The 57671-nt window shown below is 60.7% G+C and carries 56 protein-coding genes (2 of these 56 running past the window's edge); 35 read left to right on the forward strand and 21 right to left on the reverse strand.

From position 1 onward, the window contains the following. Window positions 1-469, reverse strand: the 5' portion of a protein-coding gene (locus BH683_RS13200) for an SDR family NAD(P)-dependent oxidoreductase (protein ID WP_084836713.1). The gene continues 326 nt to the left of window position 1, outside the view; 469 of the gene's 795 nt are visible here — the first part of the coding sequence; the start codon lies at window positions 467-469; its stop codon lies beyond the left edge, outside the window. Further along, complete coding sequence (locus BH683_RS13205; protein ID WP_084836714.1) at window positions 466-1014, reverse strand: nuclear transport factor 2 family protein; 549 nt, start codon at window positions 1012-1014, stop codon at window positions 466-468. The genes BH683_RS13200 and BH683_RS13205 overlap by 4 nt, the downstream gene beginning before the upstream one ends. Before the next feature lie 123 nt (window positions 1015-1137). Between BH683_RS13205 and BH683_RS13210 the strand changes: the two genes are divergently transcribed. Further along, window positions 1138-1656 carry a nuclear transport factor 2 family protein gene (locus BH683_RS13210; RefSeq protein ID WP_084836715.1) on the forward strand — a complete coding sequence of 173 codons (519 nt, stop codon included), beginning with the start codon at window positions 1138-1140 and terminating at the stop codon, window positions 1654-1656. A 3-nt stretch (window positions 1657-1659) separates the two neighbouring features. Here the strand turns inward: BH683_RS13210 and BH683_RS13215 are convergent, their stop codons facing one another. Beyond that, complete coding sequence (locus BH683_RS13215; protein ID WP_084836716.1) at window positions 1660-2631, reverse strand: alpha/beta hydrolase; 972 nt, start codon at window positions 2629-2631, stop codon at window positions 1660-1662. An 88-nt stretch (window positions 2632-2719) separates the two neighbouring features. Here BH683_RS13215 and BH683_RS13220 point away from each other — a divergent pair, with 88 nt between their 5' ends. The 4 genes from BH683_RS13220 to BH683_RS13235 all read left to right on the forward strand — a co-directional run bounded on the left by BH683_RS13220 (window position 2720) and on the right by BH683_RS13235 (window position 7048). Then, on the forward strand, window positions 2720-3901 hold the full coding sequence (locus BH683_RS13220; protein WP_084836717.1) for an acyl-CoA dehydrogenase family protein: 1182 nt from the start codon (window positions 2720-2722) through the stop codon (window positions 3899-3901). After that, a complete protein-coding gene (locus tag BH683_RS13225; protein WP_084836718.1) occupies window positions 3901-4992 on the forward strand; it encodes an acyl-CoA dehydrogenase family protein in 1092 nt (363 codons plus the stop codon). The genes BH683_RS13220 and BH683_RS13225 overlap by 1 nt, the downstream gene beginning before the upstream one ends. After that, window positions 4989-6248 (forward strand): CoA transferase, encoded by a 1260-nt coding sequence (locus BH683_RS13230; RefSeq protein WP_084836719.1) that lies wholly within the window; start codon window positions 4989-4991, stop codon window positions 6246-6248. Before BH683_RS13225 ends, BH683_RS13230 begins: the two co-directional genes overlap by 4 nt. A gap of 107 nt (window positions 6249-6355) precedes the next feature. Next, the gene (locus BH683_RS13235; protein ID WP_084836720.1) at window positions 6356-7048 is read left to right on the forward strand and encodes a GntR family transcriptional regulator; all 693 of its coding nucleotides are present in this window, start codon (window positions 6356-6358) and stop codon (window positions 7046-7048) included. A gap of 42 nt (window positions 7049-7090) precedes the next feature. Here BH683_RS13235 and BH683_RS13240 read toward each other — a convergent pair whose 3' ends face one another. Then, window positions 7091-7894 carry an enoyl-CoA hydratase-related protein gene (locus BH683_RS13240; RefSeq protein WP_084836721.1) on the reverse strand — a complete coding sequence of 268 codons (804 nt, stop codon included), beginning with the start codon at window positions 7892-7894 and terminating at the stop codon, window positions 7091-7093. Window positions 7895-8013: 119 nt separating this feature from the next. On the opposite strand from BH683_RS13240, the gene BH683_RS13245 reads away from it, so the two are divergent. From BH683_RS13245 to BH683_RS13275, 7 genes are all read left to right on the forward strand, one after another. Next, window positions 8014-8772: an SDR family NAD(P)-dependent oxidoreductase gene (locus tag BH683_RS13245; protein ID WP_084836722.1), complete on the forward strand. Its 759-nt coding sequence runs from the start codon at window positions 8014-8016 to the stop codon at window positions 8770-8772. A 129-nt stretch (window positions 8773-8901) separates the two neighbouring features. Further along, window positions 8902-9348 (forward strand): nuclear transport factor 2 family protein, encoded by a 447-nt coding sequence (locus BH683_RS13250; RefSeq protein WP_084836723.1) that lies wholly within the window; start codon window positions 8902-8904, stop codon window positions 9346-9348. 11 nt (window positions 9349-9359) lie between these two features. Continuing rightward, window positions 9360-10136 (forward strand): glucose 1-dehydrogenase, encoded by a 777-nt coding sequence (locus tag BH683_RS13255; RefSeq protein WP_084836793.1) that lies wholly within the window; start codon window positions 9360-9362, stop codon window positions 10134-10136. Between the two features lie 5 nt (window positions 10137-10141). Continuing rightward, window positions 10142-10519, forward strand: a complete 378-nt coding sequence (locus BH683_RS13260) for a nuclear transport factor 2 family protein (protein ID WP_246833357.1) — start codon at window positions 10142-10144, stop codon at window positions 10517-10519. Window positions 10520-10873: 354 nt separating this feature from the next. Next, on the forward strand, window positions 10874-12118 hold the full coding sequence (locus BH683_RS13265; protein WP_084836724.1) for an ABC transporter substrate-binding protein: 1245 nt from the start codon (window positions 10874-10876) through the stop codon (window positions 12116-12118). Between the two features lie 37 nt (window positions 12119-12155). After that, the gene (locus BH683_RS13270) at window positions 12156-14948 is read left to right on the forward strand and encodes a branched-chain amino acid ABC transporter permease/ATP-binding protein (RefSeq protein WP_084836725.1); all 2793 of its coding nucleotides are present in this window, start codon (window positions 12156-12158) and stop codon (window positions 14946-14948) included. Further along, the gene (locus BH683_RS13275; protein ID WP_084836726.1) at window positions 14945-15670 is read left to right on the forward strand and encodes an ABC transporter ATP-binding protein; all 726 of its coding nucleotides are present in this window, start codon (window positions 14945-14947) and stop codon (window positions 15668-15670) included. Before BH683_RS13270 ends, BH683_RS13275 begins: the two co-directional genes overlap by 4 nt. Window positions 15671-15757: 87 nt before the next feature. On the opposite strand, the gene BH683_RS13280 is transcribed toward BH683_RS13275, so the two are convergent. Further along, entirely contained in the window at window positions 15758-16903 is a 1146-nt protein-coding gene (locus tag BH683_RS13280) for an acyl-CoA dehydrogenase family protein (RefSeq protein ID WP_084836727.1), read from the reverse strand. Between the two features lie 73 nt (window positions 16904-16976). After that, window positions 16977-17798 (reverse strand): IclR family transcriptional regulator, encoded by an 822-nt coding sequence (locus BH683_RS13285; protein ID WP_246833358.1) that lies wholly within the window; start codon window positions 17796-17798, stop codon window positions 16977-16979. A gap of 404 nt (window positions 17799-18202) precedes the next feature. Between BH683_RS13285 and BH683_RS13290 the strand changes: the two genes are divergently transcribed. The 4 genes from BH683_RS13290 to BH683_RS13305 all read left to right on the forward strand — a co-directional run bounded on the left by BH683_RS13290 (window position 18203) and on the right by BH683_RS13305 (window position 22789). After that, entirely contained in the window at window positions 18203-19297 is a 1095-nt protein-coding gene (locus BH683_RS13290; RefSeq protein WP_084836728.1) for a ferredoxin--NADP reductase, read from the forward strand. 141 nt (window positions 19298-19438) lie between these two features. Further along, window positions 19439-20605, forward strand: coding sequence for a Rieske 2Fe-2S domain-containing protein (locus BH683_RS13295; protein WP_084836729.1), 1167 nt, complete (start codon window positions 19439-19441; stop codon window positions 20603-20605). Window positions 20606-20633: 28 nt separating this feature from the next. Beyond that, complete coding sequence (locus tag BH683_RS13300; RefSeq protein WP_084836730.1) at window positions 20634-21815, forward strand: acyl-CoA dehydrogenase family protein; 1182 nt, start codon at window positions 20634-20636, stop codon at window positions 21813-21815. A gap of 47 nt (window positions 21816-21862) precedes the next feature. Next, complete coding sequence (locus BH683_RS13305) at window positions 21863-22789, forward strand: VOC family protein (RefSeq protein ID WP_084836731.1); 927 nt, start codon at window positions 21863-21865, stop codon at window positions 22787-22789. A gap of 85 nt (window positions 22790-22874) precedes the next feature. Here BH683_RS13305 and BH683_RS13310 read toward each other — a convergent pair whose 3' ends face one another. Both BH683_RS13310 and BH683_RS13315 read right to left on the reverse strand, forming a co-directional pair. Continuing rightward, window positions 22875-23933: a hypothetical protein gene (locus BH683_RS13310; RefSeq protein ID WP_168187041.1), complete on the reverse strand. Its 1059-nt coding sequence runs from the start codon at window positions 23931-23933 to the stop codon at window positions 22875-22877. A 52-nt stretch (window positions 23934-23985) separates the two neighbouring features. Further along, window positions 23986-24378 (reverse strand): VOC family protein, encoded by a 393-nt coding sequence (locus tag BH683_RS13315; RefSeq protein ID WP_084836733.1) that lies wholly within the window; start codon window positions 24376-24378, stop codon window positions 23986-23988. A gap of 205 nt (window positions 24379-24583) precedes the next feature. Between BH683_RS13315 and BH683_RS13320 the strand changes: the two genes are divergently transcribed. From BH683_RS13320 to BH683_RS13335, 4 genes are all read left to right on the forward strand, one after another. Beyond that, a complete protein-coding gene (locus BH683_RS13320; RefSeq protein ID WP_084836734.1) occupies window positions 24584-25471 on the forward strand; it encodes an SDR family NAD(P)-dependent oxidoreductase in 888 nt (295 codons plus the stop codon). Window positions 25472-25512: 41 nt separating this feature from the next. Then, on the forward strand, window positions 25513-26013 hold the full coding sequence (locus BH683_RS13325; RefSeq protein WP_084836735.1) for a hypothetical protein: 501 nt from the start codon (window positions 25513-25515) through the stop codon (window positions 26011-26013). A gap of 62 nt (window positions 26014-26075) precedes the next feature. Then, window positions 26076-27014, forward strand: a complete 939-nt coding sequence (locus BH683_RS13330; protein ID WP_094647457.1) for an alpha/beta hydrolase — start codon at window positions 26076-26078, stop codon at window positions 27012-27014. Continuing rightward, on the forward strand, window positions 27014-27877 hold the full coding sequence (locus BH683_RS13335) for an SDR family NAD(P)-dependent oxidoreductase (RefSeq protein WP_084836736.1): 864 nt from the start codon (window positions 27014-27016) through the stop codon (window positions 27875-27877). Before BH683_RS13330 ends, BH683_RS13335 begins: the two co-directional genes overlap by 1 nt. A gap of 390 nt (window positions 27878-28267) precedes the next feature. On the opposite strand, the gene BH683_RS13340 is transcribed toward BH683_RS13335, so the two are convergent. Continuing rightward, a complete protein-coding gene (locus BH683_RS13340; RefSeq protein WP_084836737.1) occupies window positions 28268-28933 on the reverse strand; it encodes a Dabb family protein in 666 nt (221 codons plus the stop codon). Continuing rightward, window positions 28926-29273 (reverse strand): hypothetical protein, encoded by a 348-nt coding sequence (locus tag BH683_RS13345; protein WP_084836738.1) that lies wholly within the window; start codon window positions 29271-29273, stop codon window positions 28926-28928. The genes BH683_RS13340 and BH683_RS13345 overlap by 8 nt, the downstream gene beginning before the upstream one ends. 214 nt (window positions 29274-29487) lie before the next feature. Here BH683_RS13345 and BH683_RS13350 point away from each other — a divergent pair, with 214 nt between their 5' ends. Next, window positions 29488-30096, forward strand: a complete 609-nt coding sequence (locus BH683_RS13350) for a PadR family transcriptional regulator (RefSeq protein ID WP_084836739.1) — start codon at window positions 29488-29490, stop codon at window positions 30094-30096. 31 nt (window positions 30097-30127) lie between these two features. Here BH683_RS13350 and BH683_RS13355 read toward each other — a convergent pair whose 3' ends face one another. Then, window positions 30128-30892, reverse strand: a complete 765-nt coding sequence (locus BH683_RS13355) for an IclR family transcriptional regulator (protein WP_084836740.1) — start codon at window positions 30890-30892, stop codon at window positions 30128-30130. Window positions 30893-31152: 260 nt separating this feature from the next. Between BH683_RS13355 and BH683_RS13360 the strand changes: the two genes are divergently transcribed. The 3 genes from BH683_RS13360 (at window position 31153) to BH683_RS13370 (ending at window position 35578) form a co-directional block, all read left to right on the forward strand. Next, window positions 31153-32820: an NAD(P)/FAD-dependent oxidoreductase gene (locus BH683_RS13360; protein ID WP_084836741.1), complete on the forward strand. Its 1668-nt coding sequence runs from the start codon at window positions 31153-31155 to the stop codon at window positions 32818-32820. Window positions 32821-32846: 26 nt separating this feature from the next. Next, entirely contained in the window at window positions 32847-33755 is a 909-nt protein-coding gene (locus BH683_RS13365) for an alpha/beta hydrolase (RefSeq protein ID WP_084836742.1), read from the forward strand. A 98-nt stretch (window positions 33756-33853) separates the two neighbouring features. Continuing rightward, entirely contained in the window at window positions 33854-35578 is a 1725-nt protein-coding gene (locus BH683_RS13370; RefSeq protein ID WP_084836743.1) for a 3-ketosteroid-delta-1-dehydrogenase, read from the forward strand. 286 nt (window positions 35579-35864) lie between these two features. Here BH683_RS13370 and BH683_RS13380 read toward each other — a convergent pair whose 3' ends face one another. The 7 genes from BH683_RS13380 to BH683_RS13410 all read right to left on the reverse strand — a co-directional run bounded on the left by BH683_RS13380 (window position 35865) and on the right by BH683_RS13410 (window position 43251). Then, window positions 35865-36665, reverse strand: a complete 801-nt coding sequence (locus BH683_RS13380; protein WP_084836745.1) for an enoyl-CoA hydratase-related protein — start codon at window positions 36663-36665, stop codon at window positions 35865-35867. A 44-nt stretch (window positions 36666-36709) separates the two neighbouring features. Beyond that, entirely contained in the window at window positions 36710-37474 is a 765-nt protein-coding gene (locus BH683_RS13385; RefSeq protein ID WP_084836746.1) for an SDR family NAD(P)-dependent oxidoreductase, read from the reverse strand. A gap of 85 nt (window positions 37475-37559) precedes the next feature. Next, entirely contained in the window at window positions 37560-38588 is a 1029-nt protein-coding gene (locus BH683_RS13390; RefSeq protein ID WP_084836747.1) for an oligopeptide/dipeptide ABC transporter ATP-binding protein, read from the reverse strand. After that, on the reverse strand, window positions 38588-39682 hold the full coding sequence (locus BH683_RS13395) for an ABC transporter ATP-binding protein (RefSeq protein WP_246833359.1): 1095 nt from the start codon (window positions 39680-39682) through the stop codon (window positions 38588-38590). Before BH683_RS13395 ends, BH683_RS13390 begins: the two co-directional genes overlap by 1 nt. Window positions 39683-39702: 20 nt before the next feature. Next, the gene (locus BH683_RS13400; protein ID WP_084836748.1) at window positions 39703-40677 is read right to left on the reverse strand and encodes an ABC transporter permease; all 975 of its coding nucleotides are present in this window, start codon (window positions 40675-40677) and stop codon (window positions 39703-39705) included. Further along, the gene (locus BH683_RS13405) at window positions 40674-41621 is read right to left on the reverse strand and encodes an ABC transporter permease (RefSeq protein ID WP_084836749.1); all 948 of its coding nucleotides are present in this window, start codon (window positions 41619-41621) and stop codon (window positions 40674-40676) included. The genes BH683_RS13400 and BH683_RS13405 overlap by 4 nt, the downstream gene beginning before the upstream one ends. A 76-nt stretch (window positions 41622-41697) precedes the next feature. Beyond that, window positions 41698-43251, reverse strand: coding sequence for an ABC transporter substrate-binding protein (locus BH683_RS13410; protein WP_246833360.1), 1554 nt, complete (start codon window positions 43249-43251; stop codon window positions 41698-41700). 345 nt (window positions 43252-43596) lie between these two features. Here BH683_RS13410 and BH683_RS13415 point away from each other — a divergent pair, with 345 nt between their 5' ends. From BH683_RS13415 to BH683_RS13450, 8 genes are all read left to right on the forward strand, one after another. Continuing rightward, on the forward strand, window positions 43597-44532 hold the full coding sequence (locus BH683_RS13415; RefSeq protein ID WP_084836751.1) for a phosphotransferase family protein: 936 nt from the start codon (window positions 43597-43599) through the stop codon (window positions 44530-44532). A 357-nt stretch (window positions 44533-44889) separates the two neighbouring features. Continuing rightward, complete coding sequence (locus tag BH683_RS13420; protein WP_084836752.1) at window positions 44890-45687, forward strand: SDR family NAD(P)-dependent oxidoreductase; 798 nt, start codon at window positions 44890-44892, stop codon at window positions 45685-45687. 124 nt (window positions 45688-45811) lie between these two features. After that, window positions 45812-47392: a fatty acyl-CoA synthetase gene (locus BH683_RS13425; RefSeq protein WP_246833361.1), complete on the forward strand. Its 1581-nt coding sequence runs from the start codon at window positions 45812-45814 to the stop codon at window positions 47390-47392. Window positions 47393-47646: 254 nt separating this feature from the next. Next, window positions 47647-48588 carry an SDR family NAD(P)-dependent oxidoreductase gene (locus tag BH683_RS13430; protein WP_168187042.1) on the forward strand — a complete coding sequence of 314 codons (942 nt, stop codon included), beginning with the start codon at window positions 47647-47649 and terminating at the stop codon, window positions 48586-48588. A gap of 78 nt (window positions 48589-48666) precedes the next feature. Next, window positions 48667-49455, forward strand: a complete 789-nt coding sequence (locus tag BH683_RS13435) for an SDR family NAD(P)-dependent oxidoreductase (protein WP_246833365.1) — start codon at window positions 48667-48669, stop codon at window positions 49453-49455. A 44-nt stretch (window positions 49456-49499) separates the two neighbouring features. After that, window positions 49500-50378: an LLM class flavin-dependent oxidoreductase gene (locus BH683_RS13440; RefSeq protein ID WP_084836756.1), complete on the forward strand. Its 879-nt coding sequence runs from the start codon at window positions 49500-49502 to the stop codon at window positions 50376-50378. Between the two features lie 718 nt (window positions 50379-51096). Further along, window positions 51097-52029, forward strand: a complete 933-nt coding sequence (locus tag BH683_RS13445; RefSeq protein ID WP_084836757.1) for an SMP-30/gluconolactonase/LRE family protein — start codon at window positions 51097-51099, stop codon at window positions 52027-52029. Between the two features lie 26 nt (window positions 52030-52055). After that, entirely contained in the window at window positions 52056-52961 is a 906-nt protein-coding gene (locus tag BH683_RS13450) for an SDR family NAD(P)-dependent oxidoreductase (RefSeq protein WP_084836758.1), read from the forward strand. Between the two features lie 60 nt (window positions 52962-53021). Here the strand turns inward: BH683_RS13450 and BH683_RS28985 are convergent, their stop codons facing one another. Beyond that, window positions 53022-53297: a hypothetical protein gene (locus BH683_RS28985; RefSeq protein ID WP_246833362.1), complete on the reverse strand. Its 276-nt coding sequence runs from the start codon at window positions 53295-53297 to the stop codon at window positions 53022-53024. A 54-nt stretch (window positions 53298-53351) separates the two neighbouring features. On the opposite strand from BH683_RS28985, the gene BH683_RS13455 reads away from it, so the two are divergent. From BH683_RS13455 to BH683_RS13465, 3 genes are read left to right on the forward strand one after another with little or no spacing between them, the layout of a single operon-like run. After that, complete coding sequence (locus BH683_RS13455; RefSeq protein ID WP_246833363.1) at window positions 53352-54233, forward strand: cytochrome P450; 882 nt, start codon at window positions 53352-53354, stop codon at window positions 54231-54233. 8 nt (window positions 54234-54241) lie between these two features. Then, entirely contained in the window at window positions 54242-54562 is a 321-nt protein-coding gene (locus BH683_RS13460; protein ID WP_084836760.1) for a 2Fe-2S iron-sulfur cluster-binding protein, read from the forward strand. Then, the gene (locus BH683_RS13465; protein ID WP_084836761.1) at window positions 54549-55880 is read left to right on the forward strand and encodes an FAD-dependent oxidoreductase; all 1332 of its coding nucleotides are present in this window, start codon (window positions 54549-54551) and stop codon (window positions 55878-55880) included. Before BH683_RS13460 ends, BH683_RS13465 begins: the two co-directional genes overlap by 14 nt. Before the next feature lie 7 nt (window positions 55881-55887). Here the strand turns inward: BH683_RS13465 and BH683_RS13470 are convergent, their stop codons facing one another. After that, the gene (locus BH683_RS13470) at window positions 55888-56880 is read right to left on the reverse strand and encodes a MarR family transcriptional regulator (protein WP_084836762.1); all 993 of its coding nucleotides are present in this window, start codon (window positions 56878-56880) and stop codon (window positions 55888-55890) included. Window positions 56881-56998: 118 nt separating this feature from the next. Then, window positions 56999-57671 carry the end of an FAD-dependent oxidoreductase gene (locus BH683_RS13475; RefSeq protein ID WP_084836763.1) on the reverse strand. The gene runs 794 nt beyond the window's last position, so 673 of the gene's 1467 nt are visible here — the last part of the coding sequence; the start codon falls outside the window, past its right edge — the gene reads right to left on this strand; it ends in the stop codon at window positions 56999-57001.

A 57671-nucleotide genomic window follows, 5' to 3' on the forward strand; every position in this document is an offset into this window, starting at 1 on the left:
CGGAATAGACGCTGATCTGCGCGGATCCCAGATATCCGCTGAGTGAACCCACCAGAATGATTCCGCCACGGCGGCGTGCTCGCATCAGCGAGCCGAAGTGTTGCACCAACTTTAATTGGATCGTGATATTTAGGTCGATTACAGCCAGGAAGCGGTCGAGGTCGCCAGTGACGAATTCGTGGCCATAGGTGTTTGCGCCGGCGTTGTAGATGAACAGACCGATCTCTAGGCCGCTGGTGAACTCCGCGATTCGTTCGCCCGCATTTGAGTCGAGTAGATCGATCGACAGTGTGCGAACTTCAACACCCGCAGACCGTGCTACCTGCGCTGTTTCCTGTAGCGGCCCGTCTTTGCGTGCCAGCAGGACCAGATCGAAGCCTTGTTCGGCCAGCTGCGTGGCGAACTCGGCTCCGACACCTTCTGACCCTCCGGCGATCAGTGCCCACGGGCCATACTTCTCGAGATTCATCGTTTTGCGTTCTTGTCGGCAGCCGCCTCCGGCGCGTTCGCTGATTCTTCATGTGTGATCGTTTGCGCTGCTGCCAGCAACTCGCGCGCTTCCGCTCGGCCGTCTAGCAAACGCCCGATTCGGCGGTCGATCCGCCACCCACCTTCGACCCTCACCAGCTCCCAACGGTTCGCGGTGATTCGCAGGACCTTGAAGTCTGCCTCGCTCCCGGCCACCTTCACAACCAACTGAGTGTGGCCGGTCGCGACAGCTGTGTCGCCGGCCAACTCGATGTGCGGTGTGCTCAACGTGTGTGCGGAGCCGTTCATGATGAAGTCCTGATGCTGGTCGCCCTTGATCATCTTCTTCAAATCGCTTTGACCGGAGAGCATTCCGGAATCAACGTCATAAGAACCGTCTTCTATCCACAACGCCGCAGCGTCGTCGGCGGAGCCGCTGTCTACGGCCGGGCCATACGCTGAAAGAAGCTCGAGTATCTGCCACTTGTCCTCCATAATGCGCACGCGTTGCTCGAGAGCCGCGATGTCGGAAAAGTTCTGAGTCATGAAGTGTCCTCAAGTCGACGGGTCGGAATCAACATATAAGCGTGTCGCAGGTTCACGTATCGGAGTTCCCGCTCTGCAGGAAGTGCGATTCTCTCTTCGTACTGCACTTGTCACCATCGGCAGATGGCCGACACACTTACACTCTCACCAGTAGAACAACTTCTCGCTCTAGAAGAGATCAAAAGAGTCTTCTCGGCTCGTCTGCGATGCATGGACAACAAACAGTGGCACTTGTATCCCACCTTTCACACAACTGACGTCATTTCCGAAACCTTCGCCGACCTGCCGGTCGACGGTCAGCCGACAACCGACGGTGTCACCAACCGAGTGGTCGGAAACGAACTGTTGGGCAAGACCATCGAGGCGGTCCTCGATGGCGACAAGAAGATCACTTCGGTGCACCATGGGCACACCCCTGAGATCGACCTGACGTCGGATACGACGGCTACGGGGGTCTGGGCGATGGAGGACAAGCTCTGGTGGATCAATACGGACGGCACCGAAGAGCATCTTCACGGCTACGGGCACTATCACGAGGAGTACCGGTGTGTTGACGGCAAGTGGCTCATCAGCTTCCGTAGTTTGAGCCGCCTGCGAGTTGATGAAACCCCACGGTTCCATGAGGCTGTCGCGGCGCCCTAACCGCTACCCAAACGAGGAGAACCGGGCGGCAGCAAGTGCTCCGATGTCGGCAATAGCCTGGCGCGCCCGCGTGAAGTTCGCAGTCTGCATGACGAATCCGTGCCCAACGCCCGGGTACCGCAGGATTGCGGTAGGGACGCCCGCGGCTTGTAGACGGTGGCCATAGACTTCCACGCCGTCTCGAAGCGGATCGTTGTGACCGCATGCCACGATTGCCGGCGGCAGTCCCGCCAGCGTCGATGCGAGCGCGGGCACTCCGTATTCATCATCATTGGATTGATCCTCGCCCAGGTACATGTCCTTCATCCAGTCGATGTCCCCGGCCGTCAGAAACGGACTCTGCCCGAACGTACGCATCGATTCTCTGTCCTGGCGTCGTTCGACGCCGGGATAGATCAGAACTTGCTGGGCTAGCGGCGGGCCCCCGAGGTTGCGGGCCCGCAGGGCTGTGGCGGCCGCCAACCCTCCGCCCGCGCTGTCGCCGCCGACTCCGATGCGGTGGGGGTCGATTCCCCATTCTTCAGGCGTGTCATACACCCGGCAGACAACGGCATAAGCGTCGTCATTCGCTGCGGGGTAAGTGTGTTCTGGGGCCAGTCGATAGTCGACGTTGACTAGCACGGCCTGCGTTGCCTCGGCCACCTCGCGCGCCAGTCGGTCGAACGAGTCGAGCGTGCCCATGATCATCCCGCCACCGTGAAACCAGATCAATGCGGGGGCGTTTTCCGTCGGGACGCCGTGTGGGTGATACACGCGCACGGGCACGGGTGCGGCTGTGCCGTCGATAGTTGCGGAACGCACGCTGTGCATATCCGGTCCGGGTGGGCGTTTGATTGATTCCAGCAGATCGCGTGCCCGGTCAACGCCCAGATTTCGTAGTGGCTCAGCACCTTTGAGGAGGCTGACCATGGCTGCGACATCTGGATCCCACGAGGCCCCGAACGAACTTCCGGGGTCAGCTGTCTCTGTATCCATGAGCTGAGACTACTCAGAATCATTATTGTATGTGTAAATATTATCCAATCCCTGTAGGTTGGGTTCGAGATCTGGAGAAGGAGGTCGTATGGCGTCACTTGGCGCTGTTACGCCGCGAGCGAGCGCGATTACAGAAGCGGAGGGCTCCGGCTCTCCGTCCAACAATCGTCTTCGCGGTGAGGTGCGCGCGTTTCTCCAACAACAAGCCGACAGTGGCGAGTTTGTGCCACGGTGCGACAACTGGATGTCCGGATTTGATCCGGCCTTCAGTGCGCGACTCGGTGACCGGGGCTGGGTGGGCATGGCGATTCCCGTCGCCTACGGAGGTCAAGGCCTCAGTGCACTTGATCGGGTGGTGGTCGCGGAGGAGTTGCTCGCACATGGCGCCCCGGTGGCCGCTCATTGGATCGCGGATCGACAAATGGCGCCGAGTCTGTTGTCGCATGGTAGTGAAGACCAGAAGACACGGTACCTTCCCGGAATTGCTGCTGGAACAACTTATTTCGCGATCGGGATGAGCGAACCGGACGCCGGATCTGACCTCGCAGGAGTCCGTACCCGCGCAGTCGATACCGGGGATGCTTGGGAGTTGACCGGAACCAAACTGTGGACAACGGGCGCCCACCTGGCTCACGCGATGGTGGTGCTCGCCAGAACCGACGGTAGCCCGACAGATCGGCATGCGGGACTGTCGCAGTTCGTCGTCGATCTGCCGAACGACGATATTGAGATCAAGCCCATACAGAGCATCGACGGGTCTGCGCATTTCAACGAAGTCATCTTCCACAACGCCCGCCTGGAACGGTCGGCGCTGCTCGGTGCGCGAGGCGACGGGTGGAAGCAGGTGATGAGTGAATTGGCCTGGGAACGCTCGGGTCCGGAGAGATATCTGTCGACCATGCCGCTGCTTCGCGCGTGGGCGGACCGGCTCCGGGATCGAGGCGCCACCGCCGACCAGCGCCGGACCCTCGGTGAACTGACTGCTCGGGCGTGGACGCTGCGCGAGATGTCCATCGACGTCGCTCGCGAACTGTCTTCAGGTGGGCGGCCTGACGTCGCTGCAGCCATGGTCAAGGATCTGGGTTCGACCTTCGAAGGGGACCTGGTCGACGAGATCAGGCGATCGAGCGCGACAACAGCTCGCATCGGATCCGGAGATCCGTTCGCGGCGATGCTCTCGGACGCCGTGCTGCATACACCTGCGTTCACACTTCGAGGCGGTACGAACGAGATCCTGCGTTCGATTGTCGGCCGTGGATTGGAGATGTGATGGACGACAGGGAGTATCGGGCGGCCTTGATCGATGCCGCCAACGCCATCATCGAGCGGAACCTGGCTGCCACCGAGGTACCGGTGAAGGACTACGACCGCCGAGTTTGGTCGGAGTTCACGGCAGCTGGATTTGCCGCGCTCGACGTACCCGAGAACCTGGGCGGCAGCGGCGGCACACTGGCCGACGCGCTCGACATCGTCACGGTGGCTGCGCGTCGAGGAGCCCTCACACCGATGATCGAGCACGGAGTTCTGGCTGCCTGGCTCGCTGGTCAGTCGAGGATGGCGCTGCCGGGCGGAATCTGCACGGTCGCAATCGTGAACGAGGCTATCGTGGATGTCGGCGATGACGGAAGGCTCGTCCTGAATGGGGTGATCGACGCAGTTCCTTGGGCACGCGAGGCGGAAGCGATTCTCCTGCTGGTGGATTCCGAGCAGGAACCACAGCGCAGGCTCGCTCTGGTCGCCACGGGAGATTCGACTGTGCGGGTTCATCCGGGTACCGACCTCGTCGGTGTGCCGCTGAATGACATCACCTTCAACGCTACGGTTCCCGAGACTGTCGCAACCACTGAGACGACAGCCGAGAGTCTGCGACGTCGAAGTGCGCTCGCGTACACCGCTGCCATCGCCGGCGCGTCCCGGCAGATCTGCGACTTGACGATTGGTCATGCCCGGAGCCGGACCCAGTTCGGGCGGCCGTTGGCCAAGTTCCAGGCGATTCAGCAGAGACTGGCTCAGCTGGCTTCGGTCACGGCATCCATCGAGAACGCTGCACGGGTCGCGACCGCGGAAGGAACCGAAGCGAGATCGATTGCGGCCGTGGCGTCTGCCGCCGTCGCGGCCTCGACAGGCGCCCAGCAGATCGGCGCGGCCGGCCATCAGATCCACGGAGCAATCGGGTTCACGTCAGAGTACGGACTCGGCCGAGCCACCACGTCGCTGTGGTCGTGGCGTGACAGGCACGTTTCTGCCGACTACTGGAGCGATCGCCTCGCCGACGAGGTGCTCGACGAGGGAGCTGGCGTCTGGAATCTCATCACCGGGTATCCCCGCCATGAGATCGACGACAGCGGGGTCCGAGTATGAGCCTCTCGAGCCATTCCAGTGAAGGCGTGGCCATCGACGGTCGGGCAGCGTGGCAGTCGTCGAACACGAAGGGGGTGCTCGCCGGACTACGTGTCCTCGATCTCAGCAGAGTCCTCGCCGGCCCGTTCACGGCGCAGATGCTTGCCGACCACGGGGCAGACGTGCTGAAGGTCGAGGCGCCGGAGGGTGATGAGACCCGGATGTGGGGACCACCGTTCGGCGACGAGGGATCGAGTGCGTACTACGCGGGCCTCAATCACAGCAAAGACAACATCACCCTGGATCTTCGTTCGGAAGGGGGGCGGGCGATACTCGCGCACCTTCTCGACGCGGCGGATGTCGTCGTCGAGAACTTCAAGGCCGGCACCATGGCCAACTGGGGTTTCGACTACGAGACGGTCCTGGCGGAATCACGGCCAGACCTCGTGTACTGCCGTATCACCGGCTTTGGCGTAGACGGTCCGATGGGCGGACTGCCGGGCTACGACGCCGTCCTGCAGTCGTACGGAGGCCTGATGAGCGTGAACGGCTATCCCGACGGCAACCCGCTACGGGTCGGAGTGCCGATCGTCGATATCACGGCAGCGAACATGGCGTTCAGCGGAACTTTGTTGGCGCTGTTGGATCGTATGCGGACGGGACTCGGTCAGTTGGTGGACATCGCATTGCTCGACGCGGTGGTGTCGATCTTGCATCCTCACTCGGCGAACTGGATTGTCAGCGAGGCGATTCCACAACGCACCGGCGACCTCCATCCCACGGTCGTCCCGTACCAGGTGTTCCCGACAGCGGAGGGCGGGTTCTTCGTCAGCGCTGCGAACAACCGTCAGTTCGCGGGACTCGTTTCGGTGCTGGGCGTCCCCGAGTTGATAGAGGACCCGAGATTCGAGACCAACAGCGGGAGAAACGCGAACCGAGATGCCCTCATCGACGTCCTGACTCCGCTCATAGCTAACTGGTCACGCGACAAGCTGGCGGGGGAGCTGACGGTCGCGGGCGTTCCGTCGAGCCCAGTCAACAACGTCGAACAAGCACTGACATCACCCCAGGTGCTTCACCGCGAACTATTCATCGACAGCGAAAGCTACCGGGGCCTCGGTGTGCCTATCTCCTTGAGCCGCTCGTCGATACGGGCACCCACGCCGGCTCTCCGCGCGGGTGCGGATTCTGATCGCATCTTGACGTCGATGGGGTATGGCGACGCCCACATCCACGCTCTGCGCTCGATGGGAGTTCTTGGTGATAGGTCGCAGTGAGGCCAAGCGGTAGTGCCTACCAGGGGCCGCCGGTCATGGGAGAGAATGGCCGCAGGGAAGGGGAGGCGGATGTCTCCGTCTGATTCCTCGACCACAAGGAGGTTCCTGTGCCGCGCAAGCCCGACAATGCACCGTCCGCTACAGCAGCTGACCGGACGGCCTCCCGAGTCGTCGAAGCGCTCGAACACCTGATCATCAGCGGTGAGCTACTGCCCGGGCAGCAGATCCGCCAAGAGGACATGGCTGTGAGGCTCGGCGTGAGCCGCTTGCCCATTCGAGAAGGCCTGCGGCAGCTGACCGCGGAGGGTCTCGTTCGGCATGTACACAATGTGGGCTACACCGTGGCGAGACTCGAGCAGTCCGAGTTCGACCAGATCTACCTCATGCGCGCCGCGCTCGAACGCGAGGTGCTCGCCACGCTGCCGGTCTTCGACGACAAGGCTCTGCGCGAGATCCGCGACTGTGCTGACCGCGTTGAAGCAGCGGGCACTCGAGGTGACTATCTGGACATGCGGCTCGAAAATCAGGCCTTTCATTTCGCGATGTTCGATCGTTCACCCCTCAACTTGGTGGTCGGGGAACTGCGACGCCTGTGGACCTTGGCGATGCCCTACCACGCGGTGTATCTCTACGACCCGGATGGCCGGGCACGGGTTGTCCGCGAGCACGAAGAGATGATCAAGGCGCTCTCCATGGGGGACAATCAGCGGTTGACTCAGTTGATGGACGAGCATCGCCGCGGTGGCGAGGCGGTCAACGGCATGGCCCTGCGTGCCGGAGCGCCTCACACGCCGCGGTGAACAGGCTCCCGTGAACGTAGACGTAGACGTGCTCGAGCCGCGTTACTCTGTCTTCGGGCCTCGGGATGACCATGACGACTCGCCCTTGCGCGACATCGACCACATCTGGACCCCACGTTCGACCTCGAGTGCCGACGACCACGAGATCGCGGGCGGGCCCAATTCGAGACGCGCACTGCGTAACACGCGACGCGTCAATTCCGGATCGGCGGTAGCGGCGACGACGAGCTGATCAACGAGCGCAGCCACATCCGCTGCGGCGGCACATGCGTAAGCCAAACCGCGATCGGCAGCTTCCTTGCCAGTGAGGGATCGGCCGAAGCCCGCCATCGCGATGGTCTCCGACCACCCGACAGCTCTCCCGAGCAGAGACAGATGCCCGCCACCGGGATGGATGCCGCGGGCGAGGAACCCGCTGTCGAGCTCGGCGTCAGGAGTGACGATCATGAGGTCCGTTGCCAAAGCGAGGTTCAGCCCTGCTCCGACTGCTCCTCCGGTGACCACGGAGATGGACGGAACAGGCAACGTGCCGACACGAACGAACGACTCGTATATCGCTGACGTCCTGGCCACTGCTTCGGGAGACGACGCGTTTGCCGATGATGCCGCGAGGTCACGAGTATCTGCACCGCTACAAAAGTAGTCGCCCACGGCGTCGACGACCACGGCTCCGATGGTGTCGTCGCGCTCGACCTCGTCGCAGAAGTCCACGATCCGTGCCGCCATTTCCAGGCTGATCGCATTCTTTCGGCGCGGGTTGTTCAGTGTGAGACGGGCTGTCCCGGTGCCGAACCGGGTGAGTATTGGGCGCGCGTCACCGGAGTCGTGCGCTGGTTCGTTGTCCATGGCAGGAGTGTATTGGATACAGTTTGGTATTCAAAGTGATTGACATCTTGCATGGATAAGTGTTCGCTGGGTCGACAGTGATCGGACTGAACCGGTTGTATGAATGAGGGAGTTCGTTGATGTTCAGTTTGGAAGGACGAGTCGCCCTGGTGACAGGTGCGGGGCAGAGCGTCGGAGCGGGCATCGCCACAGTTCTTGCCAGGCAGGGTGCAACCGTCATCGTGAACGACCTCACGGTCGAGCGGGCCGAGAAGGTTGCCGCTGCGATCGCGGAAGAGGGTAATCGTTCGCTCGCTGCGGGTTTCGACGTCACCGATCTCGACGCGGTCTCCACCCACGTCCGCGAGTCCGAAGCCACGCTGGGGCAGCATGTCGATATCCTTGTGCACAACGCCGGTGTCGCTGTCGAGCGCACCAATAAGCGGTTCCGCGAGTTGACCCCCGATCAGTGGTCACCGTCCATCGATCTCAATCTCTATGGGCTGCTGAACACAACCAAAGTTGTTCTAGATGGCATGTGCGATTCGGGCTGGGGGCGCATCGTTCAGGTCTCGTCGGGTTCGGCTCGGACCGGTCAGAACATCGGGGTGTCAATGTACGCTGCGGGCAAAAGTGGTGGCGAGGGCTTCATGCGCCATCTCGCCGCGGAGGTGGGCCAATTCGGCGTCACGGCAAACGTTTTGGCGCTTGGGCATCAGAAAAATCTCGAAGAGAAGATGCCGCCAGAAATGATCGATCGCATCCTCGAGACCATTCCCGTCGGCAGGCTCGGTGACCCCATCGAGGTCGGCGCCGCGTGCGCTTACCTGTCGTCAAATGAGTCCGGTGGTCTCACCGGCCAGACGATCGACTTCAACGGTGGTTCGCAAACTCGCTGATCGACTCCTAGCGACTCACAGCCTCCTTCTCAGTGGGAGCCGTTCTGCCGCCGGAGTGACGCCAACATCTACCTTCTATGGACGCCACCTGCGGCAACGGCATTCACGATCGATGAAGGGAAATGGCCAGTGATTACTTACAGCAGAGACGAGCGGGATATTTACCGCAACATCGTCATCATCGCGCGTGCGATGGACGAACGAAACTGGGGTGAGATCGAAAAATTGGCCGTCCCTGATGCGACTGGAGACTTTGGCGACGGAGCCGTGTCCTCAGCGGCAGAGATCGTCGCGCTTCTCCGTCGCTACCTCGACGACTGTGGACCGACTCAGCACCTCATCGGAAACGTCGTGATCGATGTGTCGGGGGATAGCGCGACCAGTCGCGCCTACGTTGCCGACATGCACCTCGGGGTCGGTGACCTGGAGGGCCAGTACTTTCGGACACTCGGTGACTATCACGACAGCTGGGCTCGAACCGCTGACGGGTGGAAATTGACCGACCGCACCAAACGCCACAGCGGAATGTTGGGCAACATCGCAGTCCTTGCCCATGCAAATGAGCTGACGACATGAAGGAGTACGACATGGGCAGGTTAGAGGGAAAGACTGCGATCGTCACCGGGGGCGCTCAGGGGATGGGGTCTGCCACCGTCCGAGTGATGGTGGAGGAGGGGGCGAAAGTCGTCATTGCGGATTTGGCGGAGCAGGCTGGTAAGTCCCTTGCGGCTGAACTCGGTGACGCGGCCTCGTTCTGCAGGCTTGATGTGAGCAGCGAGTCCGATTGGCAGAAGGTGCTCGCGCACACGCTCGAGGTGCATGGAACTGTCAACGTGCTGGTCAACAACGCGGGTATCCAATACTTCGTTGGTGTGGAAGATATCGAGGCTGAAAGGGTCATGCGGCTCTTCTCGATCAACGTCCTCGGCTCGATGTTAGGTGTGAAGACTGTGGCGCCGATCATGAAGAAGGCGGGCGCGGGCGTAGTCATCAACATCTCGTCGCTCGACGGCTTCCGAGGTACCAACGGCATGAGCCCCTACGTTGCAAGTAAGTGGGCGGTCCGTGGGCTGACGAAAGCACAAGCGCTGGAACTCGGACCGGTCATTCGGGTGGTCTCCGTTCACCCGGGTGGTGTGAACACTCCGATGGGCAATCCAACCGGAGACACCGGTGAGGCGTTGAATGCTCCGTACGGTCGAGTCCCGTTGCGCCGCATCGGTGAACCGATCGAAGTAGCCCGAGTCACTGCCTTCATGGCCAGCGATGACGCGAGCTACGTGAGTGGCTCCGAGATCGCGGTCGACGGTGGGTGGACCGCCGGGCACTATCACGTTGGGCTGCCCGGCGGACCGGAGGCGTGACCGGTATGGCAAACCCCGATTCAATACTGGAAGTGGTCTACAAATATCTCGCGACAGCGCCCATGGGGACGGGCGCGGAGATTGCCGCGCTGTATGCGCCGGGAGCGCGCGTCGAGGATCCGGTGGGTACCGCGGCGCATGTGGGCACCGATGCCATCGCGGCGTTTTACGATTCCGTTCGAGGTGGAGAACGCACCATCGAGTTGCTGACGCTACGAGTGGCTGCCGATACGGCGGCGTTTCACTTTCGAGTGACGACGGTCATCGAGAACACAACGATTGTTGTCGAACCCATCGATGTGATGACATTCGATGACCAGTCGCAAATCACGACAATGCGGGCGATCTGGTCGCCCGCCGATGTGGTGACCTCTACCGCCTAGTTGGCGACGACGGAGCTCGACAGCACGAGCTGAATAGCTGGCGGCTCGACAGGCGGTGGGCTGAACCCGGGTGCTACGCACCCGGGTTCTTTCTATTGTGTGAGAACTCAATTCGGTCGCTCCCTGGTGGGGTCTCCGGCCGGATAAGGGGCCAGTAGGCCACCGCCCAACAGTTCGTCGAAGAAAGCTCACGGTGTTCTCCCATTGGACGGGAACCTCTATAACGCACCGGTGTGATCGTCCGCCCATAATCAACCGCCAGCATCCACAAGTGATGCCGGTCACGCGAGCGGCTCAATGTGTCGGGTAACCCATCCGACGTCGCCCTCGCTGTTCTCGCGAAGGAGTCATGAAATGAAACTCGGCAGTATGGTTCGCGCTCGGCGAACCCTCGCAGGTGTCAGTGCGGTGCTGCTGGCCGCAACACTGGGAGCGACGGCGTGCAGTAACAGCGACGAGGACGGGGGCGGCGCGGCCACAAGCCCTACGACATCCCTGCCGGGCAACGCAGCTACCGGTTCGCCGGTCAAGATCGGCTTCATTTCTACCGAAGGCGGCGGTGTTGTCTCGATCCCTGAATGGCGGCAGGGCGCCGAGGCGGCTGTCGAATACGTCAATAACAATGGCGGCGGCTTCGCGGGCGGTCACTCGATCGACCTGGTGGTGTGCAAGCAGGCAGAAGAGCCGACCTCGGCGACCGCATGCGCCAACCAGATGGTGGAACAGAAGGTCGCAGCCGTCTTGACGGCCGGAACCTCACAGGGAACGGCCATTGTTCCGATCGTCGGCGGCGCCGGAATCCCCTACATCACATTGAATGGTGTCTCCCAGCTCGACGTCGCGTCGCCTGACTCCTTCGCATTGGCATCGGGGCTCCCCGGAACCATGACTGCAACCGCCACGGCGGCCAAAGCAGAAGGTATGAAGTCGATGACGATCTTCGCAAGTGATGGCGGCGGCACTGCCGGAATCATCGAGCAGCTCGGTAAACCGATCTTCGAAGGTTTCGGCATCGATCTCAACGTGGTCGCGATAGCGCTCGGCGTGCCCGACCCCACACCCCTGGTCGCGTCAGGCTTGGCCGACAATCCAGACGGCATCAGCATCATCGCTGACGCAGCGCTGTGCACGTCGGTGATGAAGGCGGTCCAGACCACAGAGCCGGACATCAACAAGGTTCTGAACACCGTGTGTCTAGACAAGAACGTTCTGGACGTCGTCGGGGTACAGGCCGTCGAAGGCAACATGGGAATCACGGCCACCGACGTGTTCTCGGACCGCCCGGACTCGGTTCTCTACCGGTCGGTCATGGGTCAGTATGCTCCTGACCTGTCGCTGACGGGCGCGGGTTCCTCGGGCTACCAGGTTCTGATGGCTATGGTCAATGCGACCGCAAGCGTCACCGGTGACGTCAATGCAGCGGCAGTGAAGCAAGCGATGCAGGCCACCGACAAGGTTGAAATGCCGGCCGGTGGAGGAATAACCTTCAGCTGCAACGGATCTGCTTTCCCCATGATGCCCTCGATCTGCTCTACGCAGTTGCTCTACGGTGTGGTCGACGATCAAGGGATTCCGCGAGATCTCCAGTTGGCCGGATAGTCGCGAAGGCTGACCAGGAACAGCAGAAGGAAACATCATGACTGATCATCTCGCCTATCTCGTCCTCGGCCTGGGCAATGGCGCTGTCTACGCGGCAATCGGCCTCGCTCTTGTTCTGACATTCAAGAGTTCGGGTGTAGTCAACTTCGCCACGGGCGCTGTTGCTCTCTATGCCGCCTACACCTACGCATTGCTGCGGACGGGTGAGCTGATGATCCCCATCCCGGGGCTCCCCAAGACGGTTGACCTAGGTCAACCGCTTGGGGTGTTCCCCGCGATGGCAATCTCCCTGGCGATCTCTGCAGTTCTGGGAGTGCTTTTCTACGCTCTGATCTTTCGGCCGATGCGCAACGCATCGGTGGTGGCCAAAGCAGTTGCTTCTATCGGCCTGATGATCGTCCTGCAAGCCCTCATCGCTCAACGTGCCGGGACCAGCATCGTCCCGGTCGAACCGATCTTTGATCTCGAGACCATCAGCATCGGCTCCAGTACCGCACCGACGGACCGAATCTGGCTCGCGGCCACGATCGTGGTCATTGCTATCGCGGCGACTCTCATGTTCCGATTCTCGCGATTCGGGGTGGCCACGGAGGCTGCTGCGGAGTCCGAGAAGGGCGCATACCTGACAGGGTTGTCCCCAGACAAGATCGCCTTCAGCAACTGGGCGTTGTCATCCGTCGTCGCGGGCCTCAGCGGTATTCTCATTGCCCCGCTGGTTGCGCTCAATCCGGTCGCGTACGCGCTGTTCATCGTCCCGGCCCTGGCGGCGACACTGGTTGGGAACTTCTCCTCGATCTGGCTCACCGTCGTTGCGGGTCTCGCGATCGGCTCACTGCAGTCCGAAACGATCAATCTCCAGGGAACCTACGATTGGCTTCCCAAAACGGGTATGTCGGAGGCAATTCCGCTGATCTTGATCATGGGATTCCTTGTGGTGAAGGGACGGCCACTGCCAGACCGCGGGACCATCGTGCGCCAAGCGCTGGGGAGGGCGCCCCGACCTGAACACATCTTGATCCCCACGGTTCTCGCTATCGCCGTCGCTGTTGTCGCACTTCTCGTGACATCGGGGAGCTATCGGGCCGCGATTGTCACGAGTGTCATCTTGGCGGTACTCGCACTGTCCCAAGTCGTGGTCACGGGGTATGCCGGCCAGGTCTCATTGGCGCAGCTCACGCTCGCTGGGGTCGGAGCATACGCGGTAAGCGTCCTGAACGTTCATCTCGGGATTCCGTTCCCGTATGCGCCGATCATCGCTGCCCTGTTCGCCACTGTCATAGGTGTGCTCGTCGGGTTGCCGGCGCTCCGCGTGCGTGGCCTTCCACTTACGGTGGTAACGCTTGCGCTTGCGGTGTTCTTGGAGGCGTTCTGGTTCCGGAATCCTTCCCTGAACGGTGGTGTGAACGGGGCGCCGATCGAAACCCCACGTTTGTTCGGCTTCGATCTCGGGATTGGCGCCGGGGAGGACTATCCCCGAATGGCTTTTGCCATTATGTGTTTGGCCGTTCTCGCCGTCGTCGGTTTGTGTGTGGCGTGGCTGCGGCGAAGCAGTCTTGGTACCGACATGCTCGCGCTCCGCGCCAACGAACGTTCCGCTGCCGCAGCGGGCATCAACGTTCCACAGACGAAGCTGACCGCCTTTGCGATTGGCGCCTTCATAGCCGGTCTCGCCGGGGCGTTGCTCGGCTACCAACAGACACTTGCCACTCCCGAGCCTTATGCGGTATTCCTTGGGATCTCGCTGTTCGCAGTCATGTACATCGCGGGGATCACCTCGATCACGGGCGCGGTCCTTGCTGGGATCATGGCACCCGGTGGCCTGCTCTACCTACTCATCGACAGATTCCTTCACATCGGTGACTACTACGCAGTGATCAGCGGTATTTTGCTGATCGTCACGGTGATGGCCAACCCCGACGGCATAGCAAGTACTCTCCCACGGATTCGTTGGCCCAAACTGCGTTTCCTCCGCCCTACGACGGACACGGACGAGATGCCCGCTCCAGGCGTCGGTGCCACCACCATCCGCCAGTCAACAGACGACCCCCTTCTGGTGGTGCGAGGGGTAGGGGTGAAATACGGAGCTGTCCAAGCTGCGAAAGATGTGTCATTCGAGATTTTTCCTGGCGAAATCGTAGGACTGATCGGGCCGAATGGGGCTGGAAAAACAACCGTCATCGACGCCATCACCGGGTTTGCGCCCGCGACAGGGTCGGTCACGTTGAACGGTGGCGAGCTGTCTACCGCAGCGCCGCACAAACGTAGTCGAGCAGGTCTGGGACGCAGTTTCCAGGACGTCGAACTGTACGACGATCTATCGGTTACCGAGAACGTGACCGTGGGTGCATCACGCTCACGATCGAAGGACGACATCTCGAAACGCGTTCGCCGGGTTTTGGCGATGGTCGGGCTGATCGAGGCGGCCGATACGGAGGTCGCAACGTTGTCACAGGGACGGCGCCAACTTGTTTCAGTGGCGCGTGTTCTGGCGGCAGATCCGGTTGTTGCACTGCTCGATGAGCCGGCAGCCGGACTCGACAGCACCGAGAGCCGCTGGTTGGGTGGCCGACTCCGTGATGCCTGTGACGCGGGCACCTCCATCTTGTTGGTCGACCATGACATGGAGCTCGTGCTGACAATCTGCGACCGGATAATCGTGCTCGATCTGGGCGAAGTCATAGCCAGCGGTCCACCCGATCTGATCAGGACAGATGACAACGTGATTCGCGCGTACCTCGGGGTCCCGACGGCCGAGGACATCGACATCGACCCGGCAGCCATCCCGGAGTTGCACATCCCGAAACAAGACCCGCAGGAGGTCATGCCGTGAGCGTGTTGGAATGCCGGAACTTTGCTACGGGCTACGTCAAAGCGCGACCGTGCGTTCGAGACGTCGACCTGACTGTTGAGCGCGGAGAGATCACCTGCTTGCTCGGGCCGAATGGTGCAGGCAAGACCACTCTGCTGATGGCACTGGCGGGTTTGCTACCCAGGTTTGCCGGCGACGTCACCGTGGACGGACATGAGGTTCGCAGCGGCCGACCGCGAGATGCGGTCAGGTCCGGGATGGTCCTCGTGGCGGATGACCGCGCGCTCTTTCGGCAACTGACTGTCACGCAGAATCTACGACTCGCGGTTCGTGAGCGATCTCGACGCGCAAGTGCGATCGAAGAAGTCGTCGACTACTTTCCGTCCCTGGAGAAGCGACTCAAAATTGACGCCGGACGATTGTCAGGCGGAGAACAGCAGATGTTGGCGATCGGTAGGGCAATCCTGCAGCGGCCGAAGGTCTTGTTGATCGATGAGCTGAGCATGGGGCTTGCGCCGGTGATCGTCGACGAGATCCTGGTTGTACTGAGAAAGCTCGCGAGGGAGAACGACATGGCTGTCGTCCTGGTTGAGCAGCATGTACACCTTGCGTTGGAGATCGCGGATCAGGCTGCTGTCTTGGTTCACGGCAAAATCGTGGTGAAGGAATCGGCAGCAACGCTGAAAGCAGATCCGTCGCGTATCGAGAGTGCCTACATGGGTGGAGATTCCGCGGCCGTCTAGGCCGGGCGGAGAAGCCCTGATCCGCGCCGACGTGGCTGCGGGTCAGAGGTTCGCCCGTCCGGCCACTCCGCACGTAGCGTGCCGGCGTCATAGAGCTCTGGCAATGATGCTCCTCATGACTTCGTTGGCGCCGGCATAGATGCGTTGAACCCGTGCGTCCTCGTACATCCGAGCTATCAGATACTCGCGCATGTATCCATAGCCACCGTGGAGTTGCACCAGGCGGTCGACCACTTCGCATTGCTTGTCGGTGAGCCAGTACTTGACCATTGCGGCCTCTGCGGGATCGAGCTCTCCGCGTAGGTGTGATTGGATGCAGTGGTCGAGGAAGATCTCACAGGTGCGGGCGATCGTCTGACACTCGGCGAGTTCGAAAGCGGTGTTCTGGAACTCGAAAAGGCTGTGGCCGAAAGCTTTTCGCGTCTTCGTGTAGGCGACGGTCTCTTCGACGGCTCGCTTCATGGCGCCGGCCGCCTGCGCGCCGATGATCAACCGCTCTTGGACGAGCTGGGTCATCATCTGGCCGAAACCCTGTCCGGGTTGGCCCAGGAGGTTCTCGGCGGGTACGACCACGTCAGCAAAGGACAGCTCGGAGGTGTCTGCCCCGTGTTGACCCACCTTGTCGAGGACCCGTCCCACCGAAAAGCCTTCGCTGTCCCGTAGATCGACGATCAGTAGTGAAACACCTCGCGCGCCCGCACGCGGGTCCGTCTTGACGGCGAGCAGGATCATATCCGCCGACGAGCCGTTGGTGATGAAGGTCTTTGAGCCATTGACGACGTAGTGGTTGTCACCTTTGATGGCCGTTGTCCTGATGGCTTTGAGATCCGATCCTGCGCCCGGCTCGGTCATACCGATCGCGGCAAGGATCTCGCCTGAGGCCATGCCGGGCAGCCATCGACGCTTCTGTTCCTCGGTTCCGTACGCGGACAAATAGTGCGCGACGATCCCGCTGTGTACAGCGATACCGAGTGCCAAATCGCCTGAGTAGCCCTGGGCTTCGAATACGGCGAGATCATGGGCGAAGGTTCCACCCCCGCCGCCGTACTCCTCGGGGATCGAACACAGGAGCAACCCGAGACGCCCCGCCTCGAGCCAAACCTTGCGGTCGATGTGATGTTGTTCGTCCCATTTGGCGTTATCGGCTACCACTTCACGTTCGAAGAAGCCGACTGCGAGCTCGGACAAGGCTGTTACTTCGTCGTCGTGCCATGACGGAACATAAGACTTCATGGGGCCCTTTTACGTAGGAGTGAGCGAGCGGCCTGCGCAGGCCGCGGAAACCAATGGAAAGCAATGGAGCGGGTCAGGCCGTTTGAAAGCCGTGCGATGGCGGACGCCAATTCTCGAACTGGTGGGTTGGCAGGTGGGATGCCACACATCGGTCCCAGATCTCGGCTGCGGCGACCCGCACTGGTCCGGCAAGCTTCGAGAGCTCGATTTTATTGGAAGGGCCGAACACTGAGATCGCTGCGCGGTTGCCGTAATAGTGATCCGGTGGGCCGAGTGCTACGCCGACGCAGCTGATCCCGATGGCAAGCTCTTGGTGATCAAAGGCAACGCCATGCTGGCGGACGCCTGCAAGGTCGGCATCGAGTTGCCGACGTGACCCGACGCTGTGTGCGGTGGCGCGCTGCAGCGGTGCTGAGTAGATGTCGGAGAGGCGCTCCTCCGAGTAATTGGCGATGATGGCTTTGCCGAGGGCGGTGAGATGGGCCGGGACGCGCGAACCGATTGCCGTCGCGGCCGAAGGTGAGCGGTGCCCGTGGACGCTGGCCATGTAGATGACGTCACCGTGGTCGACCACTCCCAAGTGCACCGTCAAGCCAACCGTATGGGCCAGCCGCCGCATGACGGGAGTTGCCTGCTGCAATAGCCGGTTCTGGTTGAAGGCCGACCGACCGATCTCATAAGCCTTCACGCCGAGCTCGTACGTCTGCTCCTCACGGGCCAGCCATCCGGTGGACGTGAGCTGGTCCAGAAGCCGGTGCACCGACGATCGCGGTAGGCCAGTTCGCCGTGTCACCTCGACGAGAGTGAGTGGTCCGGTCCCGTTGAAGGTCTCGAGAATGAGTGAGATCCGTTCGACAACCGAAATCGGCGCATCCGGTATACCTGCGGTGCTCACAGAACCTCCCTGGACAGAGTGACCAGCCCTGGAAACTGTGATGGCAGTCACTGTCGCACCGATGTTACCGCTGGGAAGCGAAGGAAGCGATTGCCGCTGGTCACAAGCTTCGGCTCGGTCCTCGGCCGCGCGGATCGAGTCCTGGGTACGGCTGACCTGCATTGAATCCTCCCTAGCGTCGTCGAGCGTCAAATGCACGGTAGGCGGATCTGGGTCGAGGGACGACCAGTGCTCCCACGGAGCGGACGATCCGCACGAACCGATCTCCCGATCAGCGAGAGACGTTGTCGCCGGTCGATCGCCCGGCGCCTAGTCTTCGATCTCGTTGTTCCATGGCTGATTGTGAAGGGCGTGACATTGAATCCACAGCTGGTGCCGGGCTCGGAGATGCTTAGGCAGAGACCATGCGGCCGTCGGGCACGTCGGGCAGTGTCATGAGCGCGATCCTTGCGGCCGGCGCGCGAAGAGTACGTGTGATCGATGTGGTGGAGGAGACCCATGACGCGCGGTCGATCGTGGTGGAACCGCACCCCGATCACGCGGAGGACTTCGGCTACACCGCCGGTCAGTTCTTGACTGTGCGGATACCGGACTCAGGACGTGGCAGTGCGAGGTGCTATTCGCTGTCGAGTTCGCCCCACGCCGATGCAACGATGAAGTTCACCGTCAAGCGGGTCGCGGACGGTCACGGATCCAATTGGTTGTGCGAGCGGCTGTCCATCGGGGATGAGCTCGAGGTGCTTCCCCCCGCCGGCACGTTCAAGGCCCGTGAGCTCGACCGATCGGTGGTCATGGTCGCGGGCGGTAGCGGAATCACCCCGGTGATTTCGATCGCGAAGTCGATATTGTTCGGCGGTCACGGCAACGTGCTGTTGATCTACGCCAATCGCGACGAGCGTTCGGTCATCTTCGCAGACGAATTGCGAGCGCTCGCGGAACGATTCGCTTCCCGTTTGACGGTCGTTCACATCCTGGAATCGGTCCAGGGGTACCTCACAGCTCCTGTCCTGTCGGCTCTGGTGGGTCCGGTCGCGGACCGCATGGTGTACGTCTGCGGGCCGGTGCCACTCATGTCGCTGACTAAAGAGGTCTGTTCGGCTCTGGGGATCGAGAGCGCCCGTGTCATGGCGGAGCAGTTCATTTCGTTGTCCACCGACCCTTTCACAGTGCCCCCGGGCGTGGGAGACGGTGTGCCATCGGGTGCGGAGGACGGTCTTGTGCGAGGGCCCGATGGCACTGTGGAGGTGACACTCGACGGTGAAGTCAGGACTGTGCCGTGGGCACGAAACAAGCGACTACTCGACGCCCTCCTCGACGCGGATGTCGATGCTCCCTTCTCGTGTCGGGAGGGTGCTTGCAGCGCGTGCGTGTGCAGGCTGACCGACGGGGAGGTTCGACTGGTCCGCAATGAGGTCCTGGAACCGGAGGATCTCGAGGGCGGCTACATTCTGGCGTGCCAGGCCGAGCCGGTCAGCGGCACGGTCGCGATCGAATACTGAGTGCGGCACCCAAAAACTGATCTCCCATTGTGCGGGAGACGCTGATCACACTGGTCGAGACCGGTTGAGACACTGGCAATAGCGCAACCGACTCTTGTCACAGCCCCGGGCCGGTTTAGCAGAAACGACTAGGAGGTCAGCATGACAACAACGAACGACGCGGTCGACGAGGTCCGTGTGATCGACACCGGCGCCCCGCCGACCCGTTTTGCCAGGGGTTGGCATTGCCTGGGTCTTGCTCGTGACTTCAGTGACGGTAAACCGCATCAGGTCGCGGCGTTCGGGACCGAGCTCGTCGTATTTGCCGGGGAAGACGGAAAGCTGAACGTCCTCAACGCATTTTGTCCCCACATGGGTGGCAACCTCGCAGACGGAACTGTCAAGGGCAACACCATTGCATGCCCGTTCCATGACTGGCGTTGGGGTGGCAACGGCAAGTGCGCCGACATTCCTTACGCTCGCCGGGTTCCGCCGTTGGCGCGCACGAAGTCGTGGACAACGCTCGAGCGCAACGGACAGCTCTATGTCTGGAACGATCCTCAGAATCGTAAACCGCCGGCGGACATCACTATTCCGGCGGTGGAAGGGTACGGAGAGGAGGGTTGGACAGATTGGGTCTGGAACAGCCTCGAGGTTGAAGGGTCACATTGTCGCGAGATCGTCGACAACATCGTTGACATGGCGCACTTCTTCTACGTGCATTACGGCATGCCGACGTTCTTCAAGAATGTGTTCGAGGGCCATGTAGCGACGCAGGTGATGAGGTCGAGGCCGCGGGCCGACGCAGTCGATGCGAGTTTGGGTTCAAACTACGACTACGAAGGGCAGTCTGACGCATCATATTTCGGCCCGTCATACATGATCGACAGACTCTGGGTCGGCGTGCCACACGACGCTGAACCCAACGTCATGCTGATCAATTGCCATTACCCGATCTCGAACAACTCGTTCAAGCTGCAGTACGGCGCAATCGTGAAGAAGCCGGAAGGAATGTCGGACGACGAGGCCAACGCAATGGCGATGGCCGTCGCATCAGGGGTCGCGATCGGTTTCGAGCAGGACGTGGCGATCTGGAAGACAAAGTCCCGCATCGACAACCCGCTGTTGTCAGAGGAAGACGGCCCCGTCTACCAGCTGCGTCGCTGGTATGAGCAGTTCTATGTCGACGTCGAGGAGATCGACCCCGACATGACGAACCGCTTCGAATTCGAGATCGACACCGAGCGAGCGTTGAAGAACTGGCAGGCCGAGGTGGATGCAAACGTGGCGGCGGGTCGCAGCGCTATTCCCACTCCGGTATCGAGCTGACCACCAAGAACGAAGTTAAGGAAAAACCATGAGCCACCAGGTCCTAGACAACATTGTTGCCATCGCTGACGAAATCAGGGCGCAGGCAGATGAAGCTGAGTCACTCGGTCGTCTCCCTGATGAGATGGCCAAAGGGCTCAAGCACGCAGGAATCATTCGCATGCTTGCCCGCAAGAAGTACGACGGCTTCGAAGCGCACCCACGCGACTTCGCAGAGACCGTGATGAAGACCGCAAGCATTTATGGCTCGGCGGGATGGGTCGGCGGCATTGTAGGGGTACATCCGTGGCAACTCGCGATGGCTGACCCAAAGGTGCAGGACGAGGTTCTCGGTACAGACTCCGACACGTGGCAGGCGTCGCCGTATATGCCTGGCGGCGTCGCGGTCAAAGTCGATGGCGGCTACATCATGTCGGGGCGGTGGCAGTTCTCCTCGGGTACGGACCACTGCGACTGGATATTTTTGGGCGCCATGGTAGGCGACAATGAGGGCAATCCTTTCATGCCGCCACAATCCCTGCACGTGATCCTGCCGCGCACAGACTACGAGATCGTAGCCGACAGCTGGGATGTCGTTGGTTTGCGAGGCACCGGCAGCAAAGACATCGTCGTGAAAGAGGCTTTCATCCCGGACTATCGGGTGATGGACGGCGCCGGTGTCATCGAGGGAACGGTCGCCAAGGAATACGGTGTCACCGAGACCCTTTACAAGATGCCGTGGTCGACGATGTTTCCCCTCGGAATCACCTCGGCGACCATTGGGATCGCCGAGGGGGTTCTCGCCGCAGGAATCGCCTATCAGCGGGAAAGGGTAGGGGCCACGGGGACTGCGATCAAGGACGACCCCTACACCCTGTACGCACTGGGGGAGGCCGCGGCGGAAATCGACGCCGCTCGCCAGCAGGTGCTCAGCAATGTAGACCGGATCTATGACATGGTCGACGCCGGTAAAGAAATCGACTTTGAGCAGCGGGCCCTAGGCCGTCGCAATCAGACGCGGGCAGCATGGCGCGCTGTGCGCGCCGCCGATGAAGTGTTCGATCGGTCCGGCGGCAACGCCCTGCGTATGGACAACCCCCTCCAGCGGTTCTGGCGTGACGCACATGCAGGCCTTCACCACGCTATCCACGTCACCAACACGGTGTACCACGCGTCTGCTCTGAGCTCGCTGGGCGCCGATCCGCAGGGTCCTCTGCGAATCATGATCTGACGCAGCAATAAACGGAAAATGCACAGCCTACCTAGGAGTGAGGGTTTATGAGTGAGGTCCGCGGTCTCGGTTATGTACGGGTGGAGGCGACCGACATCGATCGGTGGCGGGAGTTGGCGTTCGAAGTATTGGGCTTCAATGAGGGGTCTGGTTCGGGGAGGGGCGCGCTACATCTGAGGATGGATGAGCGTGGGGCTCGGCTTGTGGTGGAGGCGAGTTCGCATGATCGGGTGACGGCTGTGGGTTGGGAAGTCCGTGATCAGCTGGCATTGGTGCAGTTGCGTGACCGGCTCGAGAAGGCCGGCCATGTGCTCAAGGTGATGTCGCAGGAGGAGGCTGATGCGCGGCAGGTCGAGGAAGCCTTCGCGATGGATGACCCCGGTGGGACGCCGTTGGAGTTCTTCCATGGGCCAGTGCTCGATCACAGCCCGGTGGTGACGAAGTATGCACAGAAGTTTGTGACGGGTGATCAGGGGTTGGGTCATGTGGTGGTTCCGTCACCGAACTTTGATGAGACGTATCGCTTCTATACGGAGACTCTTGGTTTCTTGCCTCGTGGGGCGATGCGGTTGCCGATGCCACCGGAGTTCGGTGTGCAGCGGATTCGCTTCTTGGGAGTGAATCAGCGTCATCACAGTTTGGCGTTGCTGCCGGTTCCTGAGGGCAAAGATCCAGGGTTGGTGCATGTGATGGTGGAGGTCGATGATCTCGATGCGGTGGGCAGGGCACTTGATGAAGTAGTCAAGCGTGATTTCCCGGTGTCGTCGACGTTGGGTCGGCACACCAATGACAAGATGATTTCGTTTTATGTACGGGTGCCCGGTGGTTGGGATATCGAATACGGCACTGAGGGTTCGCTGGTGGACGAGGCCTTTTACACATCTGAGGAGATCACGCAGGACAGTTACTGGGGCCATGAGTGGTTGTGGGCCAAGGAGATGGCAGAAGCTCAGAAAGCAGCGGACGCGACCTAGGTGAACAGAGAAGAGCCCCTGCTCGGCAAGATTGACTTGCCGGGCAGGGGCTCTTCTCTGTTTCAAGGATACCCCTTGATCTCTGTCAACGAGGGGTCGGAACGTCCAGGGGTGCCTCGACGGGGTACTCGGACGGGGCCATTGCGTACCGGGAACTCAGTGCCGCGATGAAGCCCGAATCATTCATCGGGTCGGACGACTCCGGAACCGGCTCGCCGCGTCGTTTGAGATCGTCCAGGATCATTCCCAGCGCCTTTTCGACGGTGAGATCATCGGTGTGTTCGACGTAACGCTTCACGTCTGCGAGGTCGTCGAAGACATGTGCGCTGTAGTGGAACAAGAATCGCATTTCGTCATCCTCATAACGTGCGATCTCGGTTCCGTCATTGCGGATCACCCATTCGTTGTCGCCCTCACCGCTGATCAAGGAATTCAGTTGCAGGTCAGGGATGGTGCGTCGCCCGCGTGGTCCGCTGGCTTCACCGCGATGGAACATCTTTTCGTTGTTGGTGAGAAAACCGTTGTTCCAGAATGGAGCGGGTACCCGCTTTGGCGGAAGGTCCGGTCCCTCGGGCCAGTAGGTGAATCCACCATCGATGTCGGAATTGTAGTAGTAGGCGATGACCTGTCCCGACTTGACTTCCCACTCGTCGAACAGCCCCGATTTCGCCATGATGCTGATCAACCAGAGCGGCGAGTTGTTGGAGTTGATGCCGCGCCAGCTCGAGCCGTCGAAATGCCCGGCGTCGTAGCTATGAGCAGGAGCGCGGAGATTGAACAAGAAGGACTGAGGCGTCGCGTATTTTGCACCGTGGATCGACTTGATCATGTTCAGCATCTTGCGGCTGAAGTAGAGGTCGTGGACCTCATCCTCGTATGCAATCCCGAAGTTACCCAGATAGCTGCGGAACGTCGGCGTCAGTAGGTCTGAAAGAGTGAGTTTAGATTTGAGATCGGGGTTCTTCGGGCCCGATACGGCCAGGTACTCCTCCGCGGTCGCGAAGTGCTGCGCTGCGATGAGTCGCCATGGTCCTTTTCGTCGAACCACGTCGAAAAGAACGGCGATTTCGTCGGGTGAATAGATGTCGCTGATGACCTCAGGCGGTACCGTGGGGGTCATCGGATGTCGTGCTACCAATGTCATTGGACTTCCTTTCTGTGACTTTACTGTGTCGGCTATTGCGGACATCAATCGATCAGAGGTACTGAACGATCTCGAGGACATGATTTTCTGGATCGGATACAAAGGCTACGGAGACACCGGCTTCGGGAACCGTTTTCGGTGGCTGAAGAATTGATCCCCCTGCGTTCTCTACCCGGCGAGCGATATCCTCGACATCTTCTACGGTGAACCCGAGCGTTGCCTCGCCTGGCAGCGGCGTCGGGCGTCGAAGGTAGCGCCAGAGAATAAAATTGGAGTCGTCTGACCTGGCAGTGCTGAGAATGATTTCCTCAAGCGCGTCGTCACCTTCCCCAAGGTTCAGTCGAGCCTTGACTGTCATGTCGAATACGGCGGTATAGAAGTCTGACTCCACCTCGAGGTCATCGACAAAGATCTTTGTGAATGCAAAGCGGGGTTGGTTGCTCATACAAGGGTCTCATTCCGGTGAGGCGCATATTGCGGTCAGGCGCCCCTGGGCGCTGAGCCCAGTAGCTCACTTGCGGTCGGTATGTGACAATTCCGGTTCCCGCTGAACGGACTTCAGGGGTGCGTCGAGTGGGCCGATCGGCGAGTCTGTGGACAAGACAGTTCCGCGTTGGGAACCGATTCCACACGACACGTACAGGAGATCCATGAGCCAGGCGCTGGCCGGCAAGACGGCATTGGTGACAGGCAGCAGCCGGGGCATAGGGCGTGCGATCGCGCAGCGTCTTGCTGCCGAGGGTGCGACTGTCGCCGTTACGGCAAGGTCCCTGGCACCCTCTCCGTCGACGCGAGGTGGGCAGCAGGTTGTCGTGTCGGGGACGGTCGAGGAGACTGTGTCGCTGATCGAAGGCGCCGGGGGAAAGGCCTTTGCGTTGGCGGCAGACCTCGAGGACCCGGCTGCTCGTGACGGACTGATCGAGGCGGTCGTCAACCGCAGCGGAGGGCTCGACATCCTGGTGAACAACGCCGGCTTCGCCGACTATTCGACCATCGATCAGATGGAGGTCGAGACGTTCGAGCGCACAGTCGACCACTACCTGCGGATACCCTTCCTACTGTCGAAGGCTGCGATTCCCTATCTACGGAAGCAGGGTGCAGGATGGATTGTGAACATCGGATCATCGACGGGCTTGAGCCCCATCCGGCCGTTTCGCGAATACAACAAGTCCTCGGGCGACGTGATCTACGCCGCGACGAAGGCCGCGCAACATAGGTTCACGCAGGGCCTGGCCGCTGAGCTGGTCGACGACAACATCGCGGTGAACGCAGTCGGTCCATCTACCGCGATCATGACTCCGGGCGCCGAAGCGCTCCTACCGGCCGGGTACGAGACAGAGCCTGTCGAGTATCTGGCTGCAACAGTTTTTGAGATGTGCCGATTGCCTGCGGCCGAACGTACCGGGTTGGTTGCGTTCAGTCTGCACTTCCCGTGGCACGAGAAGATCACGGTGAAGAGTCTGGACGGAGTGATGGACCTGCCACCGCTGGAGCCGCCGGCCTGGGCAAACCCGAACATCCGAGCCGGTGGCCTCTGACGTCTGTCCGCGATACACCTACCTCGGCGAAAGGCAGTCCGATGACATCCCCACAACTCAACGAACACGCACTGCGGACCGCAGCCCTGGCAGGTCTCATCGGCGCTTGGTGGTTCAACTACGACCAGTGGAACCCAGAAGCCCTCCGGGCGCTGCTTGCCGACGACGTTTCCTTCAGCTGTAGCAGTGACAGTGGTACAACTGACTACGAAGACTTCATCCGAGCCGATCTCCATGGGCTAGAAGAGGTCATGGCTTGGCAGTCCGACCACCGGACAAATAGTCCTTATCCATTGCGGCACAATGGTTCATGTCTTCACATTACTGGCGGGGATGATGAAGTGGTCGAGTTTTCCTCCTACATCTTCGTGACGAAGATCGTCGACGGGCGTCCGCTATCGTTGTCGAGTGGGACAGCCAATGGCGCGGCGCGAATCACAGACGCTGGAATGCGGTTGACACGACTTGGGATCGTGCTCGATACCTCAGATTCCGTTCCACTCGTCCAATCCACACACCGCCTGGCCGGGCAATCAACGTGAACAGACAACCAGATCCAAACCTCTGATCTGCAGACGACGATTTCGATGAAATGAGGTGTGACATGGCCCTGTCGCCGGAAGCGCAACAAATAGTCGACCTGGCTGCCAGTCGGTTTCCGGGCTCCATGAGTGGAATGCCGGTCGCGGATCTGCGGGCGATGCTCGCGACCTCCGCGAGACCACCTACAACGCCGATCTATGAGCGCTTCGATCTGCGCGTGCCGTCTGACGCCGGTGGAGTCCCGGTCCGCGTCTACCGCCCGTCACCCGAACCGGCCTTACCTCTTGTAATCTGGTTGCACAGCGGTGGTTTCGTGGTCGGTGGACTCGATCAGAACGACGAATACCTGCGGGTGCTGAGCATCACAGCGGGTGTCGTCGTAGTGTCGGTCGACTATCGGCTAGCACCGGAGCACCGGTATCCGGCGGCACTCGACGACGCACGTGCGGTGTGGGATTGGCTGAAGGCTGGACCGGCTGAAGTAGCAGCCGACACCGGGTTGGTGGCTCTGGCTGGCGAAAGCGCTGGTGGAAGCTTGACGCTTGCTCTCAGTCAGCAACTCAAGGATCACGGTTTGCCGCTGCCTGATGCGCAAATCATATTTTATGGCACGGCGCAGACACGGGTGTCGAATCCGGAATGTTCGACGAGCCTGCTGACTCCGGAGGACTGCGAGTGGTTTTGGGACCAGTATGTCCCGGACACTGCTCAGCGATCCGACCCTTATGTCAGTCCGGCGCTGGCCCTCGACCTCACCGGGCTGCCTCCGACGCTCTTGGCCACCGCCGAGGTGGACCCGACGCGCGATTCGACGGAGGAGTACGGGCGTATGTTGCTTGCATCCGGTGTGCCTGTCGAGATGCACCGATACGACGGCATGATGCACGGTTTCGCCACCATGACCGGCGCGTTGCGGCCGGCCGCTGACCTGTTCGACCGAACGGTTCAGTTCATCAATCGAGCCCTGGTTCATCCCCACACCGAAACAAGGAGTCTCTGATGTCGATTGCGCGGGAACGTTTTTCGTCCGGGACGGCTTTGGTCACCGGTGGTGCGGCCGGGATCGGTGAGGGTCTTGTACGGCATCTCGCGGACCTCGGTATGACCGTGGTTGTAGCTGATATAGACGGTGAACGGGCTGCCGAGGTCGCCGACCAGATCGGCGCAGCAGGGGGATCGGCGTATCCGTACGCCATTGACGTGACCGACCCTGAGGCGGTCGACGACATGGCTGAATCGGTGTTCGCACGTCACGGCGGCCTGGAACTTCTGATCAACAATGCGGGAATCGAGACTGCGGGACTGATCTGGGAGGTCGGCGTCGATCGCTGGAAGCGGTTGATGGACATCAATCTCAACGGCGTCTTCTACTGTGTTCGATCGTTTGTACCGCGCATGATCGAGGTGGGAAGTCCGGCATGCGTCGCCAACCTGTCATCGGTGGGCGGGCTCAACAGCGTTGCGGTACAAGCTCCCTACATCGTCAGCAAGCATGGGGTGCAAGCGCTGACCGAGAGTCTGTACCAAGATATTCTGCTGACCGGCGCGCCTATCCAGGTGTCGGTCATAGTTCCACATTCGATTCGTAGCCAGATCTTCCTATCGGCGCAGCGTGAGGCTCCGAGCGCGAATGACACCGCAAATGCTGTCTTTGCGGCGATGCAACGCGACAACGTGGCGACGGGGCTCGATCCGCTCGACGCGGCCGAGTACATGGTCGAACGCCTGGCACGCGGAGACTTCTGGGTGCTGTCCGACGACGAGATCTGTGCGCAGTCCGCGGGGCGGAGGGCAACTCAGCTGACCCAACTATCGCCCCCCGCGGATCCGCGGTTGATGCTCGCCCGTATGGGCGTCGACTAGCGCTGCGCTACTCGACGGACGCCAGGTGCAGCATGCTGCTGACGTGTTCCACCGCAAGTTGCACGGGGCGATGAGTCGAAGGCGCCGGAGAGAGATTTCTCGCGCGATTGCTGCCGCTTGTTGCCGCTGATGCTCTGAAAGTGAGGTGTCGACCCTCGATTTGACGCCTTGAGGTATGGGCAGGCGGCCAGGTCATGCACTGCAACAGGTCTGCGACAACGGGTGGGCCTTTCTCCTGGTCGATGCTCGCGGGGTCACCGAGGACTCCAAAGACGATCACTCGTAGCTGTGCCACCACGTTGCCCGATCAGCGGTGACCTGTCGATACGGCAACCGCGTGAACATGACCTGAGCTGGCTGCAGTGGTAGCTGGCGCTGGTGGTGTGACGATCAGGCAGTCATCTCCGTGACCAGGACGTCGATCACGTTGTGCTCGAGGTTGCAGAAGCTATGGCAGACGCGATCGCGGACGATGATCTCGGGGCACTCCGGGTCGAACCACTTGTCGACGTACGCCCAATGCACCGGGTGCGCCAGATAGGGGCCCATCAGGCCGTCCAGGTCGGTGAACTCCTGTTCCCAGACATGGGTGTATCGGGTTGAGCCTCGCGTCGCGACGACCTCGCTTAACCGCCAGGCGGTAATCGTCTCGATGAACGCGGGCATCCGCATGAGCTCGGCTTCGAATCGGCGGATGGAAGCAGGTGCGGTGCCGTCTTCCACTCGAAGCAACAGCGTCCGGTAGACGGTGGCGGTCGCCGTCGATCCATGGCTCGACCGGCCTGGGACGTACTCGACCTCGTCGACGTGGTCGATAGCGGGGCCGTCGAGAATGTGATCGAACGAGGCGCGGATTGCCCGCCAGTGAGCCGCGTCCTCGACCTGCAGATGCATCAGGATGTCACCGCCGTTGCGTACTCCTGGAAGTGTGGGCTCGATCAGTGCCTGCACAGAGTTGAGTGATTTAGCAGTTTCTCGGAGGGCGCCCACCAGCTGAGACGTCGTCTCGGCGGGGGCGGTGCTGGCGGTGTGAATCAGACTGGTCACCTTATACATCGTTCAACCCATCTACGTCATCCGCCGAGGCAGCCATGGAACGAGAACGCTCGAGGATCATGGAATCCATCTTGGTCCACCACGCGGCGGGTTCAGGGTCGTGTCGGCCTTTGACTGCAGCCTTCCACCATTCCTCCTGCCCGTGCAGTGTCCACAGCGCGGTCACCGTGTTCGACTCGTCGTCGAACCAGATGGGCGGGCTGACGAGGACGCGATCGAGGGTCATCCCTCGCTCCCGCGCGGTGGGTGCGTACTCACGGTTGTAGGCCTCGATGAACTTTTTCGCACAACCGGATTTGAGTACAACCCGATCCACCACATAGATAGTCTGCCCGGTCATGGCGGCAGGTTAACACTGGCGAATCTTGCTGCAATGCAGCTTCTCCCGGTGGCCGGGACGTCCTCGGGTAATTGACGAACCACTGCCAATCGCAGGCAAAGGTTTTCCGCTAATGATGTGGTCAACCGATGTGCATTGTTAAGCTCGTTTGGTGCCTACATCTGACCTCAGCGACCAATACGATCTCCCGGCAACCAGTTGGGCTGTTTTGGGGATGCTTTCGTTTGGTGAGGAACTGACCGGCAACGATCTGAAGAAGTGGGCCGACTGGAGCATCGGGTTCTTTTATTGGAGCCCGTCGGTGAGCCAGGTCTATGCAGAGCTCAAAAAGCTCGAGAACCTGGGTCTCGTGAATTCTCGAACGGTCGCGGAGGCCGGCGCTCGTGGCCGCCGGCTCTATGCGATCACCGACACAGGCACTGAGGCGCTTCGGGATTGGTCTCGTGATGCCAAGGTGGAAATGCCCGTCCTCAAACACGGCGTCATGCTCCGGTTATGGATGGGTCACCTCTTGGCGCCCGAGCGACTCAAGATGATCGTCAAAGATCACATCGCGAATCTCGAACACAACGCCAGTGAAGCAAGGCGTCACGCAGAGCACTCGAATGATGAACCAGCGTGGGCTTTTTCGAGAATGAGTCTGAGGTGGGCAGACCGGCACTTTCAAGCTGAAATCCGTCTTGCGGAGCAATTGCTCGAAGACATCGACGAGGCCTCGCGATGGTTTCGAGATGAATCCGAGACCGGCGAGAACGGCAGAGTGCGACCGCGTCATCCCGGAAGGTGGCGCGAGGCGGACGAGTCAGACAACGGTACCGCGTAGCCGTTGTCTGCGGCGTTGGGAGAGGCGCAGTCTACGCCGACGTCCTGACGTGTTCGTGCGAGTTCGGCATCATTCGAACAGAGCTACTGCGCTGCAGCACGGGCGCGACATGCTTGTCCAAGCCTCGCCAGATCGCCGCAGCCGTCATCCGGACCTGGCCACCGAACCGGTGATCGAACGACATCTGACCAACGGGCCCGCACAGGGAGACTGCGGCGACGGTGGATCTCAACGGGCCGACGGGCACTGCAATACAACCGATTCCGCAGACCGCTTCCTCGCGTTCGTAGGCAATTCCCTCTTCACGTATCGCGTCGTACTCGGCGCCCTGCTGACCGTTGAAGGCAAGTAGGGCCTTACCGATCGCGGTGTGGGTAGCCGGCCGTCGGGCACCAACTCGCGTCGGAACCAGTCCGCCGAATCGGCCACCCAGTTTCTCGCGATAGACGATGTCATCGCCATCGAGGGCAGCGAGGTGAACGACCAGGCCAGTGCTGCGATGCAACTGCAGGAGATGCGGCAAGGCCACCGTGTGCAGCTGGTCTTGGTGGATGGCCAGGGATCCGAGTTCCATGAGGCGCAGGCCGAGGGTGTAATCGCGACCTTCCCGGTGCAGCCATCGCAACTGCACAAGGTGGTCCAGCATGCGATGAGCCGACGACCTCGGCAGGCCTGTCCGTCGGACGATCTGAGCCAGCGTGAGGCGCCCTGGCCCGTCGAACGTGTCGAGCAGAAGCGAAACACGATCCAGGAATGCGGTAGGCGCTGACTGATCAAAATCTACCTGCATCGTCATGGGGACCTCCTCGTGGCTCGCACCCCTCTCAAGAGCTGCGACATGGCTATTTCTAATAGGAATGGTGCCACAGGATGTGCAGTTTGTGAAGCAGGTCACTGAAAGGGGGTGTCACCAGCGGAGTTGGCGGGCACCGCGCGTTCGGCATGGCCGCGGGGACCACTGGGTGGGAGGGCGCGTTTCGATCTGCACATGGCTGCTTTAGCGTCACCGTCTACAGCCAGACAGGTGCGGGGTGAAACATGCGAAGGATCATTGCCATGAGCAACAACGTCGAGCAATTGGACGCAGTCGTCGTCGGTGGCGGTATCGCGGGAATGTATGCGGTGTACGCGCTACGGGAAAAGGGTGCCCGAGTCCGCGGCTTGGAGGCCGCCGCGGGTTTCGGTGGAACCTGGTACCACAACCGGTATCCCGGGGCCCGGTGTGACATCGAGAGTGTTGACTACTCGTTCTCTTTTTCTGATGAGCTCCAACAGGATTGGGACTGGAGCGAACGTTTCGCGACGCAACCCGAGATCCTGGCCTACCTCGAGCACGTAGCGGAACGATTCGACCTCGCGCAGAACTTCACCTTCGGGGCCAAGGTGACGAGTGCTGCGTTCGACGAGGTCGGGCAGCGTTGGACCGTGACCACCGATGCAGGTGAGCAGTACGTTGCACGCTTCTGCATCTTCGCGACAGGTCCACTGTCGGCGACCAACCTTCCCGACATCCCGGGTCGGGATACCTTCGCGGGGGAGTCGTACCACACTGGAGCATGGCCGCACAGTGGAGTGGACTTCAAGGGCAAGCGGGTCGGCGTCATCGGGACGGGATCCTCGGGAATCCAGTCGATCCCTGAGATCGCCCCCCATGCCGAACAGCTCTATGTCTTTCAACGAAGCGCCAACTACACGATCCCGGCCGGCAACCGGCCCCTGAGTGACGAACTGAAGAAGGAGATCAAGGCAAACTACGCGGAACGTCGCCGGCAGGCTCGGGCCAGTGGTGGCGGATCACCCTTCACGCCCTATCCGAAAGGGGCGCTCGAAGTCGATGAGGGCGAACGCCGCCGGGTTTATGACGAGTGGTGGCAGCGCGGTGGCGTGCTCTTCTCCAAGGCCTTTCCAGATCAGCTCAGCAATCTCGCGGCGAACGATACGGCCCGCGTCTACACCGAAGAAAAGATCGCGAAACTGGTGGTCGATCGGGACGTCGCGAGTGCACTCACGCCTACGGATCATCCGATCGGTACCAAGCGGATCGTCACCGACAGCGGTTTCTACGAGTCGTTCAATCGTGACAACGTGTCGCTAGTGAACTTGCGGAACACCCCGATCGAGCGGGTGACGGAAGCGGGTATCGAGACCACAGCGCAGGTCTACGACCTCGACATGATTGTCTACGCCACGGGGTTCGATGCCATGACCGGCTCTCTCGACCGGATTGACATCCGCGGCAAAGGAAGCCGGACTCTAAAGGAGAAGTGGTCGTCCGGGCCGCGGACGTATTTAGGCCTCGAGGTAGACGGCTTCCCCAACATGTTCATCGTTAACGGGCCGGGGAGTCCGAGTGTTCTGGCAAACATGGTGCTGACCGCAGAACAACACGTCAACTGGATCGTCGCATGTATCGACCACCTGGATGCGCGAGGCGCGTGGACCATCGAGGCCAGTGCCGAAGCCGTCGAGGGCTGGGTGGCGGAATGCAACGAGCGAGCGGCCAAAACGCTGTTCCTTCAGGCGAACTCTTGGTATTTGGGTGCGAACATCCCCGGGAAACCGCGGGTGTTCATGCCGTTCATCGGCGGGTTCGCGGTCTACGGCGACATTATCGACGAGGTGGCGGCCGCCGGCTACAAGGGCTTTGTGATGAGCCCGGCCGGCGGCGACGCCGACAATTCCTACGTTGGAACCGGTCCGACGACGATCGGTGCGCAATCGTGACAACTCTTGAACCCGAAGTCGCGGCCATGCTGGAGGCCCTGGATAGGTCGTTCCCGGATGTGACGACCATGGATCCGGTTGCGGTCCGAGAGATCATCCGGGACAGGCGGGCCCCACTGACCCGACAGCCAGACATGCGAACGGTGACAGACCTCGAGATCGACGGTCCCGGCGGAGACCTCGCCTTGCGGATCTATCGCCCCCACCTTCCAGGGTCCGCGCTCCCGGTTGTCGTGTTCGCGCATGGTGGCGGGTTCGTGTTCTGTGATCTAGACAGCCACGATGAGTTCTGCAGGTCGATGGCAGACGGCGTCGGGGCCCTCGTGGTCTCCGTCGACTATCGACTCGCACCCGAGCATCCCGGGCCTGCCGCATTCGATGACGTCTATGCAGCCCTTGTATGGAGCGCGGAGCACGTCAGCGAGTTCGGTGGAGACACTACGCAATTGATTCTGGCCGGCGACAGCGCGGGTGGCAACCTCGCTGCAACAGTGGCCATTGCGGCTCGAGATCGGGGCGGCCCGGCGATCGCAGGCCAAGCGCTCATCTACCCGGTGATCGACGATGATTTCGACACCGAATCCTATCGGCGCTTCGGAGTGGGCTACTACAACACCACCGAATCCATGAAGTGGTACTGGCAGCAGTATGCCCCTCAGGGCACCGACGATGTTCGATTGGTGCCGACGCGGGCTGCGAGCCTGGCCGGACTACCTGCTGCGGTGGTTGTCACGGCAGAACTGGACCCGCCGTGCTCCGCCGGTGACGACTACGCTGCCCGACTCATAGCTGATGGGGTTTCGGTCGACCATCACTGTTTCGCGGGACTGTTTCACGGATTCCTGACCTTTCCATCATTGCCGCAGACCGATCCGGCTCGGCGGAGAATCTGGGCGATGATGGAGCAGATGATCCACCAGTCTCTGCGTTACTGATCTTCAATTCCTTCCACCCCACGGGAACTCGTGGTGGATCCAGCTCAAACGTGACATACGTTACGACCAAGATTGTCCGACGCGAGAGTGATGAGAACATGGCGAAGAAACAAATTCCCCCTACGGCCGTCGCCCACGACATGAATGTCGACCTACTGGTTGTCGGTTCTGGAACCGGTATGGCCGCAGCGCTCGCGGCGAATGAACTGGGGCTCTCGACGCTCATCATCGAGAAGACCTCTTATGTAGGTGGCTCCACCGCTCGATCGGGTGGCGCATTTTGGATCCCTGGGAGTTCGATACTGTCGAAGTTCGGTAAGCGAACCGATCCGTTGCCGGCGGCCAGTGACTATATACGGTCGGTTGTCGGCGACACTGCCCCCGCCGATCGGGGGCAGGCCTTCCTGGAAAACGGCGCCGCCACCGTAGAAATGCTGAGTCGCACAACACCTATGAAGTTCTTCTGGGCCAAGGGCTACTCGGACTATCATCCGGAGAAACCTGGTGGCCGCGCAGAGGGGCGGACATGCGAATGCCGCCCGTTCGACGCATCAGTCCTCGGTGATGAACGCGATCGCCTTCGTCCAGGTGTGATGGAAGCGCCGGTACCGATGCCGGTCACCGGTGCGGAGTACAAATGGATGAACCTGATGGCCAAGAAGCCTGTCAAGGCCGTGCCTCGCATTCTCCGGAGGGTCGTCCAGGGCCTCGGCGGCATGGTGATCGGTCGTGAGTACATCGCGGGCGGGCAGGCGCTGGCCGCGGGGATGTTCGCAGGTGTCCTCCATGCCGATATCCCGGTGTGGACCGAGACGAGTCTGGTTGAGTTGCTGCAAGATTCGGACGGACGAGTGACCGGAGCCTTGATTGGTCAGGCCGGCCGTCAGTTCACGGTCACGGTGCGCTGTGGTGTGGTTCTGGCGGCCGGAGGTTTCGATCACAATGTGGAGTGGCGTCGCAAGTACCAGTCCGAGAACTTGGTGGACCACGCGAGCTTCGGAAGCGAAGGTGACACCGGAGATGCGATCGCGCTCTCGCAAGACCTTGGCGCCGGCCTTGAGTCGATGGATCAGGCCTGGTGGTTCCCGGCCTTCGCTGCTCTGCCCGGGGACAAACCGTTGGTCATGCTGGCCGAACGTTCGCTACCTGGATCCTTCATAGTTGACCAGTCCGGGCGCCGTTTCATCAATGAGTCCGTCGACTACATGTCGTTCGGTCAGGAAGTGTTGCGGCGTGAGCAGGCCGGGACACCCGTTGACGAGATGTGGATCATCTTCGATCAGGAGTACCGGAACAGCTACGTCATGGCGGGCGGGCTCTTTCCGCGTCAACCGATTCCGAAGGCATGGTATGACGCTGGTGTCGCTCAGAGTGCCGGCAGTCCCGCTGAACTCGCGAAACTGATCGATGTCCCTGTCGACGCTTTGGAAGACACCTTCCGGACGTTCAATCAATCCGCCGAGAACGGTTCGGACGCGGACTTCCACCGGGGCGAAAGTGCCTACGACCGCTATTATGGCGACCCGACAGTGGCACCCAATCCCAACCTTCGGGCCCTTGAGGACGGGCCTTTCTTCGCGGTCAAGATGGTACTCAGCGACCTCGGGACCTGTGGTGGTGTCACTGCGGATCGTAGCGCGCGTGTCGTTCGAGAAGACGGAAGCGTCATCAGGGGTCTCTATGCCATCGGTAATACCGCCGCCAACGCGTTCGGCCACACATATCCAGGCGCCGGAGCGACCATCGGGCAGGGTTTGGTCTATGGGTACATCGCAGCGCATCATGCTGCGGCTGCGAAGAATGCCAATACGGTCGATGCCTGATCAGTTCCTCGCCCCCGTGTTGTCAGGGCACTCGGTGCGCGATGCGGCGGCCACGTGGTTCAGGACGGCGGTCGCGCCGCACTATCCGCTTCGGGTCGGTCCAGGTCGGCATTCAGGGTGTACGAACCAAGTGTTCACCTTCGGCTACATCTGCCTGGTCGTGACCGAGTAGGGCTCACTACCGACTGTTCAGTTCGGATCTCGTCGTAACATCAGAAAGCCCGCAACCGATGGCGTTGTGGGCTTTCTGGTGCTGGCGACGAAGAGTCGGTGATAGGTGCCGGACTCAACGGCCAGTGAAGACAGGGCGCCGTTTCTCTCGGAAGGCAGTCAGGGCTTCGCGCATGTCCGATGTGCGTGTCGCCAACACCTGATTGCGGTTCTCGACCGCGATTGCTGCGTCTAGCGATGGCGCGTCGACGTTCTGCTGGATGACCTGTTTGGTCAAGGTCATACCGAATGGGCTGTTGGAAGCGATCATCTCGGCAATCTCGTAGGCCTTGTCCAACAGACTCTCGGACGAGGTCACATCGGTGACCAGCCCAATCTGGAGTGCTTCATGTGCAGTGACGAAACGACCAGTCAACAGTATCTCGGTTGCTCGGGCGAGCCCGACCAGTCGCGGCAGCGCCCAGGAGGTGCCGACGTCACCACCCGACAGTCCAACTTTGACGAAGGCCGCGTTGAAACGGGCACTCTCGGTGGCGATCCGAATATCGGCGGCGAGTGCGAGGCCCATTCCCGCACCCGCTGCAGGACCGTTCACCGCGGCAATGACCGGCGTGGACATATGTCGGAAGCCGGCAACCGCGGCCCCCCACTTCTGCTGTTCACGCATCATCTCCGTTGCGGTCATGTCGGGCAACTGAGCTGCGCAATCGAGGTCGAGTCCGGCGCAGAATCCACGGCCGCCACCGGTGATCACCAATACCCGTGTCTCGGGGTCTCCATCGATCTGGCCTTGCAATTCGCCGAACTCGTCAAACATCTCGAAGGTGATGGCATTGAGACGTTCGGGACGGTTGAGCGTGGCGAGTGCAATACCAGGACGGGGGTGGCTGAGTTCGAGCGTGCGGAACTGGGTCATCGGAGTATCTTCCTACTGGAGGTTGAGCATTAGCAGCGCGAGCTTCAGCGGCCGGAGTACGCGCCGCCGTTGATGTGGATGGTCTGACCCGTCACGTATTCTGCGCCGTCAGAGGCCAACCACACTGCCGCAGCGCCTACATCGCTGCCGCGTCCCAGTCGGGGTATCAGGTTGAGAGCGAAAATATCTGGGAGCGGGGGATACTCGGCGTCCAAGGCGGCTTGCAGATTCTCCATGAGCCCGAGTGCAAGCGAATTGACTGTCACTCCGCGGTCACCCACCTCGGTGGCTATGTGTCGGAGCGCGCCCTCGATCCCGGCTTTTCCGGCGCCGTACATGGCGGCTCCTAGGCCCTTGTTCGCCATAGACCCTGATCCCGAGGAGATCTGGATGACCCTCCCGAAGTTCCGCTCCAGCATCCCAGCCAGAACGCAGTGCGTGGTGTTCAGAGATCCGTAGAGATTGATGTCGATGTAGGGCGGCCAGCTTGCCGGCAACGAAGTTGCGAAGGGTTGCCGCTGCGCTTCTGCCGGGATCCCGGCATTGTTGACGAGGATGTCGACGGCCCCGAGTTCGGCTTCCGCGGCGCGTATTCCCTCTGCGACGGCGGTGTAGTCGGTGATGTCAAAGGGCGCACTGGTGGCTGTGCCCCCGCGAGCCCTGACGGCCTGCGCTCCGGCCTCAGCGCGATCCGCCGCGACGTCATTGATGATCACCGATGCACCCGCCGCAGACAGTGCTTGAGCGATTCCCAAACCGGTATTTTGGCCGGCGCCCGTCACCAGGGCGACTCTTCCTTCGAGACTCACTGTTCCTCAATTCATTGTGATTGCTTGTTCCGTCGGGTGCAAACGTTTGTCGCAGACGGTGATGGCGGTCGATCTGCTCAAAGATCTATGTCGTCTCAGTGACAATGATCGGACCAATCGTTTCGTCTGTGTTCGGGAAGTGGCAGGCCACAAAGTGATTGGGTGCCACTTCGCGAATGATCGGTTCTTTGGTCACACACACCTCCGCCGCTTTGGGGCACCGTGTCCGGAAGCGGCAACCGCTGGGAGGGTCGAGAGGGGAGGGTAGTTCGCCCTGCAGGCTGATCTCACCGGGATCGACCAGCGGATCTGGTTCGGGGATCGCTGAGAGTAGGGCTTCCGTGTAGGGGTGTAGGGGTGTGGCGTACATCCGATCGGGATCGGCAATCTCGCAGATCTTGCCCAGATACATGACGATGATGCGGTCGCTGACATTCTTGACCACGGCCAGGTCGTGTGCGATGAACAACAAGGTCAGGCTGTATCTGGCTTTCATGTCCTGGAGTAGATTCAGGATCTGTGCTTGCACCGACACATCAAGTGCCGAGACTGGTTCGTCGCACACCACAAGCTGCGGTTCTACAACGATCGCCCGGGCGATGGAGATGCGCTGACATTGACCTCCGGAGAACTCGTGAGGCTTCCTGTCGCCGGCGGTGTCGGGATCGAGACCGACGATTCGGAGCGTCTCATCGACAGCTGCATCGCGTTGCACGCGAGTCTTCTCGCCGCTGATATCGAGCCCCTCCGCGACGATCTTCCGGACCTTTCGAAGCGGATTGAGGGAAGATATCGGATCCTGAAAGATCATCTGCAGGCTCCTGCGGATGGGTCGGAGCTCGCGCGGTGAGAGGCCTGCGAGATCCGTTCCTCCGAAGGTCACGGTGCCCGACGTCGGTGGAGGAAGTTGCATGATGGCTTTGGCAACGGTGGACTTCCCGCAACCCGACTCGCCGACGAGGCCGAGGGTTTCGCCACGGACGATGTCGAGGCTGATACCAGAAACCGCGTGTACCTTTCCGCCGTGTCCGCCGTTGTACTCGACCACGAGGTCGCGCACGCTCAACAAGGTGTCCTTGTTGTCTCGTAGGTGTGCGGTTCCGGTTCCAGCCATCAGAGTTCCTTCGTTGTCATCGGCAGTCCGCCCGCCGTCTCGCCCAAGGTGAGGTTCTCGGACAGCGCCGCGGAGCCATCGGCAGTGCCGACCGGATAAAAACAGGCGAATCGATGCTCGGCCGCGCTCCGGTGATCTGACGACAGTTCAGGCGTTTCGGTCAGGCAGCGTGGTCGGGAGTGGGGGCACCGCGGCGCGAAGGCGCATCCCGGTGGCGGATCGATCACTGTAGGAGGGCGCCCTGGAATTGCTTGCAGTCGTGTGTGACTCGGGTCGCTGAGCTTGGGGATGGATTCGATGAGGGCTCGTGTGTAAGGGTGGCGCATCTCGCTGAACAAGGTGTGAGTGGGCGCGTGTTCCACAACGCGTCCGGCGTACATCACGGCGATCTCGTCAGTGCGGCCTGCTACGACCCCGAGGTCGTGGGTGATCAGAATCATCGCCATGCCTTGTTCGCGACGAAGACGGGCCAGCAGTGTCAGGACTTGGTGTTGGACGGTGACATCAAGGGCGGTGGTGGGTTCGTCAGCGATGAGGAGGTCGGGAGAACATGCGATGGCCAGGGCTATCACCACGCGCTGGCGCATACCGCCGGAGAGGTTGTGAGGATACTGGGATAGACGCTCGTGAGGTTCGGGAATCCCCACCCACTCCAAGAGCTCCTCTGCCCGGTTGAGCGCTTCCCTCTTGGACAGGTCGGTGTGTCGCCGTAGGGTTTCGGTCAGTTGACGCCCGATGGTGAGCACGGGCGTCAACGACGTCATCGGGTCTTGGAAGACCATGGCTACGCGTGAACCCCACAACGCGCGGGCTTCGGACTTGCTGAGTGACGCCGTATCGCGTCCCTCGATCTCCACCCGCGAACCAGGTTGGATGACCGCGCTTGGTGCGAGAATGTTCATGATCGCCCGTGAGAGCACGGACTTGCCCGAACCGGACTCGCCGACGATCCCGAGGGTTCGGCCGCGAGAGAGGTCGAATTCGACGCCATCAACCGCACGCACCATGCCACGAGGAGTGTCAAACCACACTCGCAGGTTGTGCACGGTCAGGATCGGCCCGTCACGCTTCGGCAGTTCGTCCGCGGGACTCACAGACTTGGGCGTTGAGACATTCACAATGACGATTCCCTTCCGACCCGTCCACGAGCCCAATCGCCCACGCGGTTCAACGAGAAGACCGTGAGGAAGAAGAACATTCCCGGAACCAATACCAAATAGGGTGCTTCGTAGAGGCTTTCGCGTCCCGCAGCGATCATCCCACCCCAGCTTGGCGCGGGCGGTGGGATGCCCAGACCGAGGAAGCTGAGGGATCCTTCTGCCACAACCAACCCGGCGGCGACGACCGTCGCAAACGAAAACACCGGCAGCAGAACGTTGGGCAGGATTTCACGAAGGATGATTCGGATACTGCTGGCGCCCATCGACTTCGCGGCAGTGACGAACTCGCGATTCGCGAACGAGATCGTATTCGCTCGTGCTATTCGCACGAAAGTTGGTGCACCGACGATGCCGAGGCCCACTGCCAGTGTCGTTGCGCTGGGCTCCATCACGGCTACCAGCGCGATGAGAAGGATGAGCGGTGGAAATGCCAGAATCATGCTTGTTCCGATATCGAACGTGGTGTCCAGCGCACCTCTGAAGTAGCCCGCGACGATGCCGATCGCGGTCCCGGTGACAAGCGCTATCAGGGTGGCCCCGATGGCCACTGCCAACGAGACCCTGGCGCCGTAGATCACGCGGCTGAGTTGGTCTCGTCCGATCTCATCCGTGCCCAGAATATGTGCGGCGTTCTTGAAAGGCTCCAAAGAGTACGAATCGGTGATCTCCGACGGAGACGGCAGCGGGAGCAGGTCGGCGAACACTGCAGCGGAGACGATCAGTACCAGCCAGATCACCCCCACGGCAGCGCCGATATCTCGTTTGCGACGGTGTCTGCGTTTGGTGACCTGCACCTCTGCCGCGGCATGACCGGCTTTCACGTCGAGATCGACATTTCCGGCGTATCCGGGATCGATAGGCGTGGGTTTTGTCAGTAGCACTCGCGTCTCGTCGGGGGTTACTGATGCTCTCGTCTCGGGGTGACTCATGCGGTCCTCACTCTCGGATCGAGTACGGGGTAGGCGAGGTCGACCAACGCGTTGAGCAGGACGTAGGCGACCGCCACGACAAGAACGATTCCCTGGATCATCAGGAAGTCACGCCCGGTGATAGATGTGATGACCAACGAGCCGAGCCCGGGCAGAGAGAACAGAGTCTCGACGATGACCGTGCCTCCGATCAGCCGTCCGAGTGACACCCCCATCACCGTGATGAGAGAGAACGCCGACGGACGCAAGGCATGTGTGAACAGAATGCGCGGCGACGAGAGGCCCCGTGCCCGGGCCGAGAGGACAAAATCGTGCTGCAGTGTCGCCATCATGTCATTGCGGAGGACGCGAATGAATCCCACAGCCTCGATCGCCGAGAGCGTCACCACCGGTAAGATCAAACTCTCGATGTGGGGACCAAGTCCCTCCGATATCGGTGTCCATCCGGTGACCGGCAGGGTACCGAGACTGACCGCGAAGACGAACACCAACAAAACCCCGAGAAGAAAACTGGGTATCGACAGAGTGACCGAGCAGATGAACGTGGCTACTCGATCGAAGATCCCACCCGCACGGTATGCCGACCAGACTCCGACCGGAACTGCAATCAGAAGTGCCAACAGTATTGACAGTCCTGCCAATTCGATGGTGACAGGCAAACGTTCCAAAATCGCGTCGGTGACGGGAACCTGGGACTGCATCGAGCGGCCGAGGTCCCCGTGGAGTGCATTGCCGAGCCATTCGAAATACCTGCCGACCAACGGACCGTCCAAGCCATACTGTGCGGTCGCGGCGGCCCGCATCTCGGGGGTGGCTCCGGCCGGAAGCACGGAGTCAACCGGATCACCAGGTATGAGTTCGAGTAGGAGGAAGGTCGCGACGCTGACCAGCGAGAGGACAGCAACGAGCTTGGCGACATAGCGCACCGCACCATGTTTGATCATGATCAACTTCCCGCATTTTTGGAGTGGATGCCGGGGAAACGATGGAGCACAGTATCGAAGGACGATGCGTTCGGTGTTACTGCTGCACCCATGCCAGGTCCGACCGGAACCAATAGGAATAGAGGTTTTCGATGCCGTTGACGTTGGAAGGCGAGATCAGGTAGGTCTTCGCATGACGCCAGAATCGGTACGCGTTGGCATCCACGATTCCGGCGATCGCGTCCGCGTAAGCGTTGTTGACGGTGTCGGGATCGTTGGACGTATGGGTGAGCTCGAGGGCTTGGTCAACGCCCGGGTCGGAGAATCCCGAGGTGTTGCTGGGGCCGTCCGTGGTGAACACTTTGTACAGGTTCTCGGGATTCGCGCCACCCAGCGAGCTGATGATGAGGTCGTAGTTCCCGGATGTCAACGCGGAGTAAAACGCTCCGCCGTCGAGTGCGACGATCTTCAGGTTCAATCCGTTCACCTTGGCGAACTGTGCCTGCAGCAGTTCTCCGACCTGTGTGAGCACCGGACTGCCTGCTGTGGTCGTGAACGTGAGTTCGACCTCGCGTCCGCCGGTCTGGGCACGATAGTCGTCGATCAGCTTCTGAGCGCCGGCGATATCTTGGGCGGTCCATTCTGATGACGGATCGTAGAAGGGGCTGTCGGCGGGTGTGAATCCGGTGGCGACGTCTTCGCCGGGATAGACCGCGTTCATGATCTGCTCGTTGTCGAAGACCTTCCCGACAGCGTCGCGCACACGCGGGTCTGCGAGTGGACCCCGATCGCTTATCTGGACACCCGTGCCACCCATCATCGTCGCTTCGCTGACGTTCATGCCTGCTGACTCGGCGCGATCGGCGTACTTCTTCAATGTGACTGCCATGACGTTGATCTCGCCCGCCTGAAGAGCGTTGTAACGCTGGTCGTCGGCAGGAATCGTTTTGATCACCAGCCGATCTGCGTACGGCCTTGGTTGATCCCAATACTGGGGGTTGCGGTCGAGGGTCATCTGGGTGCCGCGGGCCCAATTCGTCATGATGAACGGTCCGGCTCCGACTGGTGCGTTACCGAAGTCTTTCCCCTTCTCCTTGATCGCGGTGGGTGAGCCAACGAACGCCAAATCTTCCGCGATGTAGTTCGGAAGCTGATAATCCACCTTCTTCGAGGTGACCAGTAGGGTCGTTGGATCGGAAACCTGCCAGGTGATCCCGGTCGCAGCAGCGGCGCTCGGTGACAGCAGTGCCGGATCCAGCGCACGGTTCCAGTTGAAAGCAACGGCATCTGCATCAAACGGTGTGCCGTCGGTGAATGTCAGATTGGGTCGGAGCTTGAGTGTCCATTCTTTGCCGTCTTGCGTCGTGAACGATTCCGCCATGCCGGGCTGAAACTCGCGGCTGTCGATGTTGTAGTACATGAGCGCACCGTAGATCGCCTGGCAGGGCCCCAGTCCGATCCCGAGCGCACAGGTCACCGGATCGACGGACTGGGCTTCGGTGTTGAAGGCGTAGGTCAGAGTGCCGCCTCGCGCTGGGTCGCCGGCAGGCTCGTTCTGTGCAGACTCCTTGCCCCCCGAGCACGCGGAGAGCATCAACGACAGCGCGGCCCCCGCGCTAAAGACTGCTAAAAGGCGACTTCTCTTTGGCACTGCACGCTCCCTGTTCTGACGATGACGGCGGTCTTGGTTGCTGGATGATCAGCGGTGCGCCAGACCCCGGGCGACTTCACGTCGCATTAAGTCAGTGCGCGCGGACGTCGACAAGGGGACGTTCCATCCAGTGGGCGAAAGTGGTTGCGAAGGGGGATGACCCGAGCTCTTTGCGCATCGACGCTTCACCACCTCCCACCGAGCGGTCTCAAGGCTTGTGACTGTCAGAGAGCCCGCGGACGCTTCTGTAGAGGCGAGTCATCTTCGAAGCTGGGCATGGTGAAGAGGCTTACGAGGACAGCGCCCAGATCAAGGACCGCCCGGAACGCGAAATGGAGTGAATGAATGGAGACCGTTGAGGTCGATCTCGACCTCCCGCGGCTTGCGGAATGGCTGAGAGCTGAACATTCGGACCTGGGCAAGCCGGTGAAGGCGTGGCTTCTGGCCGGCGGAAGATCCAACATCACGATCGGACTGGAGACTGAAGCGGGTGAACGTTACTGCCTGCGACGGCCACCCGGCGGGGACGTCGCGCAGTCCCACAACATCGAGCGCGAGTACCGATTCTTGGAGCGGCTGCAGGCGTCTGAGGTTCCTGTCCCGGCGGTGCTCGCCTATTGCAACGACCCGAGAGTGGTCGGAACGCCGTTCTTCATGATGCGCTTTGTCGAGGGAACGTTGTGCGGGGATGCTTCCGATGCCGCACAGCTCTCGGACGGAATGCGATCGGCGACGGGCCACTCAATGGCTCCGACGCTCGCACGGCTACATGACATCGATCTGGTGGGGTCAGGAGTCGGCGACCTCGCGCGGCAGGAGGACTTCATCGGGCGCCAACTCCGAGCAATGCGTCGGGGGCTACAGCCGAATGATCTCAAGCGGTGGCCCCAGTTCGTAGCGATTGAGACTGCACTGATGACCCGAAGACCTGCGGAAACCGAGGTCACCCTCGTGCACGGTGATTTCAAGATGGGCAACTGCATTTTCGCCGACGACGGTTCGGTCGCCGCGGTTCTGGATTGGGAGTTGGCTACACTCGGTAGCCCTCTGGCCGATGTCGGTTGGCTGGTCGCGAGTTGGCGACCACCGGGCGACACCGAGCCGCGGATTCTGCAAGCGCCATCAACGATGGAGGGGTTTCCGGGCGTCGATGAGGTATTGATCGCCTATCGGGATGCTGCCGGCCGAATTTGGCCGACCTTCCCTACTTCATTGCTCTCGCCGAATGGAAATGGGCTTGTATCAACGTCGGTATCCATCGAAGATACAGTCAAAAACTAATGGGTTCTGCCACAGTAGATCTCACGCTTGTGGAAGGCGAGATCGAGAGCCGGTTGGCAACAGCCGGGAGGGCACTCCGCTGACAAGTACCGACGGCGAGACCGGATCGTGAACACGCAAGCGGTGTCGCGGTATCGATTCAGCCGAAGTGCACTGTCACCATGCTGTGCTTGACGCGCGGCCAGTTCTCGGTGCGCCCGATCAGACACTGGGGTGTTCCGAACATCGACCTTCCATCCAGTGGGAACTGGATGACCTTTCAACCCTGTCGACCGGCATCATGGGCTTTTCAAGTGTGACCGGTGGCCCGAAATCGCACCGCCGTTTCGGGCAGTCATTGCAGGTGAGGAGCGAGATATGAATCGGTTCGAGGGTCGCCGGGTTCTGGTGACGGGCGCCGCTTCGGGAATCGGCAGGGCGTCGGTGTTGCGTTTGCTCGCCGAGGGAGCTGCAGTTGTAGCTGCGGACGTGGTGGAGGCCGGTCTGGTCGTGACCGATTCGGCTGCCGTCGAATCGGGGTACGGGGATCGATTGACGACTCACGTGATCGATATCGGCGACGAAAGCTCGGTCAGCCAAGGTGTCGCTTTCGCGACGAACAGTCTTGGCGGGCTGGACGTTCTCGTGAACGCGGCGGGCATTCTACGCAGCGCGCACACCGAAGCGATGCCGCTCGAGGACTGGGACAAGATCATTCGAATCAACCTCACTGGTACGTTCCTGATGATTCGCGAGTCCCTGCCGTCGCTCATTGAATCTGGGCACGGTGTGATCGTGAACTTCACCTCCACTTCGGCGACTTTCGCGCATCCCTACATGGCGGCCTACGCGGCCAGCAAGGGCGGAATCTGGTCGCTCACCCACGCCGTCGCGCTCGAATATGCGAGCAAAGGAATTCGTGCTATTTCAGTCGCGCCAGGGAGCATCACCTCGGGAATGACTGCGGCGCCGGGTATTCCTGACGACGCCGACTTCTCGTTGTTCGCGAAACTGCAGCCGGTCCTGGTAGGTACACCTACTGGCGATGATGTAGATCAAGCGCCGGGTATGGCAGGCCCAGACAAGGTCGCAAGTGTGGTCGCGATGCTGGCGTCGGACGATGGTGCGTTCATCACCGGTACCGAGGTTCGGATCGACGGTGGTACCCACATGTGAGGCGCCCGATGCATAGCGGTCACTTGTGGGTGCCGCAACTGTGAGGTTCCGTCCGCCGAATCCATGCTTCTCGGAATCGCGGTGGTGCGACACGAGGAGACTGAACGTCGATAGAAGGAGCATGATGACACCACCGGCGCACATTGATCAGGCGCGGGCACACTCGCTCGGTAGCCTGCCTCGCAGGGCCGCGCAGAGGTGCCCGGGCAAGGTTGCGATCGTAGACGGCAACGTCGAGTTGACGTACGACGACTTCGCCGACATGGTCGATCGGACAGCAGGCGCGATGCGCGAATCTGGTTTGGCACAGGGCGACCGATTGGCTCTACTGTCGCGCAATTGCTGGCAGTTCGCGATCGTGGCATTTGCGGCAGCGCGCGCCGGTGTGATCTTGGTGCCGATCAACTTTATGCTGCGTCCAAGCGAGATCGCGTTCATCATCGATTTCAGTTCGGCCAGGGCACTCATTGCCCAAGATGAGTTGGTCACAACAGCCGTCCAAGCGCTTTCGCAGAGCGCCGGGTCAGTAACCAAACGGTGTGCTATCCGTTCGTCGTCTGATGCTGTCTCACTTGGGTGGGAAGATCTCCAGACCTGGATCGACAGAGACGCCGATGCACCCGAGGTGAGCATCGGCGACGACGATCCGATCAGGATGATGTTCACGTCCGGTACAGAGTCGAAGCCGAAAGGCGCGCTGCTCTCCAGTCGCGCCTTGATGTGGCAATACGTCTCATGTGCGATTGACGGTGGTATGTCAGGGGACGATGTCGAGCTGCACTCACTGCCGCTGTACCACTGCGCGCAACTGGACAGCTTCCTCGGGACCGACATCTACCTCGGCGCAACCAACATCATCGTGCCCGCGCCCGAGCCGGTCACTCTCCTCCGAACCATCGAAGCGCATGGCGTCACGAAGCTCTTCGCACCGCCGACTGTGTGGATAGGCCTGCTGCGCACGCCCGGGTTCGATGAATACGACCTGTCGTCGCTGCGCAAGGGATACTACGGCGCATCCGCGATGCCGGTCGAGATCCTGAAAGAGATCCAGGCACGCTTGCCAGACGTCCGCCTGTGGAACTTGTACGGTCAGACCGAAATGGCCCCAACAGCAACAATACTCGCCCCCGAATATCAGCTGTCCCATCCGGGAGCGGCAGGTCGGCCGGTGCTGAACGTCGAGACGCGCATTCACGATCTCGATGACCTGCCCGTCGGCTCGGGCGAAGTGGGGGAGGTAGTTCATCGATCGCCGCAGACCATGCTCGGATACTTCAATGACGAAGCGAAAACCGCCGAGGCTTTTCGTGGTGGGTGGTTCCACTCAGGCGACCTCGGGTACTTCGACGATGACGGCATGCTCTACATCGTCGATCGCAAGAAGGACATGATCAAGACCGGTGGCGAAAATGTCGCGAGCCGTGAGGTCGAAGAGGCCATCTACCTGCTGGAAGGGGTATCCGAGGTTGCGGTGTTCGGAGTCACCCATCCGACGTGGGTCGAAGCAGTGGTGGCAGTGGTTGTGCCAAAGCCAGGAAGTCCGCTGACCGAAATGGAGGTCATCCAGCACACTCGAACATTGCTGGCAGGCTACAAGACACCCAAACGTGTGGTGATAGCGCAAGAACTACCAAAGAATCCATCCGGCAAAATATTGAAGCGATCGTTGCGTGAAACCTACGGGTTCGACTTCAGCGAGGCCTGATCGCGGCCACCATAGGCACTCATTGGTGGCGGACACGTTCGTTGAGCTGATCAGCAAGAACTAGCGGTGGCTACGCGACTTGTTGCGGGTTTGGCCTAGGCCGTTGGATGGACCAATGTTGTTCTGCAGCTGACCGCTTCGACATAACAAGTGCATTTCTCACGAAAAGTTCCGTCCAGTGGGCGGGTGGATGGCTCCAAGAAGCTCGCACCGCTAGATTCGCAGCAGACCACATCATTCAGAGGAGTGCAAAGTTGAGCGAGTGCAGGTTCGACGGTCAGGTCGCCATCGTCACGGGCGCGGGAAATGGTCTAGGGCGTGCCTATGCGCGGTTGCTTGCTGCTCGTGGAGCTCGGGTTTTGGTCAATGATCTCGGTGGCGACATGCACGGCGCGGGCGCTAGCAGGGGTCCTGCCGCTCGAACAGCACAGGAGATCGTGGCCGCCGGCGGCATAGCGGAAGCCAACTTCGACTCGGTGGCGACAGGCCCCGGTGGCAAATCCATTGTGGAACAGGCGATGGATACGTGGGGACAGGTGGACGTCGTCATCAACAACGCCGGTGCTGTCGTTGCTCGCGGACCGATCGACGAGAACACCGACGATGACTTCCGCACAGACCTGATGGTGGCCGCGGGAGGGACCTTCTTCGTCACGAAGGCCGTGTGGCGACATATGTGGGATCGAAACTATGGACGCATTGTCAACGTTTCATCGTCCGCTTTTCTGGGAATGAACAGCTCCGCTGGATATCCGGCGGCCAAGGGTGCCACCTGGGGACTGACTCGAAACCTTTCGTACCGAGCGACTTCTCAGGACAAGGACATCAAGGTCAACTGCGTGATGCCAACGGCTGCGGCCAGGATGACCAAGCTGATGGGTGACGGGATTTCGGAGGGAATGGAGCGCTATTATCCACCAGAATCCGCAGCAGCGCCGGTCGGCTATCTCGCACATCGTGACGTGCCCGTGTCAGGCGAGATGTTCGCTACCGGGGGAGACATCATGCGCCGTGTCTTCGTCGCCGTCACACCAGGCTATGACGCGGGTGAGGGCCGGCTGACGCCAGAGCTTGTCGGAGAAAACTTCGGAACCGTCTTTGGAGAAGCTAACTACACTTTGGTCACGAACGCCTACGACAAAGTCGCCCTGGATCGTCGTGTTGATTGGGAGGCGGGGCGCGGAAGTGTCTTCTGACGCAGGCGGTCCTCACTTCGAGACAGATACAGCACCTATGGGGAGGGCCGCGTGAAGAACCTGAACGGGCGGGTAGCCGTGGTTACGGGTGGAGCAAATGGGATTGGCTACGGACTTGCCGAGCGGTTTCTGCGGGACGGTATGAAGGTTGTCATTGCTGACATCGATGCAGACGACCTGGACCGCGCGGCGAGCGAGCTGGCCGAGCACGGCGAGGTGCTCGCGGTTCACACTGACGTCGCCGATGAAGAATCGGTTCGCGCACTCCGGGATTCCGCAGTCGAGCGGTTTGGCGCCGTCCACGTGCTGTGCAACAACGCAGGAGTCGGAGGTATGCAGCGATTCGCCACGACAAGTCTGGTGACCTGGCGTTGGACTCTAGGTGTAAACCTGTGGGGAGTGATCAACGGTTGCAACATATTCTTGCCTGTACTCGCCGGACAAGAGGAGGCATTCATAGTCAACACTGCCTCGATGGCGGGCTTTGTCACGACGGCACCCCTTCATCCCTACGTCGCATCCAAGGCCGCGGTGGTAGCGCTGTCAGAGACAATGGCGAACGAGTTCGCAACGGAATATCCGCATGTCGGGGTTGCAGTACTCTGTCCGGCGTATACGGCCACCAGCATCAGGAACGACGAGCGCAACGCGCCTGCGGGGCATGTTCCACGGGCGCAAGCAGATCCTGAGCTGGAGTCGCTCCGTGATCAGGTCAACGCCGACATCGACTCCGGTATATCTACACAGCGAGTGGCCGATCTGGTCGTGCAGGGTATGGCCGAACGCAAAACCCACATCTTCCCGGCGCCGGAGTGGCTCGACTACTGGCAGGATCGCGTCGATCGGGTGAAGAGGCAGATCGTCTGACCTTCGCGAAGCCAGCAACTGAACGAGGAGAGTGGAACACAGTCATGCGATTCACCTTTGCCGAGGCGATGACGGATCCCAATTTCTATTCACCGTTGGCGATAGCCGCGGAAGCCGCCGGTTACGAAGGATTCGTCATCCCGGATTCCATCGCCTACCCCGAAGAATCAAATTCGACGTACCCATACACCGAAGATGGCAGCCGCGAATTTCTCGAGGACAAGGCGTTCATCGAGACGTTCGTGATGGCGGCAGCATTGGGTGCAGTAACCAAGATTATTCGATTCATTCCCTTCGTCCTCAAACTCCCTGTTCGCCCACCAGCTCTGGTGGCGAAACAGTCGATGTCGGTTGCGGTGATGACAGGAAATCGTTTCGCCCTCGGTGTCGGAACCAGTCCCTGGGTCGAGGACTACGACATCCTGGGCGTCGATTTCAAACGACGAGGCAAGCGCATGGACGAGTGTATGGATATCGTTCGGGGTCTCGGTACCGGTGAGTATTTCGAGTTCCATGGCGAGTTCTACGACATTCCCAGAATCAAGATGAACCCGGCGCCGAGCAGGCCGATTCCCTTGTTGGTCGGTGGACATGCCGACGCCGCACTGAAGCGAGCGGTTACTCGCGGTGATGGCTGGATGTACGGAGGAGGGCCTCCCGGAGAACTGGATTCGCTACTCGACAAGATCCACTGCATACGGAAGGCGGAGGGAAGACTTGATGATCCATTCGAGATTCACGCCGGCTCGCCTGACGCGTACTCGCCCGATGGCTGTAAGCGGCTCGAAGACAAAGGTGTCACGGATGTGGTCGTTGGCTTCCGGACTCCCTACGTGGTCGGGAGCGATACCGAACCGCTATCGCAGAAGATCGACAGCCTCAACATGTTTGCAGAATCGGTGATTGGTAGAGTAAACCGCTGAAATAGACACGAATATGTCAGGGAACATTTTGATGGAGTAGCGTAGGCCCGTGGGATGAGAACATAGGTCACCGGACGCTGTTCGGTGCCGATGTTATTCTAATGAAGCTGCCGGCGGACTGTCGTAGTGAGTCGTCACTGCCACTCTGCTTGCCTGCGCAGCAATGCCCCAATCGGTGGTCGGCTGGATGATCTCTACTGTCGACGACCGAATTCTGCTGGTGTGCATCGCTGTGGCGTGAGTTGAATCGGCTATCTGTGCCTTGTATTTCGACCTCTGGCTTCTCCATTGCCTGGGAAGCGCTTCAGCGCATGCTCTCCGGGCTGGCGAAGTCTGAGATGCGGTCTCCATCGACGGCTGCATTGCTGTTGCCAGTTCCGTTGACGCCGATAACATTTGCAAATCATCATGGTACATGGGCCCCCGCTCCCGGGAATGCGCGAGCGGCTGGCTCGATGTCCTGATGATCGACGGATCCGGCTCCGAACGGCCGTGGACCTGCCTTACGTGGGAAAGGTGTTGAACGCTGCCGCTGTGGGCGGATATAGGCACTGGACTAGTTGACAATATGCATGCAATTGCTAGTGTGGTGTGCACCACGTTTGCGTTGCCGACAACCGGCGGGGTCTGGACCGGCAGTTGCCTCATATCGGCCTGACGGTTCGTAAAGTTCTGTGCTGCAGTTAAATAACTTCGAGTCTGGCAAGGACAAAACACTATGATCACCGTCGCTGATGCTGTTGCAGACGCTCGCCGTGTCGATGCTCAGGAGATCGCCCAGGGATTCTCCTGGCCGGAATGCCCGCGCTGGCACGATGGCCTCTTCTGGTTCTCGGACATGTACACCTCGACACTGAAAACCATCGACTCTGCTGGTGAGGTCAAGGTCGCCGTCGACGCGACCGGTCGCGCGAGGCATTCGACCGTACCGATCGTTCTCGGCGGCTTCGGCTGGCTACCGAGCGGAGAGATGGTCGTGACGTCGATGCACGAGAAGTTGGTACTCATTCACGACGGTTCCAGTCCGACTGCCCTCTCCGTCTATGCAGACCTCAGCGATCTCGCGCCCGGACCGATCAACGACATGGTCGTCGCCGCCGACGGCTTCGTTTACGTGACGCAGCTGGGATTCGACGTGTTCAATGGGGCAGAGCCGTCGCCGTCGCCGATCGTCGTCGTTGATCCGACGGGTGCGCCGTCGACTGCAGATTCGATCGGTCCTCTGTTGGGTGCCAACGGAATCGCGATCACAGAGGACGGATCTCAGGTCTTCACGGCCGAGGCCTTCGCCAACCGAATTCTAGTGATGGACCGGGCCGCAGACGGCTCGCTGGCGAGTCAACGGGTGTTCGCCGAATGCCCCTTCCTTCCCGACGGGATGTGCCTGGACGCAGAAGGGGGAGTGTGGGTCGCGATGCCGGGCAGCGGGTATGTGGTGCGCTTCGTCGAGGGCGGCACGATCACCGACGCGATCCCGATCCCCTTGGCCAGCGGCGTCGGCTCGGCCTGCCTGCTGGGAGGGCCCGATCGCCGCACGCTCTACATCACCGTCGGGGTAGAGGTCTTCGACTTCGAAAAGTCGGCACGAGAGGCAAAGGCCAGCATTTGGACCGCCCAGGTCGAAGTTGGCGCCGGCCAGACCCGCCCCTGAACAGCTACGCAAACAAGGAGAACTCTATGCAGGAATTGCGATTCGATGGTCGCTCGGTGATCGTCACCGGAGCAGGTCGAGGCATCGGCCGCGAATACGCCCTCTTGTTGGCCGCCCGGGGCGCGGCAGTCGTTGTAGGCGACCTGGGCGCTTCAACCGACGGATCCGGGGTGGACGGAGACGATCCGGCAAGCGCCGTGGCCTCGGAGATCACAGCCGCAGGTGGCCGGGCGGTTTCGTGCGGCGCCGACGTGTCCAGAGAAGAAGGTGCGCGCGCACTTGTCGATTCTGCGCTGGATTCTTTCGGACACCTGGACGCGGTGATCAACAATGCCGGAATCGTGCGAACTGCCGGATTCCTCGATGTTTCCGACGACGAGTACCAGCGGCACCTTGACGTTCACTACTTCGGTTCGCTTCGGGTCTGTCGCGCCGCATGGCCGCATCTGGTCGCCTCCGGCGAAGGCCGGATCGTGAACACGGTTTCTGCTGCGATGCTGGGCAATCCGATGATGACCCATTACGGGAGTTCCAAGGCGGCGGTTTTCGGGCTCACCAGGAACCTTGCGATCGAGGGCCTCGATGCCGGAATCAAGGTCAACGCCATCGCTCCGGGCGCAGGTACCCGGATGGCTGAAGCGTCGGCCGGAAGTCTGTCACCAGAGATCCTGGACTACCTGATGAACAGCTTGCGGCCCGAATTCGTGGCGCCGATGGGCGCCTACCTGGTTCACCCTTCTTCCACGGTCACGGGCGAGGTGTTCACGGTGGCGGGCGGAGCCGTGAAGCGGCTGGCAATGCTCAACACGGTGGGCATCACGGACCCGGATCTGAGTGTGGAGTCCATTGCCTCGAGGTTCGACGAGATCATGTCGATCACACCCGATGCCGTAGCGCAAATCATTGAAACACAGCAGGTTCCGGCACCATGATGACAATTTTGCGACCTGAACGATCTCGAGGAGACTCCTATGACCAGTGTTGATGAACCATCAATCGACACGACCTACCCGTTCGCGCCGGTAGAGTCGACCGAGGCCGCGGCCCGTTTCAAGGCGATTGCCACGGAGCGTCCGATGACCAGGATGACGATGCCGTTTGGTGGGGATGTCTGGGTGATCCACCGTGAGCACATTGCGCGCATGATGCTCGCCGACCAGCGGTTCGTTCGGCAGCCGTTCCGAACGGGTGAACGCCAGGTGCCATACTTCGTGGAATTCCCGGACTTCCTTCGGTCGACCATCCAGTTCGAAGATCCGCCGCATCACACCAAGCTCCGGAAACTGGTGCAGCGCGCGATCTCTCCCAAACGCGTACGTGGAATGCGCGAGTCCGCCGTCGAGTTCGCCAACTCATTGATCGACACGATGTTAGACCGGGGTGGTCCGAGCAATCTTGTCGAGGACTATGCAGTGGCACTGCCGATCCAGATGCTCAGCAATCTGCTGGGTGTCCCCCCTGAGGATCGAGCGAAGTTCCAAAAGTGGAGTTCAGCGACGCTTTCTGTGGCCAACATGCCGCAGGAAGAAGTCGAAGCGAACATGATCGAGTTGGTTCAGTACATGCTTGCTCTCATAGAGGAGCGTCGGCGCGAACCCCGGGAAGACCTGCTCAGCGATCTGGCCAATGCGCGCGATCGCGACGAAACCCTGACCGATGCGGAGATCCTGCCTATCGCACTCATCCTCATTATCGGGGGATTTGACAACACCGCAAACTTCATCTGTTCCGGTGTGCTCTCACTCCTGCACAACCCGGATCAGTTGAAGATTCTCCTCGACGACGTCGACAGCGTCGTCCCAACTGCAGTCGAAGAAGTGCTGCGACACGGACGATTCGAGCTTGGGCGACCTGTTGCGGGCGCCGGTGGGCTGGTTCCCTTCGTCGCGACGGAAGACGTCGAGTTCGACGGCGTGCTGGTGGCACGCGGTGACGCAATTCTGGTCGATCCAGGTTCTGCGGGACACGATCCTGCTGCAGTCGCTCATAGTGAGACGTTTGATGTGCTCCGCACAGAAAACCCTCATCTGACACTGAGTTACGGCTTGCACCACTGTCTGGGCGCCCCCCTGGCGCGGATGGAGTTGCAGGTTGCCATCAGCGAGCTCTTCAAGCGACTGCCGGACCTGGAGCTGGCCGGAGAGGTCGTCGTTGACGAGACCAACTTGACGCAGCCGATCACTTCGCTTCCTGTGACCTGGTAGGGGGACTTGTGCCGCAAGTGTTTTACAAGCAGCCGAACGGTGCGGTGAAGGTCATCGAGGGCGCCGTCGGCGACTCGGTGATGCAGACCGCCGTCCGCAATGGGGTATCGGGCATCGTCGGTCAATGTGGAGGCGTGCTCTCCTGCGCCAGTTGCCATGTCTTCCTCGCTTCTGATGAACTCAGCAACTTCGAAGACCCTGTGGAGGACGAGGAGGACATGCTTGAATGCACCGCTACCGACCGCCAGGAGAATTCCAGGTTGTCGTGCCAGCTGATCTTGGCGAACGGTATCGATGTGCATGTGACACTTCCCGATGAACAGCTCTGATGTGCCGAGCCTGGCCACCGGCGGAGCCGCACCGTACGGGTCCCGCGTAGTGGTCGTGGGTGCCTCCCACGCCGCGGTTGCTGTGGCCGACCGGTTACGAGCAGGTGGCCATCACGGCCCGCTGACACTTATCGGTAGCGAGCGTCATTCGCCGTACCATCGTCCGCCACTGTCGAAGGCCTTTCTCAAAGGTGAAGTCGACATGCACGGTATCGCTCTTCGCGGCGAGGGCTATTTCCGTGACAACGACATCAATCTGAGGTCGGGAGAGCGGGTTGTCGATGTCGAGCGGAGGGCCGATGGGCGCGGTGTCGTGCGAACGCGAGCATCGCGGGGGCGAGATATCGTGGACAGTGCGAGGATCTCGGCCACGTACGAGTTCGACAGACTGGTTCTTGCGACCGGTGCGCGCCCCAGACGATTGTCGATCCCTGGAGCAGATCACCGGGACGTGTTGGTCCTTCGCGACCTCGAGGATGCGTTGAGGTTGAAGAAGCGACTGCGCAGCGGACCTGTGGTAGTGGTCGGAGGTGGTTTCGTCGGCCTGGAGGTCGCGGCGACGATGAAGGATCTTGGTGGTGATTGCACCGTGGTCGAGGTCGGGCCGGGACTGATGGGAAGGGCTGTCGGGTCCGAGACAGCTGCGTGGTTCGCGGCCGAGCACATGTCCAAGGGGATCGATATAGAACTGGGCCGCCGGCCTGAACAGATTGTGACCGAGAATGATCGGATCGTCGGCGTGCGACTTGACGATGATCGTTTGATTCCCGCGGCGACAGTCGTGGTCGGGGTAGGGGTTATACCGCGCGACGAGTTGGCGCGAACCATGGGATTGCGCTGCGCGGCGACCGGAGGTGTCATCGTCGATCACCGATGTGTGACCTCGGACGGAGTGACCATTGCCATCGGGGATTGCACCGTGCAACCCCATCCGACGTCCGGTGCGGCCGAGTTCGTCAGGCTCGAGTCGGTCGACAACTGCGACGAGCAGGCGGTCCTGGCTGCGGACACACTGCTCGGTGACGTGTCCTCGGAGCGCTCTGTCCCCTGGTTCTGGTCGGACCAAGGCGCGACCAAGTTGCAGATGGCAGGCGTGATCGGCGATCACGATGAAGTCGTCGTCAGGATGGACCCCAAACGCGCGGATCGACGCGCCGTCATCTATCTACGGTCCGGCACTATGATCGCAGTGGAATGTATCAATTCCCCGGCCGACTTCTTGGTTCTACGCAAGGCTCTCGCGCGTCGGGTCGCGATCACTCGTGAGGCACTGGCGGACGTATCAACCCCGCTGCGAAAGTTGCTTGACGTGAGTTAGGCCCTGGTCACAGGTAACGCCCGGCGGCGACGTCGGCAGTCCTGAGCACGTCATCGAGGTATCTTTCGGTCAGTTCCGCGTACCGGCGGCCGACCTGTCTTTTAATGTCAGAGAATAGCTTTCGGAGGTCATCGAGTCGGGCTGTCTGAGACCTGACGAGCAGATCAATCCCCGCCGGCGTCGCGGTGAGCTGTTTGCTTCGTCTATCGGCCCCATTCGGCTCACGTGTTATGAGACCCTGTTGGTCCAATGTGCTCACTGCCCTCGACGCCGCTGACTGTTCGAGGTCGAGTCGGCTGGCGAGATCGGAAATCGTAGTCGGGCTGAACCTTTGGATATCGGCAAGGGCAAAATACTGCGACGGCGTCAATGTGACCTCGACGGCCCGCAGCACATCCTCGAAATTGGCTCGACCCACCAGATACACGATTTCTGCAATTGATGCGGTACAACGGGCAGCCTCGCTCTTGGCGATAGGTGCTTGCCTCGGATATGGAGTCGCGTCGAGGTCGCTCGAATCGAAATCGACCAGATCGGGGCCGGCATGCGCCTCCATGACCGTTGTCAGCCGGGTGCTCGCGCACTGCAGCCACTCAGTGAGAGTTTCGACGTCCTCGTGATTCCAGGTATCCAGTGGTCGCTGCAATTCCGTCTTCCAGGACATCTGCCACTGATGCATCAGGGCGTCGCCGGAGTCGGAAAGCTTCAGGACGACCTGTCGGCGGTCGTCGGTGCCCCGTGCTTTGATGACGAAGCCTTGACGAACAAGGGCTGCTACAGTGCGACTCGATTGTGTCGAGTCCGTTCGTAGTGCCTTTGCAAGTTCGTTCGCCCCGCGCGGCCCCCGCGCAAGGACGTTAAGTGTCTCGATACCCGACCGCGGGAGCAGGAGACCGGTGGCTGTTTCGAACCGGCGGCGTGCGGCATTGCTGTGTGAGGAGTACATGAACAGGTTGATCATCCGCAACAGGGCGGCCTCGAGTGAAGTGTCATGCGGCACGTGGTGATGTTACGTCGATCCAGCGACACGTAAGAACAGCGCTGTCGTCGGGTGACGGTACGTGATGATCTCAGGCAGACGTAGTACGTGTGGTCTGCAGTTCAACTCCGAGCACAGTTCATTGGGCGGCCGCATGCTTTCCGGCCCGGCGCCCGAAAAAGCTGCTGTCTCCCAAGCTGGCTCCGCTTGCGTACCCACCCGCGCACACACCCGAGGTGCACCGTCCGGCTGCGAACAATCCTGGTATCGGTTCTCCCGACACGTGCAGGACCTCGGCATCCACTGTTGTTTTGAGGCCGCCGAGGGTGAAACCACCGGTCATAGCCCGCAGATCGTAGGCGGCGATCGGGGTGGTGATCGGGGTGAGCCACTCCGACTTCTTGGAAAACACCGGGTCGGAGCCCGATGCTGCGTGGTGGTTGAAAAGCTCAACTGTCGACTGGAGTGATCCTTTCGGTAAGCCGATTTCGTTCTCGAGCTCTTCTACGCTCTCACATACCCACTTGGGAGTTCCTCGCATGATCGCGCTGGTCGACTCTGTCTGCAGGGCCTTTTCATACGACAATTCGTCGATGATCAGAAATGCGTCGCCGCCCTGGTGGAGTAGGGTTTCCTGTGCGATGCGCCCCGGGTAGGTGTCCTCGTTGATGTAGCGCTGGCCTCGTCCGTTGACGAGAATTCCTCTCGCCATCAGTTGCGGGTCGCAGAAGATGGCAACCTCGGTGGCATCCATGTGGGCTGTCGCGGCGCCGATCGCCTGGCTCATCAGAATTGCCCTGCCGTCATGGCTT

Origin of the sequence: Williamsia sp. 1138 (genome assembly GCF_002095435.2) — a bacterium.
GTDB lineage: Bacteria > Actinomycetota > Actinomycetes > Mycobacteriales > Mycobacteriaceae > Williamsia.

Bases quoted from the DNA above. Each gene is read 5' to 3' on its own strand.
- BH683_RS13205 (WP_084836714.1), bottom strand. From the start codon at position 1,014: ATGACTCAGAACTTTTCCGACATCGCGGCTCTCGAGCAACGCGTGCGC.
- BH683_RS13210 (WP_084836715.1), top strand. From the start codon at position 1,138: ATGGCCGACACACTTACACTCTCACCAGTAGAACAACTTCTCGCTCTA.
- BH683_RS13215 (WP_084836716.1), bottom strand. From the start codon at position 2,631: ATGGATACAGAGACAGCTGACCCCGGAAGTTCGTTCGGGGCCTCGTGG.
- BH683_RS13220 (WP_084836717.1), top strand. From the start codon at position 2,720: ATGGCGTCACTTGGCGCTGTTACGCCGCGAGCGAGCGCGATTACAGAA.
- BH683_RS13225 (WP_084836718.1), top strand. From the start codon at position 3,901: ATGGACGACAGGGAGTATCGGGCGGCCTTGATCGATGCCGCCAACGCC.
- BH683_RS13230 (WP_084836719.1), top strand. From the start codon at position 4,989: ATGAGCCTCTCGAGCCATTCCAGTGAAGGCGTGGCCATCGACGGTCGG.
- BH683_RS13240 (WP_084836721.1), bottom strand. From the start codon at position 7,894: ATGGACAACGAACCAGCGCACGACTCCGGTGACGCGCGCCCAATACTC.
- BH683_RS13245 (WP_084836722.1), top strand. From the start codon at position 8,014: ATGTTCAGTTTGGAAGGACGAGTCGCCCTGGTGACAGGTGCGGGGCAG.
- BH683_RS13255 (WP_084836793.1), top strand. From the start codon at position 9,360: ATGGGCAGGTTAGAGGGAAAGACTGCGATCGTCACCGGGGGCGCTCAG.
- BH683_RS13260 (WP_246833357.1), top strand. From the start codon at position 10,142: ATGGCAAACCCCGATTCAATACTGGAAGTGGTCTACAAATATCTCGCG.
- BH683_RS13265 (WP_084836724.1), top strand. From the start codon at position 10,874: ATGAAACTCGGCAGTATGGTTCGCGCTCGGCGAACCCTCGCAGGTGTC.
- BH683_RS13270 (WP_084836725.1), top strand. From the start codon at position 12,156: ATGACTGATCATCTCGCCTATCTCGTCCTCGGCCTGGGCAATGGCGCT.
- BH683_RS13280 (WP_084836727.1), bottom strand. From the start codon at position 16,903: ATGAAGTCTTATGTTCCGTCATGGCACGACGACGAAGTAACAGCCTTG.
- BH683_RS13290 (WP_084836728.1), top strand. From the start codon at position 18,203: ATGCGGCCGTCGGGCACGTCGGGCAGTGTCATGAGCGCGATCCTTGCG.
- BH683_RS13295 (WP_084836729.1), top strand. From the start codon at position 19,439: ATGACAACAACGAACGACGCGGTCGACGAGGTCCGTGTGATCGACACC.
- BH683_RS13300 (WP_084836730.1), top strand. From the start codon at position 20,634: ATGAGCCACCAGGTCCTAGACAACATTGTTGCCATCGCTGACGAAATC.
- BH683_RS13305 (WP_084836731.1), top strand. From the start codon at position 21,863: ATGAGTGAGGTCCGCGGTCTCGGTTATGTACGGGTGGAGGCGACCGAC.
- BH683_RS13310 (WP_168187041.1), bottom strand. From the start codon at position 23,933: ATGACATTGGTAGCACGACATCCGATGACCCCCACGGTACCGCCTGAG.
- BH683_RS13315 (WP_084836733.1), bottom strand. From the start codon at position 24,378: ATGAGCAACCAACCCCGCTTTGCATTCACAAAGATCTTTGTCGATGAC.
- BH683_RS13320 (WP_084836734.1), top strand. From the start codon at position 24,584: ATGAGCCAGGCGCTGGCCGGCAAGACGGCATTGGTGACAGGCAGCAGC.
- BH683_RS13325 (WP_084836735.1), top strand. From the start codon at position 25,513: ATGACATCCCCACAACTCAACGAACACGCACTGCGGACCGCAGCCCTG.
- BH683_RS13330 (WP_094647457.1), top strand. From the start codon at position 26,076: ATGGCCCTGTCGCCGGAAGCGCAACAAATAGTCGACCTGGCTGCCAGT.
- BH683_RS13335 (WP_084836736.1), top strand. From the start codon at position 27,014: ATGTCGATTGCGCGGGAACGTTTTTCGTCCGGGACGGCTTTGGTCACC.
- BH683_RS13340 (WP_084836737.1), bottom strand. From the start codon at position 28,933: ATGTATAAGGTGACCAGTCTGATTCACACCGCCAGCACCGCCCCCGCC.
- BH683_RS13345 (WP_084836738.1), bottom strand. From the start codon at position 29,273: ATGACCGGGCAGACTATCTATGTGGTGGATCGGGTTGTACTCAAATCC.
- BH683_RS13350 (WP_084836739.1), top strand. From the start codon at position 29,488: ATGCTTTCGTTTGGTGAGGAACTGACCGGCAACGATCTGAAGAAGTGG.
- BH683_RS13355 (WP_084836740.1), bottom strand. From the start codon at position 30,892: ATGACGATGCAGGTAGATTTTGATCAGTCAGCGCCTACCGCATTCCTG.
- BH683_RS13360 (WP_084836741.1), top strand. From the start codon at position 31,153: ATGAGCAACAACGTCGAGCAATTGGACGCAGTCGTCGTCGGTGGCGGT.
- BH683_RS13365 (WP_084836742.1), top strand. From the start codon at position 32,847: ATGCTGGAGGCCCTGGATAGGTCGTTCCCGGATGTGACGACCATGGAT.
- BH683_RS13370 (WP_084836743.1), top strand. From the start codon at position 33,854: ATGGCGAAGAAACAAATTCCCCCTACGGCCGTCGCCCACGACATGAAT.
- BH683_RS13380 (WP_084836745.1), bottom strand. From the start codon at position 36,665: ATGACCCAGTTCCGCACGCTCGAACTCAGCCACCCCCGTCCTGGTATT.
- BH683_RS13390 (WP_084836747.1), bottom strand. From the start codon at position 38,588: ATGGCTGGAACCGGAACCGCACACCTACGAGACAACAAGGACACCTTG.
- BH683_RS13400 (WP_084836748.1), bottom strand. From the start codon at position 40,677: ATGAGTCACCCCGAGACGAGAGCATCAGTAACCCCCGACGAGACGCGA.
- BH683_RS13405 (WP_084836749.1), bottom strand. From the start codon at position 41,621: ATGATCAAACATGGTGCGGTGCGCTATGTCGCCAAGCTCGTTGCTGTC.
- BH683_RS13415 (WP_084836751.1), top strand. From the start codon at position 43,597: ATGGAGACCGTTGAGGTCGATCTCGACCTCCCGCGGCTTGCGGAATGG.
- BH683_RS13420 (WP_084836752.1), top strand. From the start codon at position 44,890: ATGAATCGGTTCGAGGGTCGCCGGGTTCTGGTGACGGGCGCCGCTTCG.
- BH683_RS13425 (WP_246833361.1), top strand. From the start codon at position 45,812: ATGACACCACCGGCGCACATTGATCAGGCGCGGGCACACTCGCTCGGT.
- BH683_RS13440 (WP_084836756.1), top strand. From the start codon at position 49,500: ATGCGATTCACCTTTGCCGAGGCGATGACGGATCCCAATTTCTATTCA.
- BH683_RS13445 (WP_084836757.1), top strand. From the start codon at position 51,097: ATGATCACCGTCGCTGATGCTGTTGCAGACGCTCGCCGTGTCGATGCT.
- BH683_RS13450 (WP_084836758.1), top strand. From the start codon at position 52,056: ATGCAGGAATTGCGATTCGATGGTCGCTCGGTGATCGTCACCGGAGCA.
- BH683_RS13455 (WP_246833363.1), top strand. From the start codon at position 53,352: ATGCGCGAGTCCGCCGTCGAGTTCGCCAACTCATTGATCGACACGATG.
- BH683_RS13465 (WP_084836761.1), top strand. From the start codon at position 54,549: ATGAACAGCTCTGATGTGCCGAGCCTGGCCACCGGCGGAGCCGCACCG.